Origin of the sequence: Hydrogenophaga sp. T2 (assembly GCF_049843535.1) — a bacterium.
In the GTDB taxonomy this organism is placed as follows: Bacteria; Pseudomonadota; Gammaproteobacteria; order Burkholderiales; family Burkholderiaceae_C; genus Hydrogenophaga; species Hydrogenophaga crocea.
Genome location: NZ_JBBHZJ010000004.1, coordinates 168789 through 223492, shown reverse-complemented (window position 1 = coordinate 223492; position 54704 = coordinate 168789). Strand labels below are relative to the sequence as shown.

The window sequence follows — 54704 nt, the reverse complement described above, 5'->3', positions numbered from 1 at the left end:
GGCTTCCATGCCCAGGTCTTCGAAGCCGACCACCTTGGCGTGCTTGATCGCCTTGGACACGAGGTAGGCCGCGCCGCCCACGGCCATGAGGTAGGCGCTCTTGTGCTGCTTGATGGACTCGATGGCCACCGGGCCGCGCTCGGCCTTGCCGATCATCGCGATGAGGCCGGTCTGGCTCAGCATCATGTCGGTGAACTTGTCCATGCGGGTGGCGGTGGTGGGGCCGGCCGGGCCCACCACCTCGTCGCGCACCGGATCGACCGGGCCCACGTAGTAGATGACGCGGTTGGTGAAGTCCACGGGCAGCTTCTCGCCCTTGGCCAGCATGTCCTGGATGCGCTTGTGCGCGGCATCGCGGCCGGTGAGCATCTTGCCGTTGAGCAGCAGCGTATCGCCGGGCTTCCAGCTCGCGACCTCTTCCTTGGTGAGCGTGTCCAGGTTGACGCGCTTGCTCTTCTTCGCGTCGGGCTCCCAGTTGACGTTGGGCCAGAGGTCGAGGCTGGGCGCGTCGAGGTAGACCGGACCGCTGCCGTCGAGCACGAAGTGCGCGTGGCGCGTGGCCGCGCAGTTGGGGATCATGGCCACGGGCTTGCTCGCCGCGTGCGTGGGGTACATGGCGATCTTCACGTCGAGCACGGTGGTGAGGCCGCCCAGGCCTTGTGCGCCGATGCCCAGCGCGTTGACCTTTTCGTAGAGCTCCAGGCGCAGCTCCTCGACCTGCGAGAGCTTCTCGCCCTTGCCGGCCTTGGTCTGCAGCTCGTACATGTCGATGTCTTCCATGAGCGACTGCTTGGCCAGCAGCATGGCTTTCTCGGCCGTGCCACCGATGCCGATGCCCAGCATGCCGGGCGGGCACCAGCCCGCGCCCATCAGCGGCACGGTCTTGAGCACCCAGTCGACCAGCGAATCGCTGGGGTTGAGCATGACGAACTTGGTCTTGTTCTCGCTGCCGCCGCCCTTGGCGGCCACGGTGACGTCGATGGTGTTGCCCGGCACGATCTCGGTGAAGATCACCGCGGGCGTGTTGTCCTTGGTGTTCTTGCGCGCGAAGTGCGGGTCGGCCACGACGCTGGCGCGCAGCTTGTTGTCGGGGTGGTTGTAGCCACGGCGCACGCCTTCGTTCACGGCGTCTTCGAGGCTGCCCTTGAAGCCGTCGAGGCGCACGTCCATGCCGATCTTGAGGAAGACGTTGACGATGCCCGTGTCCTGGCAGATCGGCCGGTGCCCGGTGGCGCTCATGCGGCTGTTGGTGAGGATCTGCGCGATCGCGTCTTTGGCCGCAGGGCTCTGCTCGCGCTCGTAGGCGCGCGCGAGATGGGCGATGTAATCGGCCGGGTGGTAGTAGCTGATGAACTGCAGCGCGCCGGCGATGGATTCGATGAGGTCGTTCTGGCGGATGGTCGTGGGCATGGCGGGTCTCGCGGGAGGGGCTTCAGTGCTTGTCGTTGCCGTGGCTCATGAGGCGGTCGGCCAGGGCGATGGCCAGCGCGCTGAACAGGAAGGCGATGTGGATGATGGTCTGCCACATCAGCACCTTCACGTCGTAGTTGCCGGCGTTGATGAAGGTCTTGAGCAGGTGGATCGAGCTGATGCCGATGATGGCCGTGGCCAGCTTCACCTTGAGCACGCTCGCGTTCACGTGGCTGAGCCACTCGGGCTGGTCGGGGTGGTTTTCCAGGCGCATGCGGCTCACGAAGGTTTCGTAGCCGCCGACGATGACCATGATCAGCAGGTTGGAGATCATGACCACGTCGATCAGCGCGAGCACCACCAGCATGATGATGGTCTCGTTGAGGCCGCTCAGGGCCACGTCGCTTTTGTAGCCGATGCTCGTGACCAGCTTCTGCAGCGCCGCTTCGTTGCCGAAGGCGGCCTCGATCAGGTGGACCAGTTCGACCCAGAAGTGGAAGACGTAGATGGCCTGCGCGGCGATCAGGCCGATGTAGAGCGGCAGTTGCAGCCAGCGGCTGGCGAAGATGAGGTTGGGCAACGGGCGGATCGGGCCGGTCGATTTGACGGGGTCGGTCATGGTGTGGAGGATGAACGGCGCGTGGGGCGGCACCGCGGACGTCGGTTATTGTAGGAGCCCGGACCCTGTCAGGCCGCCGTAAGTGCCGGTGCGCACAGTGCCGGCGGCCCGATTTCCCTCTCACAAGAAGCCGAGGAGACAAGCACATGTCAACGCCTTCGTCGTCGATCGAATCCGTCCTGGTCGAGAACCGCGTGTTCGAACCCAGCGCTGCCGCGGTGGCGTCCGCCCGCATTTCGGGCATGCCCGCCTACGAGGCGCTGTGCGCCGAGGCCGCCAAGGATCCGCAGGCCTTCTGGGCCCGGCTCGCACGCGAGAACCTGGGCTGGCACAAGCCCTTCACCCAGGTGCTCGACGACAGCCAGAAGCCCTTCTACAAGTGGTTCGCCGACGGCCAGATCAACGCCTCGTGGAACTGCCTCGACCGCCACATCGGCACCCCGGTGGAAAACAAGACCGCCATCGTGTTCGAGGCCGACGACGGCGCCGTGACCCGCGTGACCTACAAGGAATTGCTGGCCCGGGTGTCGCAATTTGCGAATACCTTGAAGGCCATGGGCGTGCAGCAGGGCGACCGCGTGGTCATCTACATGCCCATGACCATCGAGGGTGTGGTGGCCATGCAGGCCTGTGCGCGCATCGGCGCCACGCACAGCGTGGTGTTCGGCGGCTTCTCGGCCAAGGCGCTGCAGGAACGCATCCAGGACGCGGGCGCGGTGGCCGTGATCACCGCCAACTACCAGATGCGCGGCGGCAAGGAGCTGCCGCTCAAGGCCATCGTCGACGAAGGCATCGCCATGGGCGGCTGCGAGTCGATCAAGAAGGTCATCGTGTTCCAGCGCACGCCCACCGCCTGCAACATGGTGGCCGGCCGCGACGTGCTCTGGCACGAGGCCATCGCCGGCCAGAGCACCGAGTGCGCGCCGACCTTCGTGGGCGCCGAGCACCCGCTGTTCGTGCTCTACACCTCGGGCTCCACGGGCAAGCCCAAGGGCGTGCAGCACAGCACCGGCGGCTACCTGCTGTGGGCCAGGCTCACCATGCTCTGGACCTTCGACCTCAAGCCCGAGGACGTGTTCTGGTGCACGGCCGACATCGGCTGGATCACCGGCCACACCTACGTGGCCTACGGCCCGCTCGCCGCGGGCGCCACGCAGGTGGTGTTCGAGGGCGTGCCCACCTACCCGAACGCGGGCCGCTTCTGGCAGATGATCGAGAAGCACAAGGTCACGATCTTCTACACCGCGCCCACCGCGATCCGCTCGCTCATCAAGGCGGCCGAGGGCGACGAGAAGGTGCACCCGAAGAACTGGAACCTCGACAGCCTGCGCCTGCTGGGCTCGGTGGGCGAGCCCATCAACCCCGAGGCCTGGATGTGGTACCACCGCCATGTGGGCCACGAGCGCTGCCCCATCGTGGACACCTTCTGGCAGACCGAAACCGGCGGCCACATGATCACGCCGCTGCCGGGCGCCACGCCGCTGGTGCCGGGTTCGTGCACGCTGCCGCTGCCCGGCATCGAGGCCGCGATCGTGGACGAGCAGGGCAACGACGTGCCCAACGGCTCGGGCGGCATCCTGGTGGTCAAGAAGCCCTGGCCCTCGATGATCCGCACCATCTGGGGCGACCCCGAGCGCTTCAAGAAGAGCTACTTCCCCGAAGAGCTCAAGGGCTATTACCTGGCCGGCGACGGCGCGGTGCGCAGCGCCGACCGCGGCTACTTCCGCATCACCGGCCGCATCGACGACGTGCTCAACGTGTCGGGCCACCGCATGGGCACGATGGAGATCGAGTCGGCCCTGGTGGCCAAGACCGACCTCGTGGCCGAAGCCGCGGTGGTGGGCCGCCCCGACGACCTCACGGGCGAGGCCATCGTGGCCTTCGTGGTGCTCAAGCGCGCGCGTCCCACGGGCGACGAGGCCAAGGCCCTGGCCAAGGAGCTGCGCGACTGGGTCGGCAAGGAGATCGGCCCCATCGCCAAGCCCAAGGACATCCGCTTCGGCGACAACCTGCCCAAGACCCGCAGCGGCAAGATCATGCGCCGCCTGCTGCGCGCCATCGCCAAGGGCGAGGCCATCACGCAGGACGTGTCCACGCTGGAGAACCCGGCCATCCTGGAGCAGCTCGCGCAGAACAACTGAGCGGCGCGCGGCCAACAAAAAACCCGCTGCGATGCAGCGGGTTTTTTTTCGGGGGGCGAAAGGCGTTTACTTCTGGCCCAGCACCCAGGCCGCGAGCTTCTTGGCTTCGGCCTCGTTCACCTGCGGGTTCGCGGGCATGGGGATCGCGCCCCAGACGCCGGAGCCGCCCTTCTGGATCTTGGCGGCCAGCATGTCGGCGGCCTTGGCGTCGCCGGCGTACTTCTTGGCCACGTCCTTGTACGAGGGGCCGACCAGCTTCTTGTCGACCGCGTGGCAGGCCATGCAGTTCTTGGACTTGGCCAGCGCTTCGTCGGCCATGGCAGGGGCCGCCAGGGTGGTCATGACGGCCATAATCAGGAGCGCGCGTTTCATGGGTTTTCCTTTGAGAAGTCGAGGGGCTTGCGCGGGCGATTCTAGCGAGCGGGCGCTGAGTGCCTGGCTGCAACCGAAGTTCTTTGCCGGGTTTTACCCGCGCTTTACCGGAGGCTGTGATGTATCTGCTGGGCCTGGGGCTGGTGCTCTTGTTGATGAAGTACCTCGAGGTCGACCCGGTGGCCACGTGGTCGTGGTGGGTGGTGCTGGCCCCGTTCGCCGCGGCCGCGGCCTGGTGGGCCTGGGCCGATGCCACGGGTTACACCAAGCGGCGCGCGATGGAAAAGATGGAGCTCAAGAAGAAGCAGCGCATCGAGAAGCAGCGCGAGTCGCTGGGCCTCAAGCCGGGCAAGCGCCGCTGAGCCGCGGCGCCCGCCCGGGGCGCGGCATCAGAAGTCGTCGAGCACCGCGCCCTTGCTGGCGCTGGCCGCGTTGAACGCGAACTTGGCCTGCACACCGCGCGTGTAGCGCGGCTCGGGGGCCTTCCAGGCGGCGCGGCGCTGGGCGAGCTCGGCCTCGTCCACGTTGAGTTCGAGCTTGAGCTGGTGGGCGTCGATGGTGATCGAGTCGCCCTCGTTGACCAGCGCGATGGTGCCGCCGGCCGCGGCCTCGGGCGCCACGTGGCCCACCACCATGCCCCAGGTGCCGCCCGAGAAGCGGCCGTCGGTGATCAGGCCCACGCTCTCGCCCAGACCGGCGCCGATCAGCGCGCCCGTGGGGGCCAGCATTTCCGGCATGCCCGGGCCGCCCTTGGGGCCGAGGTAGCGCAGCACCATCACGTCACCGGCCTTGATCTTGCCGTCGAGGATGGCCTGCAGCGCCGATTGCTCGTCGTTGAACACGCGCGCCGGGCCGGTGATCACCGGGTTTTTCAGGCCCGTGATCTTGGCCACCGCGCCCTCGGGCGAGAGGTTGCCCTTGAGGATGGCCAGGTGGCCCTGGGCGTATATGGGGTTGCCGATCGGGCGGATCACGTCCTGGTCCTTGCGCGGCTCGTCGGGCACGTCCTTGAGCACCTCGGCGATGGTCTGGCCCGTGATGGTCAGGCAGTCGCCGTGCAGCAGGCCCGCGTTGAGCAGGATCTTCATGACCTGCGGGATGCCGCCGGCCTGGTGCAGGTCGACCGCGAGGTACTTGCCGCTGGGCTTGAGGTCGCACAGCACGGGGGTGCGCTGGCGGATGCGCTCGAAATCATCGATCGACCATTCCACGCCCGCGGCGTGGGCGATGGCCAGGAAGTGCAGCACCGCGTTGGTGGAGCCGCCGGTGGCCATGATGACCGCCACCGCGTTCTCGATCGCCTTCTTGGTGACGATGTCGCGCGGCTTGATGTCTTTCTTGATGGCCTCGAGCAGCACCTTGGCCGATTCCTTGGCCGAGTTCTGCTTCTCGTCGTGCGGGTTGGCCATGGTGGACGAGTAGGGCAGCGAGATGCCCAGCGCCTCGAACGAGGAGCTCATGGTGTTGGCGGTGTACATGCCGCCGCACGAGCCGGTGCCGGGAATGGCGTGCTGCTCGATGTCCTTGAGTTCCTGGTCGCTGATCTTGCCCGCGGCGTTCTGGCCCACGGCCTCGAACACGCTCACGATGTTGAGGTCCTGGCCTTTCCACTTGCCCGGCAGGATGGTGCCGCCGTACACGTAGATCGCGGGCACGTTGGCGCGCAGCATGCCGATCAGGCCGCCCGGCATGTTCTTGTCGCAGCCGCCGACCACGACCACGCCGTCCATCCACTGGCCCTGCACGCAGGTCTCGATGCAGTCGGAGATGACCTCGCGGCTGACCAGCGAGTACTTCATGCCCTCGGTGCCCATGGCCATGCCGTCGGAGATGGTGGGCGTGCCGAAGATCTGCGGGTTGCCGCCGGCTTCGATGATGCCTTGCACCGCCGCGTCGGCCAGCTTCTGCAGGCCCGAGTTGCAGGGCGTGATGGTGCTGTGGCCGTTGGCCACGCCCACCATGGGCTTGCCGAAGTCGCTTTCCTGGTAGCCCATGCCGTAGTACATGGAGCGGTTGGGGGCGCGCGACTTGCCTTGGGTGATGTTGTCGCTGCGCAGCGGGATGATCCGCTTGGAGTCCTGGGCCATGGTGTCTCTCTCGGGTTCGTGGGGGGACGGAAAGCCCCGGAGTATGCGGCAGCGCCGCCCGGGCATCCAATGGGATCGGTCCCTGCCACTGATATGCTGGGCTTATGACAGACACCCCGAATCTGCAGCGCAGCGAATGGCGGCAGTGGCGCCAGTTCGCCGTGCTGGCCGAAGAGCTGCACTTCGGCCGCGCCGCGGCCCGCCTGCACATGACCCAGCCCGCGCTGACCCAGGCCATCGCGGCGCTCGAAGCGGCGCTGGGCGTGCGCCTGTTCGACCGCAACCGCCGCCGCGTGGCCCTGAGCGTGGCCGGCCAGGCCTTGCTGCCCGAGGTGAACGAGCTGCTGCGGCGCGCCCAGACGCTGCCCGCGCTGGCGCGCGCGGCCGCACACGGGGAAAGCGGGCGGCTGCGCGTGGCCTTCGTGTCCACCGTGGGCTACGGCCTGCTGCCACCCTGGGTGCGGCGCTTTCGTGAGCGCTGGCCGCGCGTGGCGCTCGAGCTGGTCGAGGCTACGAGCGATCAGCAGCTCGAAGGCCTGCTGCGCGGCGAGATCGACGCCGGCTTTCTGCTGCACGCGCCGGGCAGTGCGCCCGCAGGCCTGGCGCGCCGCTCGCTCACCAGCGAGCCGCTGGTGCTGGCGCTGCCCGAGGCCCACCCGCTGGCCGCGCGCGCGCGCCTGTCGCTGCGCGCCGTGCTCGACGAGCCGCTGGTGCTGTTCCCGCGCCGCATCCTGCCCGAGGTGCACGACGCGGTGCTGCAGCTCTACCGCGGCGCGGGCCGCACGCCGCAGGTGGCGCAGGAGGCGATTCAGATGCAGACCATCGTGAACCTGGTGTCGGCCGGCCTGGGGCTGGCCTGGGTGCTGCACAGCGTGCGGCAATTCCAGCGGCCGGGCGTGGTCTACCGGCCACTGGCCATGCCGGCGGGGCAGGGCGTGCCGCTGTGCGAGACCAGCCTGGTCTGGCGCGAGGGCGAGGCCAATCCGGCGCTGCAGCGCTTCATCGAGGCCCACCGTGCACAATGACCGACCATGTTGATGCATCCCCAGATCGATCCCGTGGCCCTGCAGATCGGGCCGCTCGCCGTGCACTGGTACGGCCTGACCTACCTCGCGGCCTTCGGCCTGTTCTACTGGCTCGCGCGGCTGCGTCTGCGGCACCTGCCGTACGCGGCCATCACCGCGCCGCGGCGCTGGGAGCCGCGCGACGTGGAGGACATCCTGTTCCTCGGCGTGGTGGGCGTGGTGGCGGGCGGGCGCGTGGGCTACTGCCTGTTCTACCAGCCGGCCTACTACCTGCAGCACCCGCTCGAGGTGTTCTACCTGTGGCAGGGCGGCATGAGCTTTCACGGCGGGCTGATCGGCGTGCTGCTGGCCCAGCTCTGGTACGCCCGCAGCCGCGGCCGCCCGTTCTTCGAGGTGATGGACTTCATCGCGCCCTGCGTGCCCACGGGCCTGGCGGCCGGGCGGGTGGGCAATTTCATCAACGGTGAGCTCTGGGGCCGCGTGGCCGACCCGGCGCTGCCCTGGGGCATGGTGTTCCGCGGCGCGGGCGACGCGCCGCGCCATCCCTCGCAGGTCTACCAGTTCCTGCTCGAAGGCCTGCTGCTGTTCGTGCTGCTGTGGCTCTACGCGCGCCAGCCGCGCCGCACGGGGCAGGTGTCGGGCGCGTTCCTGTTCGGCTATGGGGTGTTCCGCTTCATCGCCGAGTTCTTCCGCGAACCCGACGCGCACCTGGGTCTGCTGGCCCTGGGCATGAGCATGGGACAGTGGCTGTGTGTGCCCATGATCGTGGGCGGCATCGGCCTGTGGTGGTGGAGCAGCCGGCGCGCCTGAAGCGCTGCGGCCCAGGGTTTCCCCGGTGAGCAAAGGCAGCGGGGTGCCTCAGAATTAGCCGTAATTACAGATGATTACGGACCCTTGCTGCCATGCGCGTGGTGCTCAACTCCCTGCACGATGAAGTGGCCTCGCGGCTGCGCGAGCGCATCTTCGCCGGCGAGCTCGCGCCGGGCGGCTTCCTCGACGAGCCCGCGCTTTGCGCCGAAATGGGCATCTCGCGCACGCCGCTGCGCGAGGCGCTCAAGGTGCTCACCGCCGAAGGCCTGCTGCGCCACGAGCCGCGCCGCGGCTGCTTCGTGGCCGAGATCACCGAGCGCGACCTCGACGAAATCTTCCCGGTGATCGCGCTGCTGGAAGGCCGCTGCGCCTTCGAGGCCGCGACGCATGCGAGCGACGCCGAGCTCGCCGCGCTGGCCCACCTGCACGACAAGCTCGAACGCGCCGCGCGCGCCCGGCGCATCAACGAGTACTACGCGGTCAACTTCGCCATTCACGAGGCCATCATCACGCTGGCCGACAACCGCTGGCTCGCACAGGTGATCGGCGACCTGCGCAAGATCCTCAAGCTCGCGCGGCTGCAGCAGCTGCACGCACCCGGGCGGCTCGAACAAAGCCTGACCGAGCACCTGGCGGTGTTCGCCGCGCTCAAGGCGCGCGACGCCGAGGGCGCCGAGGCCGCCATGCGCACCCACCTCACGCGCCAGCGCGTGGCGCTGCGCGAACTCGCCCGGCAACAGAAATCGCGCCTGAGCGCCTGACACCAAGGGTCCGCATGAACACCGGTCAATGGATCTCTGAACGCGTGGTGGCGCGGCTGCGCCCCGCCAGCGCCCGGGCGGCGGCGCCCGCGCCGCGCTCCACCGAAGAGCGCCTGCGCGCGCGCCTGCGCCAGTCCGACGAGGCCATGTCGCCGCGCGCGCTGCGCCAGGCCCACGAGCAGCTCAAGGCGGTGGTCGATCCGCTGGTGAGCGAGGTCGAGGGCGGGCGCCGTGCGCAGGCCGTGATCGACTGGTACGCGCAGGCCCCGCTGGAGGAGCGGCGCGACCTGTGGCTGCTCATGAGCGAGCGCTTCATGGCCGACCCGCAGAAGGTGAAGCAGGCGCAGGCCGAGTACCTGGCCGCGGTGGGCACGCCGGGCGAGGCCGCGGCCGAGGTGCTCTACCGCCGCGCCACGGTGTCGCCGCGCCGGCGCCTGCTGCAGCGCTTCAGCGCGCACCCGCAGGGCATCCGCTTCCTGGTCGACATGCGCGCCGAGCTGCAGCCCGCGCTGCGCAACGATGCGCGGCTGCAGGCGCTCGACGTCGAGATGGAGTACATGTTCTCGACCTGGTTCGACGTGGGCTTTCTCGAGCTGCGCCGCATCAGCTGGGACTCGCCCGCGTCACTGATCGAAAAGCTGATCCGCTACGAGGCGGTGCACGACGTGCGCGGCTGGAACGACATGAAGAACCGGCTCGACAGCGACCGCCGCTGCTACGGTTTCTTCCACCCCAGCCTCGCGGGCGAGCCACTGATCTTCGTGGAGGTGGCACTGGTCAATGAGATCGCGGGCAGCATCACGCCGCTGCTCGACGAGACCGCCGCGCCGGTGGACCTCGCGCGCGCCACCACGGCCATCTTCTATTCGATCAGCAACACACAGGCCGGCCTCAAGGGCGTGAGCTTCGGCGACGCGCTGATCAAGCGCGTGGTCGATACGCTCAAGACCGAGTTCCCGCGCCTGCGCACCTTCGCCACGCTCTCGCCCATCCCGGGCCTGCGCGCCTGGCTCCACAAACACGCGCCGGCCGAACTGCTCAAGGCCTGGGAGCGCCACGCCGAGCTCGACGAGAAAGCCCCCGAACGCACCGCGCTGCTCGGCTGGGCCGCGCGCTACCTGGGCCTGGAGTTGCATGAGGGCAAACCCGTGGACGCCGTGGCGCGCTTCCACCTGGGCAACGGCGCGCGCGTGGAGCAACTGCACTGGGGCGCCGACCCGTCGCCCAAGGGCATCAAGCAGTCCTACGGTCTCATGGTGAACTACCTCTACGACCTGCGCCGCCTGGACAAGCACCGCGCCATGCTCGCGGCCGGAAAAATCCCGATAGCCGGGACCATCGAAGCCCTCTACCGTAAGCTGTCGTGACACGACCGCCGGGCCAGGGGGCTCATATTCCAACCACAGGAGACACCATGCAACCAGCTTTCAACCGCCGTGCGCTGCTGCGCGCGGCCGCGGCCTCGGCCGTGCTCGGCCCCGTGGGCGTGCGCGCCCAGTCGGCCTGGCCCTCGCGGCCCGTGACCATGGTCGTGCCATTCCCCGCCGGGGGTGGCACCGACGCCTTCGCGCGTCCCATGGCGGCCTCGTTCACCAAGCTGGCGGGCAAGGCCCTGGTCATCGACAACCGCGGCGGCGCCGGCGGCACCCTGGGTGCGAGCGTGGCGGCCAAGGCCGCGCCCGACGGCTACACGCTGTTCATGGGCGCGGTGCACCACTCGATCGCGCCCAGCATGTACCCCCGGCTCGACTACAACATCGAGACCGACCTGGTCCCGCTGATCCTGGTGGCCAGCGTGCCGCAGGTGGTGGTGGTGAACCCGAAGAACGTCACCGCGCCCGACTTCAAGAGCTTCCTCGCGCACATCCGCGCCAACCCGGCCAAGCTCAACTACGGCTCGGCCGGCAGCGGCACCTCGCACCACCTCGCGGGCGAGCTGTTCAAGCAGCAGACCAAGACCTTCATCACCCACATTCCCTACCGCGGCGCGGGCCCGGCACTGGCCGACCTGATCGCGGGCAACGTCGACATGATGTTCGACGGCCTGGGTTCGTCGGCCGGCCACATCAAGGGCGGCCGCATCAAGCCCATGATGGTTTCTGGCACCAAGCGCAACCCGGCCTTCCCCGACGTGCCTTGCGCGAGCGAGGTCGGCCTGCCCGAGTACAACGTGACCACCTGGTACGGCGTGTGGGCCCCCAAGGGCACGCCGGCCGATGCCCAGGCGCGCGCCATCGAGGAGATCCGAAAGGCCTGTACCACCGACGAAGCGAAGGCGGTCTGGGCCGCGCAGGGGGCCGACTTCCCCGACCTCACCGGGCCGGCCTTCGGCCAGTTCGTGAGCGCCGAGGTGCGCAAATGGGCCCAGGTGGTGAAGACCTCGGGCGCCAAGCTGGAGTGAGCGTTTGAGCGACGACAGCCTGCACCTGGCCCTGGACGACGCCACCGGCGGTGCGGTGGCGCGGCTCACGCTGCGCCGGCCCGCCAAGTTCAACGCCATGACGCGCGCCATGTGGCGCGAACTGGCCGACACCCTGCACCGCGTGGCGGCCATGCCCGCCGTGCGCGTGCTGGTGGTGGCGGGCGAGGGCGGGCATTTCTGCGCCGGCGGCGACATCGCCGAGTACCCGGGCTTTCGCTTCGACGAAGCCAGCCTGCGCGACTTCCACGAGCGCGAGGTCTGGGGCGGGCTGTCGGCCCTGCTGGCCTGCGACAAGCCCGTGATCGCGCAGATCGACGGCCACTGCATGGGGGCGGGCGTGGAGATCGCGAGCTGCTGCGACATCCGTGTGGCGACCCAGGCCGCGCGCTTCGGCGCACCCATCGCGCGCCTGGGCTTTCCCATGGCGCCGCGCGAGGCCGAGCTGGTGGCGCGCGAGGCCGGCCTGGCGACCGCGCGCGAGATGCTGCTGCAGGCCGCGGTGCTCGATGCGCCCACCCTGCTGCAGCGCGGCTTCCTGCACGCCGTGGTGCCCGATGCCGCGGCGCTCGCGGCCGACGTGGCCGCGCGCGCCGAGCGCATGGCCGCGCTCTCGCCCGAGGCCGCGCGCCTGAACAAGCAGACCCTGCGCGCGCTGGCCGGCGGCGTGGGCGCCGACGCCCTGGTGGCGCGCGCCTACGCCTATGCCGGCCACGCCGAGCACCGCGAGGGCATCAGTGCCTTCCTCGACAAGCGCAGCCCCGTTTTCTGAGCGACCCCAAGCGTCCATCCATGAGCAACAACCACAACCTCTACGCCGCGCTGCGCGCCGCCTTCCCCGCCGACCTCGATGCCACCGCCGTGGAAACCGTGGGCGGCGCCACCGCCGGCCTGCGCTACAGCTGGCGCGACCTCGACCGCGCCAGCGCCATGATCGCCAACCTGCTCGACAGCCTGAAGCTGCCCAAGGCCTCGCGCATCGCGGTGCAGGTCGAGAAGTCGGTCGAGGCGCTGATCCTCTACCTCGCGGTGCTGCGCTCGGGCCATGTGTTCCTGCCGCTCAACACCGCCTACCAGGCCGGCGAGATCGAGTACTTCGTGGGCAATGCCGAGCCCGCGGTGGTGGTGTGCAACCCGGCCAACTTCGGCTGGGTCAGCAAGATCGCCTTCCAGGCCGGCACGCGCCACGTGTTCACGCTCGGCGACGACCGCAGCGGCACGCTGCTCGAACGCGCCGCGCACCAGCGCGACACGCACACCGTGGCGCGGAGCGCGGCGGACGACCTCGGCGTGATCATCTACACCAGCGGCACCACGGGCCGCAGCAAGGGCGCCATGCTCTCGCACGGCAACATGCTGAGCAACGCGCGCACGCTGCAGGCCTACTGGGGCTGGCGCGCCGACGACGTGCTGATCCACGCGCTGCCCATCTTCCACGTGCACGGCCTGTTCGTGGCCATCCACGGCGCGCTCATCAACGGCAGCCCCATGCTCTGGCTCAACAAGTTCGAGCCGCGCGCCACCATCGAACTGTTCCCGCGCGCCACCGTGTTCATGGGCGTGCCCACGCTCTACACGCGCATGCTCGCCGAGCCCGCGCTCACGCCGGCGCAGGCTGCGCACATGCGGCTGTTCGTGTCGGGCTCGGCGCCGCTGTTGATCGAGACCTTCAACGAGTGGCGCGAGCGCACCGGCCACACCATCCTGGAGCGCTATGGCATGAGCGAGACCATCATGCTCACCTCCAACCCCTATGCGGAAGACGAGCGCTATCCGGGCCAGATCGAGCGCCGCGGCGCCACCGTGGGTTTCCCGCTGCCGGGCGTGAGCCTGCGCGTGGTCGACGACGCCGGCCGCCCGGTGGAAACCGGCGAGATCGGTGGCATCCAGGTGCGGGGGCCCAACGTGTTCAGCGGCTACTGGCGCATGCCCGAGAAGACCGCCGAGGAGTTCACCACCGACGGCTATTTCAAGACCGGTGACGTCGGCAAGGTTGACGAGCGCGGCTACGTGAGCATCGTGGGCCGCAGCAAGGACCTCATCATCTCGGGCGGCTACAACGTGTACCCGGCCGAGATCGAGGGTGCGCTCAACGAGATGCCGGGCGTGGCCGAGAGCGCGGTGATCGGCGTGCCGCACCCCGATTTCGGTGAGGTCGGGGTGGCGGTGGTCATCGCCCGGCCCGGGGCCACGCCCGACCCCGAGGCGCTGATCGGCGCGCTCAAGGCGCGCCTGGCCAACTTCAAGATCCCCAAGCGCTGCTTCGTGGTGGCAGAACTGCCCCGCAACACCATGGGCAAGGTGCAGAAGAACCTGCTGCGGGATCGGTACAAAGGCTTGTTTGCCTGAATCGTCGCCGGCTGCACCGGCCGGCGGCGTTCAGGGGAAGGCTTCCGCGAATGTCCCCCGGACGGCTGCGCCGTCCTCCTCCTTTATTTCGCTACAGCCTCCCCCCTGCTCGCCGCCGCCCTCGCTGGCGCTCGCCGGACTTCACCCCTGCCGCGACTTCAGCTCGCGAGCGCCGGGTGCGCCACGCAGCGGCATAAAGGAGGAGACCAGGGCGCAGCCCTGGGCAGGGGACAGCCGCGGAGTGGTGTACCCGGCGATCGCGAGCGTGCGCGAGGTGCAACGAGAGAAATGCTTCATTCAAGCATCAGCGCAAAACAAGCACCGGCACATGCGAGTGCGTGAGCACCTGCTGGGTCTCGCTGCCCAGCAGCAGCCGCTTGATACCGCGCCGGCCGTGCGAGGCCATCACGATCAGGTCGCACTTCTGGCGCTTGGCGGTGCCGATGATGGCCTCGGACACCAGATCGCTCTTGGCCGTGACCGGCTTGACCTTCACCTCGCGCTTCTGACCGGCCGACTTGATCGCCGTCACCGTGGCCATGGCCTCGTCGTGCCACTGCTTCTCCACCCGCGCCACCTCGCTGGCCGGCAGTGCCACGCCGCCCTCGAAGTACGACTGCGGGTAGCGCGGCACCACCTTGAGCGCCACGACTTCGGCACCGGTCATGTCGGCCAGCGACAGGGCGTGGTCCACGGCCTTCTGCGAAAGTTTCGAGCCATCGGTGGCGACCAGAATGCGCTTGTACATGGAGCTTCTCCTCGGTGGGTTGGGATTGAGGCCTTCAGCGTACCGCCGAAGGCCGCCTGGCAGGGTTGACTTACATCAATCGGTGTTCCCGCCCATGCGACTAAGCTCCACCCCATGAGTTCCGCCACCTGGTTGAGCGACCACCGGGGGCCGCTGACGGTCAACGACGATTTCGCGGTGCTCGACGACCCGGTCGAGCAGTCGGCCTTCACCGAAGCGGTGGAGGCGGAAGGCGCGTGCACGGGCCAGCGCGAATCGGTGCTGGTGGTGCAGGGCATGTACTGCGCGGCCTGCGCCGACGCGATCGAGGGCGCGCTCGACGGTGTGCCCGGTGTGGTGCTCGCGCGCGTGCACGCGGCCACGCGCCGCCTGCAACTGCGCTGGGACCCGGCGGTCACGCGCCTGTCCGAACTGGCCGCGCGCGTGGGCGAACGGGGTTACCGCCTGTTGCCGCTGCAGCAGGCCCTGTCCATCGACCAGCGCCTGCGCGAGACGCGCCAGGCGCTGTGGCGCCTGTTCGTGGCCGGCTTCTGCATGATGCAGGTCATGATGTACGCGTGGCCGGCCTACGTGGCCGCGCCCGGCGACATCCCGCCCGACATCGGCCAGCTGCTGCGCTGGGCGAGCTGGGTCATCAGCGTGCCGGTGGTGTTCTTCGCAAGCGGCCCGTTCTTCCAGCGCGCCTGGGCCGACCTCAAGGCGCGGCGCATCGGCATGGACACGCCGGTGTCGGTGGGCATCCTCGTGACCTTCCTGGTGAGCTCGGCCGCCACCTTCGACCCGAGCGGGCCCTGGGGCCACGAGGTCTGGTACGACTCGCTCACCATGTTCGTGTTCTTCCTGCTCGGCGGGCGTTACCTCGAGGCGCGGCTGCGCGAACGCACCGCCGGTGCGCTCGACGCGCTCATCAACCGCCTGCCTGCCTCGTGCGAGCGCGAGCGCGCCGACGGCACGCGCGAGACCGTGTCGGTGCGCCGCCTCGCGGCCGGCGACGTGGTGCACGTGCGCGCGGGCGAAGCCTTTCCGGGCGACGGCGTGCTGCTCGACGCGCACGCCACGGTCGATGAGGCCCTGCTCACCGGCGAGTCGCGCCCGCTCGCGCGCCGCTGCGGTGACGCCCTGGTGGCCGGCAGCCTCAACCTCGCGGGCCCGGCGCGCATGCGGCTCGACCGCGTGGGGTCCGACACGCGCTACGCCCACATCGTGCGCCTGATGGAGCGCGCCGCCACCGAGCGGCCGCGCCTGGCCGAGCTGGCCGACCGCATCGCCGGGCCCTTCCTGGTGCTGGTGATGCTCGCGGCCGCCGCGGCCGGCATCGCCTGGTGGCAGATCGATCCGTCGAAGTCGCTGGCGATCGCGGTGGCGGTGCTCATCGTCACCTGCCCGTGCGCGCTGTCGCTCGCCACGCCCGCGGCCATGCTGGCCTCGGCGGGCGCGCTCGCGCGCCGCGGCGTGCTGATCCGCCGGCTGCAGGCCTTCGAGGCCATGGCCTCGGTGAATGCGGTGGTGTTCGACAAGACCGGCACGCTCACGCACGACCACCTGGTGCTGCGCGACCTGCACCTGCGCACCGGGGCCGACCGCACCCAGGTGCTGGCGCTGGCTGCGGCGCTGGCACGCGGCTCGCTGCACCCGGTGGCGCGCGGCGTGACGGCTGCGGTGCCGGCGGAGCTGTCCTTGCCCCTGCTCGAAGACCTGCGCGAAGAGCCGGGGCAGGGCGTGGAGGGGCGGCTGCCCGACGGCCGCCGCGTGCGCCTGGGCTCGGCGCTGTTCATCGGCACCATGCCCGAGCTCGACGTGGACGGCCCGCGCACCTACCTGGCCGACGACCACGGCTGGCTGGCCACCATCGGCTTCAGCGAAGGCCTGCGCGAAGACGCGCGCGCCGCGGTGCAGCGGCTGCGCCAGCTCGGCATCCAGACCTGGCTGATCTCGGGCGACCGCGCCGCGCCCGCGCACCACGTGGCGCAGGCCGTGGGCGTGGACCACGTGCTGGCCGAGGCCACGCCCGAGCGCAAGCTGCAGGAAGTGCAGGCCCTGCAACAGCGCGGCTGGCGCATCGCCATGGTGGGCGATGGCCTCAACGACGGGCCGGTGCTGGCCTGGGCCGACGCGTCCTTCGCGCTCGGCCGCGCCGCGCCGCTGGCGCAGGCGCGCAGCGACGCGGTGGTGCAGGGCGGGCGCGTGATGGACGTGGTCGACACCCTGCTGCTGGCGCGCCGCACGCTGCGCGTGGTGCGCCAGAACCTGGTCTGGGCCGCGGTGTACAACGCGGTCTGCATCCCGCTGGCCCTGATCGGCTGGATGCCCCCCTGGCTCGCGGGCCTGGGCATGGCCGCCAGCTCGCTGCTGGTGATCGCCAACGCCTGGCGCCTGAGCCGCTGAACCCCGGATCCGCCATGGACGTGCTCTATCTCCTCATCCCGCTGTCGGTGCTGATCGTGTTCGGCGTCATCGGCCTGTTCTGGTGGGCCCTGCAGGCGGGCCAGTTCGACCACGTGGACCGCGAAGGCGAGCGGATCCTCAAGGACGAATGAGCGGCGCTTGACTTAAGTCAAGCCGCCCCCAGGGCCCGCCGGGGACACTCCTTCTGCAACATCCAGAGGAGTATCCGAATGGCCTTCAACGACAAGGCAACCGCGCAAGCCGCGGTCTACAACGACAAGGTGGTCCGGCAATTCGCCATCGCCACCGTGATCTGGGGCGTGGTGGGGATGCTGGTGGGCGTGATCATCGCCGCGCAGCTGACCTGGCCCGCGCTCAACCTGGGCATCGAATGGCTCAGCTACGGCCGGCTGCGGCCACTGCACACCAACGCAGTGATCTTTGCCTTCGGCGGCTGCGGCCTGTTCGCAGCGAGCTACTACGTGGTGCAGCGCACCTGCCACACGCGCCTGTTCTCCGACACGCTGGCGGCCTTCACCTTCTGGGGCTGGCAACTCGTGATCGTGGCCGCGGCGATCACGCTGCCGCTGGGCATCACGCAAGGCAAGGAATACGCCGAGCTCGAGTGGCCGATCGACCTGCTGATTGCCGCCGTGTGGGTGGCCTACGCGGTGGTGTTCTTCGGCACCGTGGGCATGCGCAAGGTGCGCCACATCTATGTGGCCAACTGGTTCTTCGGCGCCTTCATCCTGGCCGTGGCGGTGCTGCACATCGTCAACAGCGCCGCGGTGCCCGTGGACCTGTTCAAGAGCTACTCGGCCTACGCGGGCGTGCAGGACGCGATGGTGCAGTGGTGGTACGGCCACAACGCCGTGGGCTTCTTCCTCACGGCCGGCTTCCTCGGGATGATGTACTACTTCATCCCCAAGCAGGCCGAGCGCCCGGTGTATTCGTACCGGTTGTCCATCGTGCACTTCTGGGCCCTGATCTTCACCTACATGTGGGCGGGCCCCCACCACCTGCACTACACCGCGCTGCCCGACTGGGCGCAATCGGTGGGCATGGTGTTCTCGCTGATCCTGCTCGCGCCGAGCTGGGGCGGCATGATCAACGGCATCATGACCCTCTCGGGCGCCTGGCACAAACTGCGCGACGACCCGATCCTGCGCTTCCTGATCGTCTCGCTCTCGTTCTACGGCATGTCGACCTTCGAGGGCCCGATGATGTCGATCAAGACGGTCAACGCGCTGTCGCACTACACCGACTGGACCATCGGCCACGTGCACTCGGGCGCGCTGGGCTGGGTCGGTCTGGTCACCATGGGCTCGATGTACTACCTGATCCCGCGCCTGTACGGCCAGAAGAAGATGTACTCGGTGCCCGCGATCGAGCTGCACTTCTGGATCGCCACCGTCGGCATCGTGCTCTACATCGCCGCGATGTGGATCGCCGGTGTGATGCAGGGCCTGATGTGGCGTTCGGTCAACCCCGACGGCAGCCTCACCTACACCTTCGTCGAGTCGGTCAAGGCCACGTTCCCCTTCTACGTCATCCGCCTCGCCGGTGGCGTGCTCTACCTCGCCGGCATGGGCGTGATGCTGTGGAACACCATCATGACCGCGCGCCAGGGCCGCATCGAGCCCGTGCGCATCCCTGCCGCCCAAACCGCCCACGCCTGAGGTTCACACCATGGCCAATGCAGAAAAAACCACCGGTTTCTCCCACGAGCGGATCGAGACCAGCAACTTCCTCATGATCGTGCTGATCGTGCTGGTGATCGCCGTCGGCGGTCTGGTCGAGATCGTGCCGCTGTTCTTCCAGAAGTCGACCACGCAGCCCGTGGAAGGCTTGAAGCCCTACACCGCGCTGCAGCTCGCGGGCCGCGACGTGTACGTGAAGGAGGGCTGCTACAACTGCCACTCGCAGATGATCCGCCCCTTCCAGGCCGAGACGCTGCGCTACGGCCACTACTCGGTGGCGGGCGAGTTCGTCTACGACCGGCCCTTCCAGTGGGGCAGCAAACGCACCGGCCCCGACCTGGCGCGCGTGGGCGGCCGCTACAGCGACGAGTGGCACCGCATCCACCTGAACAACCCGCGCGACCTGGTGCCCGAGTCGAACATGCCGGCCTATTCCTGGCTCGACAAGAAGCCCGTGAAGGCCGACGGCCTGCCGCGCCGCATGGAAGTGCTGCGCAGCCTGGGCGCGCCCTACAGCGACGACGAGATCAAGGGCTCGGTGGAAGCCGTTCAGGGCAAGACCGAACTCGACGCCCTGGTGGCCTACCTGCAGGTGCTCGGCACCGCGATGAAGTGAGGGAGGCCGCCATGGACATCAACACCCTGCGCTCGCTGGTCACGGTGATCAGCCTGGGCGTGTTCGTGGGCATCGTGGCCTGGGCCTGGTCGCGCCGCAACCAGGCGCGCTTCGACGAGGCCGCCCGGCTGCCGTTCCAGGACGAATGAGAGAACAAGATCATGAGCGACTTCACTAGCGACTTCTGGCATCTCTACGTGGCCGGCCTCACGCTGGTCAGCATCATCGCCTGCGCCCTGCTGCTGTGGATCAGCGGCAAGGCCAAGGTCAAGGCGCACCAGGACAACACCACCGGTCACGTCTGGGACGAGGACCTGCGCGAACTCAACAACCCGCTGCCCAAGTGGTGGGTGTACCTCTTCGTCATCACCGTGGTCTTTGCGCTGGCCTACGGCCTGCTGTATCCCATGTTCGGCCGCTACGCGGGCGTGCTGGGCTGGAGCTCGCAGGGCCAGCACACGGCCGAGGTGCAGCGCCAGCAGGCGGCCATCGCGCCGCTGTACGCCGAGTTCCGCGGCCAGCCCCCTGAAAAACTCGCGGGCGACGCCAAGGCCATGGCCATCGGCGAGCGCCTGTTCATGAACAACTGCGCCCAGTGCCACGGCTCGGACGCGCGCGGCTCCAAGGGCTTCCCCAACCTCACCGACAGCGACTGGCTGCACGGCGGCGATCCCGCCACCATCACCAAGACCATCACCGAGGGCCGCCAGGCCATGATGCCGCCCATGGCCGCTGCCGTGGGCAGCGCCGAGGACGTGCGCAACCTGGCGCACTACGTGCTCAGCCTCTCGGGCAGCCCGCACGATGCGCTGCGCGCCTCGCAGGGCCAGGCCAAGTTCGCGGCCTGCGCCGCCTGCCACGGCGCCAACGGCAAGGGCAACACCGCCATCGGCGCGCCCAACCTCACCGACGACATCTGGCTGCACGGCTGGGGCGAAGAGGCGGTGGTGCGCGCGGTGACCAAGGGCATCAGCAACCACATGCCGGCGCAGAACCAGCTGCTCACGGCCGACCAGATCCACGTGCTGACCGCCTACGTCTGGGGCCTGTCGAACCGTCCTGCCCAGTGAGCGTGTCATGAGTCAGCCGGCCGACGCAGGCAAACCGCGCGTCATCCCCATCCAGCCCGTGCCCGTGACCCCGGGCGTGGGCGACGAGGAGGTGATGGTCTCGCTCTACGCCTCGCGCCAGAAGATCCATCCGCGCTCGGTCTCGGGCCTGTTCTCGAAGTGGCGCTGGGCCCTGGTCTGGGCCACCCAGCTGCTGTTCTACGGCCTGCCCTGGCTGCAGTGGAACGGGCGCCAGGCCGTGCTGTTCGACCTCGAGGCGCGGCGCTTCTTCATCTTCCCGCTGGTGCTCTACCCGCAGGACTTCATCTACCTCACGGGGCTGCTGGTCATCTCGGCGCTCGCGCTGTTCCTGTTCACCGCGGTGGCCGGCCGCCTGTGGTGCGGCTACGCCTGCCCGCAGACGGTCTACACCGAGATGTTTCTGTGGATCGAGCGCCGCGTGGAGGGCGACCGCAGCGCGCGCCTGCGCCTGGACGCCGCGCCGCTGAGCGCGGCCAAGATCGGCAAGAAGGCGCTCAAGCACGGCCTGTGGGCCGCGGTGGGCCTGTGGACCGGCTTCACCTTCGTCGGCTACTTCACGCCCATTCGCGAGCTCGCGGGGCTGGTGGCCGCGTTCGCGCTCGGGCCCTGGCAGACCTTCTGGGTGCTGTTCTACGGCTTCGCCACCTATGGCAATGCCGGCTTCCTGCGCGAGCAGGTGTGCAAGTACATGTGCCCTTACGCGCGCTTCCAGAGCGCGATGTTCGACAAGGACACGATGATCGTGACCTACGACGCCCGGCGTGGCGAGCCGCGAGGGGCGCGCAGCAAGAAGGCCGATCCCCAGGCCCTGGGCCTGGGTGCCTGCGTGGACTGCACGCTGTGCGTGCAGGTCTGCCCCACGGGCATCGACATCCGCAAGGGCCTGCAGTACGAATGCATCGGCTGCGGCGCGTGCATCGACGTGTGCGACGACGTGATGGACAAGGTGGGCTACCCGCGCGGGCTGATCCGTTACACCACCCAGAACGGGCTGGCCGAGGGATGGAGCCGTGCGCAGATGCTGCGCCGCGCGCTGCGCCCGCGCGTGCTGGTGTACGGGGGCATCCTGGCCGCGATCACGCTCGCGGTGCTCGGTAGCCTGGCGCTGCGTGTGCCGCTCAAGGTCGACGTGATCCGCGACCGCGGCGCGCTGGCGCGCGAGGTGGGGCAGGGCCGCATCGAGAATGTCTACCGGCTGCAGATCATGAACGCCACCGAAGCCCCTCAGACTTACCGCGTCCGGGTCGAAGGCCTGCCGGGCATCGAACTCGCGTCCGACGCGCTGGTGCAGGTCGACCCGGCCGAGGTGCGCTCAGTGGCCGCGCGGGTGCAGTTGCCGCCGGGCGCGGCCGGCAGCGGCTCGCACCCCATCGTCTTCGACGTGAGCGCGCCGCAGGAGGCCGGCCTGCAGGTGCGCGAGAAGACCACCTTCCTCGTGCCCCGCTGAATGTCCAGGAGAAAACCATGAACGCCGAACCGAACGCTGTCACCCACCCCGTGCCCTGGTGGCGCGTGGGCCCCATGTGGCTGGTCGTGGGCGGGCCGCTGGCCGTGGTGGTGGCGGCCATCGCCACCGCCGTCATCGCCGTCCACGGCGCCGACCCCGTGATCGACAAGGGCGAGTACGAGGCCACGCTGCAGCAGGCCCGTGCGCTGCAGGGCGCCGAGCGCGAAGCAGCGCTCATCAAGCTGCAACCCGCGCACCAGGCGCGCAACCACGCCGCCTCCCCGGTGGCACGGGAGCCCTGAGCATGAACGTGCGGCGCTGGATGGCGGTGGCCTGGCCGGCCTTCCTGCTGGCCGGGGTGCTCGAGATGCTGGTGTTCGCCCTGGTCGACCCGGGCCAGCTGCACTGGCACGGCCAGGCGCTGGAGTGGTCGCGCGCCGCGGTCTACACGGTGAGCTTTTTTGTTTTCTGGGCCGTCATCGCGGTCGCGGGGGCGCTCACCGCGGTGCTGGTCGCACCGGCCGAGGATCAGCCGCAGGTCTGAGGGTTCACGATGCGCCGCAGCGCCTCGGTGTCCTTGATGTGCACGTAGCGCTGCTTGACCTCGATCACGCCGTCGTCGACGAACTTCGAGAACGTGCGGCTGACGGTTTCGAGCTTCATGCCCAGGTAGCTGCCGATCTCCTCGCGCGTCATGCGCAGGTTGAACTCGGACGGCGAAAAACCGCGCGCCTGCAGGCGCTGCACCAGGTTGAGCAGGAAGGCCGCGAGGCGCTCCTCGGCGCGCATGCTGCCCAGCAGCAGCATCACGCTGTGGTCGCGCACGATCTCGCGGCTCATGATGCGGTGCACGTGGTGCTGCAGCGTGGTGAACTCGCGCGACAGCGCCTCGACCTCGTCGAAGGGCATCACACAGACCTCGGCGTCTTCGAGCGCCACGGCGTCGCACGAGTGGCGGTCGTTGACGATGCCGTCGAGGCCGATGATCTCGCCCGCCATCTGAAAGCCCGTGACCTGGTCGCGGCCGTCGGGGCTGGTGACGCGGGTCTTGAAGAAGCCCGAGCGCACGGCATAGAGCGAGGTGAAGCTGTCGCCCGCGGAGAACAGCGCATCGCCGCGCTTGATGCGCTTGCGCGTGGAGACGAGGTGGTCGAGCTTGTCCATCTCGTCGGGGTTGAGACCCATGGGCAGGCACAACTCGCGCAGATTGCAGCCCGAACAGGCCACTTTGATGCGATGGACGTCCATAAGCATGTGATGATTTCCCTCAACAAGCCCGAGCATACCCCTAGAGACACCGTTTCGGCGCGTGCGATTGACGCGGATCAAACCTTCCCCACAGGCCCTGGGGCACAGTGGGCCCGTCTACATCACCAAAGTCTTCCGTGAGCCACGCCATTTCCGACGACCTGCTCAAGCGCTACGACGTGCCGGGGCCTCGCTACACCTCGTACCCCACGGCCGACCGTTTCGTCGAAGCCTTCACCGAGCAGGACTACCGCCAGGCCCTGGAGCAGCGCCGCGCGGGCTCGCTCGCGCTGCCGCTGTCGGTCTACGTGCACGTGCCCTTCTGCGAATCGGTCTGTTACTACTGCGCCTGCAACAAGGTCATCACCAAACACCATTCGCGCGGCGCCGAGTACCTGCGTCACCTCTCGCGCGAGCTCGAGCTGCAGATCGAGCACCTGGGCTCGGGGCAGTCGGTGTCCCAGCTGCACCTGGGCGGCGGCACACCCACCTTCCTGTCCGACGCCGAGCTCGAAGACCTGATGGCCATGCTCAAGCGCCACTTCCGGCTGGTGCCGGGTGGTGAGTACTCGATCGAGGTTGATCCGCGCACCGTGAACGCCACGCGCCTGCAGACGCTGCAGCGCCTGGGTTTCAACCGCCTGAGCTTCGGCGTGCAGGACTTCGACCCCGCGGTGCAGAAGGCCGTGCACCGCATCCAGCCCGCCTCGCAGGTGTTCGAGCTCATGGCCGCGGCGCGCCGCATCGGTTTCGAATCGGTGAACGTGGACCTGATCTACGGCCTGCCCCTGCAGACGCCCGAGTCGTTCCGGCGCACGCTGGCGCAACTCGCCGAACTGCGGCCCGACCGCGTGGCCCTGTATGGCTACGCGCACCTGCCTGCGCGCTTCAAGCCGCAGCGGCGCATCGTGTCGGCCGAACTGCCCGGTGCGGCCGACAAGCTCGCCATGCTTTCGGCCTCGCTCGACGCGCTCGGCGAGGCGGGCTACGTTTACGTGGGCATGGACCACTTCGCGCTGCCCGACGACGCGCTGGCCGTGGCCAAGCGCCAGGGCCGGCTGCACCGCAACTTCCAGGGCTACAGCACCCAGCCCGACTGCGACCTGATCGCGCTCGGCGTGTCGGCCATCGGCCGCGTGGGCGCGACCTACAGCCAGAACGCCAAGACGCTCGATGAGTACGTGGACCTGCTCGACCAGGGGCGGCTGCCCATCGTGCGCGGCCTCGCGCTCTCGCGCGACGACCTCATGCGCCGCGCGGTCATCATGTCCATCATGTGCCAGGGCGTGCTGTTGTACGAATCCATCGACCAGGGCCACCTGGTGGACAGCCGCCGCTATTTCGCGCGCGAGCTCGAGCAGCTCGAGGACTTCGCCGAACAGGGCCTGGTGCGCATCGACGACGCCGGCGTGCACGTGACCGAGCGCGGTTGGTACCTGGTGCGCGCGATCGCGATGGTCTTCGACCGCCACCTGCAGGTGGACCAGGACCGGGCCCGGTTCTCGCGCATCCTCTGAGCATGACGGGTTCGTTGGCCATCACCGCACTGCTCATGGGCCTCGTGGGCGGACCCCACTGCGTGGCCATGTGCGGCGCGGCCTGCGCCGGCATTTCACGCGCCGCGGCGCCGCGCAGCACGCAGGCCCTGCTGGCCTTCCAGGGCAGCCGGATCGCGGGTTATGCGCTCATGGGCGCCCTCGCGGGCGGCTCGGTGCAGGGTCTGGCCTGGGTGGGCGAGCACAGCGCCGTGCTGCGCCCGGTGTGGACCATGTTCCATGTGGCGGCCCTGCTGCTGGGCGCCGTGCTGCTGTGGCAGGCGCGCCAGCCGGCCTGGGTCGATCGGCTCGGGCAGGGCGTATGGCGCAAGGCGCGCCCGGCCATGGCCGCGCTCGGGCCGCGCGCGCCCTACGTGCTCGGGTTCGGCTGGGCGCTGATGCCGTGCGGCCTGCTGTATTCGGCGCTGCTGGTGGCGGCGTTGAGCGCCAATGCCCTCGAAGGTGCGGGCGTGATGGCGCTGTTCGCGCTCGGCACCTCGGTGTCGCTGCTGGCCGGGCCCTGGCTGTTGCTGCGCCTGGGCGACTGGCGCAGCGGCGGCATGGGCATACGCCTCGCCGGGCTGGTGCTGATGCTGGCCTCGGGCTGGGCGCTGTGGATGGGCATCACCCAGCCGAGCGGCCTGTGGTGCGCGCCCGGGGCGGCCTGAGCCTCAGCGCGGCGCGCGCGAGGGCAGGGTGGCCAGCAGCAGCCCGAGCAGCGCGATGCCGAAAGCCAGCAACTGCAGCGGCGTGAGCCGCTCGCCCATGAACAGCACGCCGATGAGCGCGGCGCTGATCGGCAGCATCACGGTGAACACGCCGGCCTGCGAGGCGGGCACGGTCTTGAGGCCGGTCATCCAGAGCCACACGGTCCACACGCTGGCTGCCAGGCCGTAGAACACCAGCAGCAGCCACACGGGCGCCGCCACGGCGCTGAAGTCGAACGCGAGCGCGGCCCAGAGCCCCATGGGCGTGACCAGCGCCAGGCCCCAGAGGTTGATCAGCGCCGAGATGCGCTTGGGCCCCAGGCCCTCGGTGAGGCGTTTGCCGATCACCACGTAAGAGGCCTCGCACACCACGGCCGCGAACACCAGCAGGTTGCCCCACAGGGCGCGGCCGCCGTCCACCGCCGCGCCCGCGCCACCCTTGTCGAGCGAGAACAAGCCGATGCCCAGCGCCGCGCAGGCGATGCCCGCGGCGGTACGCCGCCCGATGCGCTCGCGCAGGAAGACCCAGCTCAGGATTGCAACCACCGCCGGGATGGACGACATCACCACGCCCGCGGCGACCGCGGTGGTCATGCTCACGCCGAACAGCATGCAAACGGAAAACAGGAAGTTGCCCAGGAAGGACTCGAGGAACAGCAGCACGCGCGTGCGCGGCGCGATCGGTGGTTCGTCGGCGGGTTTGCGCAGCCAGTGCGCCATGGCCACGGCGCCGATGCCAAAGCGCAACCAGGCGAGCAGGAACACGGGGAACACGGCCACCAGGGGCTTGGACAGCGCGACGTAGCTGCCCACGAGCGCCATGCTCAGGCCCAGGCTGGCGTAGGCCGTGGCGCGTTGAAGGGAGGTCACAGAGGGAGCGGCTTGCACGGAGGAGGTGCGCATGATGCCTCAGGCCGGGCATGGGCTTTCGCGATGAGGAATCGGCTTTTCATATCGTGAACCGTCGTCATGCTGCGCCGCGCAAAAATTTCTTGATATGGGAAACTGGATTCCGCATTGAAAAATCGAGCTTGTTTGCCTTTGATTTTCAATGAAAAAATATTTGTCTTATATAAGACACAAGAGCTCTTGCGGGTCTTCTATAAGACATACAGTGGTGGCACAGGCACCGCCCTTGCATCCCGCAGCGAGGCCTCCGTTTTCACCAACCCAAGGAGAGTTTCCATGCCCCAATCCCTCACCGAGCAGCTCAGCCGCGCTCAGCAGATCGAAGCCCTGGAGAAAGACTGGGCGACGAACCCCCGTTGGAAAGGCATCAAGCGCGGCTACAGCGCCGCCGATGTGGTGCGCCTGCGCGGCAGCATGAACATCGAGCACACCCTGGCCAAGCGCGGTGCCGAGAAGCTGTGGGAAAAGATCAACGGCGGCGCCAAGAAGGGCTACGTGAACGCCTTCGGTGCCATCACCGCGGGCCAGGCCATGCAGCAGGCCAAGGCCGGCCTGGAAGCCGTGTACCTCTCGGGCTGGCAGGTCGCCGCCGATGGCAACACCAGCGAAACCATGTACCCCGACCAGTCGCTCTACGCGTACGACTCGGTGCCGACCATGGTCCGCCGCATCAACAACACCTTCAAGCGCGCCGACGAGATCCAGTGGAGCCGCGGCATCGAGCCGGGCAGCGCCGAGTTCATCGACTACTTCCTGCCGATCGTGGCCGACGCGGAAGCTGGCTTCGGCGGCGTGCTCAACGCCTTCGAGCTCATGAAGAACATGATCGCCGCCGGTGCCGCGGGCGTGCACTTCGAAGACCAGCTGGCGGCCGTGAAGAAGTGCGGCCACATGGGCGGCAAGGTGCTCGTGCCCACGCAAGAAGCCATCGAGAAGCTGATCGCCGCGCGTTTTGCCGCCGACGTGATGGGCGTGTCCACCATCGTGCTGGCCCGCACCGACGCCGAGGCCGCCAACCTCATCACCAGCGACCACGACGCCAACGACAAGCCGTTCCTGACCGGCGAGCGCACGCAGGAAGGCTTCTACCGCGTGAAGAATGGCCTCGAGCAGGCCATCAGCCGCGGTGTGGCCTACGCGCCCTACGCCGACCTGGTGTGGTGCGAAACCGGCACGCCCGACCTGGGCTTCGCGCGCGAATTCGCGCAGGCCGTGCACGCCAAGAGCCCGGGCAAGCTGCTCAGCTACAACTGCTCGCCCTCGTTCAACTGGAAGAAGAACCTCGACGACAAGACGATCGCCAAGTTCCAGGACGAGCTGTCGGCGCTGGGCTACAAGTACCAGTTCATCACGCTGGCCGGCATCCACATCAACTGGTTCAACACCTTCCAGTTCGCCCACGCCTATGCCCGCGGCGAAGGCATGAAGCACTACACCGAGATGGTGCAGGAGCCCGAATTCAAGGCGCGCGAGCAGGGCTACACCTTCGTGTCGCACCAGCAGGAAGTGGGCGCGGGTTACTTCGACGACGTGACCACCGTGATCCAGGGTGGCTCGTCGAGCGTGAAAGCGCTGACCGGCTCGACCGAGGAAGAGCAGTTCCACTGAGCCGGATCCGACCGTCAAGGTTGAGGAGACAAAGCCGCCCTTCGGGGCGGCATTTTTTTGGGCGGGCGAAACAACTGCGAACACCCGTTCGGCCTGCAAACGGGCAGACTCGCGCCCCATGAAACTGCTGCCCTTTGCCCTTACCCTGAGCGCCCTGGCCTTCACCCCTTTGGCGGCCGTGGCGCAAACCACAGCCCCGGACGCGAAGCCCGCTGCGTCCAAACCCGCCAAAGCGCCGCTCGCGCGCTCGGCCGCCAAGGCGGTCGAAGAAATGACGCCGATCGAAGAGGACAGTTCGGTCACGCTCAGCGAGGCGGATCTGGCCATCGCGCAGCGCGTGTACGTGGGCAAGATGCCCTGCGAGCTCGGCGCCTCGGTGCAGGTGACGCCGGCCAAGCGGGCCGGCTTTTTCGTGGTGCAGGTGAGCGGCGGCAGCGGCGGGCGCTTCTACATGCACCCGGTGGAAAGCCGCACCGGCGCGATCCGGCTCGAAGATCCCAAGCGCGGCGCACTCTGGCTGCAGCTGGGCAACAAGTCCATGCTCATGAGCCAGAAGCTCGGCCGGCGCGTGGCCGACGAGTGCATGAGCCCCGAGCAGGTGGTGTTCGCGGGCGAGCTCAAGAAGAACCCGCCCAAGAGCCTGCTCGAGCCGCTGGATCCGCCGGCGGCTGCGCCCGAGGTCAAGGTCGGCGCGCAGTAAGGGCCGAGGCCCTCAATCCCGCGATCAGCGGGGCGCTGGCCGTTCGCGCACCAGCCGGATGCCCACGAGCGGGTAGCGCGTCTGCACCGTGTTCCAGTTGCGGAACGCACAGCGCGTGTAGAGCGGCCAGGTGTGCCACGAACCGCCGCGGCGCACTTTCACATTGCCGTCGGCCGGGCCGGTGGGGTCGTTGGTGGGCGAGCGCGCGTAATAGTCTTCGCCATACCAGTCGGACACCCATTCCCACACGTTGCCATGCATGTCGTGCAGGCCGAAGGCGTTGGGCGCGAACGAGCCCACGGGCGCGGTGAAGGCGTGGCCGTCGCGGCCGGGCAGGGCGCGTTCGCGCCAGGCCGGCCAGTTCGCGGCGGCGTCCTGATCGAAGGTGTTGCCCGCACGCAGCAGCCCTTCGGGTTCGTTGCCGTGCTGGTAGCGCCCGTTGCCGCCGGCGCGGCAGGCGTACTCCCATTCGGCCTCGGTGGGCAGGCGGTAGGTGCGGCCGTCCTGGGCCGAGAGCCAGCGCGCCAGGGCCATGGCGTCGTTCCAGGTCACGTTGACCACCGGGTGGTCATCGCCTTGGGGGAAGCCGGGGTTCTGCCACGAGTAGCGCGGCTGGCGGCCTTCGAAGGCGTCGCGCCGGGCGGTGGTGGCCGGGTCGTAGCCGGGGTTGTAGCCGTAGCCACCGGTGCCATCGGCGATCGACTCGGGCACGTGGCCCGATCGCTGCAGGAAGGCGCGGAACTGGCCCACCGTCACCTCGTGCCGGCTCATCTCGAAGGCGCGCGTGATGCGCACGCGGTGCACGGGGGCTTCGTCGGTCAGTCCCTCGAAGCGCGAGCGCTCCAGGCCGGGGTAGGCGGCGGCGAGCGTGTCCACGGGCTCGTCGCTGCCCATGTCGAACGTGCCGGCGGGCACGGTCACGAAGGCGATGCCCAGCGGGCCGGTGGGGGCGGGCGCCTGTGCGCAGGCGCTCAGGAGCGTGGCGAGGACCAAGGCCAGCGAGGCGGTGCGCAGCGTCATGCGCGGAGTTTGTGGGACAATTCCCGTCTTTCGCAATCAGCAAGAACGAGAAAGGCATGTCGGTTATGACACCGCGAACTCAGGAGATCTTCTCCGTGGCCCTTTGAGGCCAGCAGTTCGCGCCTGCCCGATCCCCTCCCTTCTCCCCCACGAAAGCGCGGCCCCTGCCGCGCTTTTTGTTTTTCCGGACCCGCACCATGCCCCAGATCACGCTTCCCGACGGTTCGCAACGCAGCTTTCCCGCCCCGGTCACCGTGGCCGACGTGGCCGCGTCGATCGGCGCCGGCCTGGCCAAGGCCGCGCTCGGCGGCAAGGTGGACGGCAAGCTGGTCGACACCAGCTTCACCATCGACCGCGATGCCTCGCTGGCCATCGTGACCGCCAAGGATGCCGATGGCCTGGAGATGATCCGCCACTCCACGGCCCACCTGCTGGCCTATGCCGTCAAAGAGCTCTACCCCGACGCCCAGGTGACCATCGGCCCGGTGATCGACAACGGCTTCTACTACGACTTCTCGTACAAGCGCCCCTTCACGCCCGAGGACCTGGCCGCGATCGAAAAGCGCATGGCCGAACTCGCCGCCAAGGACGAGAAGGTCGAGCGCCGCGTGCTGCCGCGCGACGAGGCCGTGGCGCACTTCAAGGCCATGGGCGAGCACTACAAGGCCGAGATCATCGCCAGCATTCCGGCCAACGAAGACGTGAGCCTGTACCGCGAGGGCGGCTTCGAAGATCTGTGCCGCGGCCCCCACGTGCCCAGCACGGGGAAGCTCAAGCACTTCAAGCTCATGAAGGTGGCCGGTGCCTACTGGCGCGGCGACCACCGCAACGAGATGCTGCAACGCATCTACGGCACGGCCTGGGCCAGCAAGGAAGACCTGCAGCAGTACCTGACCATGCTCGAAGAGGCCGAGAAGCGCGACCACCGCAAGCTCGGCCGCGAACTCGACCTGTTCCACCTCGACGAGCACTCGCCGGGCACGGTGTTCTGGCACCCCAAGGGCTGGGCGATCTGGCAGGAAGTGGAGCAGTACATGCGCCGCGTGTACCGAGACAACGGCTACCAGGAGGTCAAGGGCCCGCAGATCCTCGACAAGTCGCTGTGGGAAAAGACCGGCCACTGGGACAAGTACCGAGAGAACATGTTCACCACGGAATCGGAGAAGCGCGAGTACGCGCTCAAGCCGATGAACTGCCCGGGCCACATCCTCATCTACAAGCAGGGCATCAAGAGCTACCGCGATCTGCCACTGCGCTACGGCGAGTTCGGTGCCTGCCACCGCAATGAGCCCACGGGCGGCCTGCACGGCATCATGCGTGTGCGCGGTTTCACCCAGGACGACGGCCACATCTTTTGCACCGAGGACATGATCCAGTCCGAGGTGACGGCCTTCACCGCGCTGCTGCAGAAGGTCTACAAGGACTTCGGCTTCACCGAGATCCTTTACAAGCTCTCGACGCGTCCTGAGAAGCGCATCGGCACCGAGGAGAGCTGGGACCGCGCCGAAGCCGCGCTGGCCGAGGGCCTGCGCGCGTCGGGCTGCGAGTTCGAGTACCTGCCGGGCGAGGGCGCCTTCTACGGGCCCAAGATCGAGTACACGCTGAAGGACGCGCTGGGACGGCAGTGGCAGTGCGGCACGATCCAGGTGGACCCCAACCTGCCCGAGCGCCTCGACGCCGAGTTCGTGGGCGAAGACGGTTCGCGCCACCGGCCCATCATGCTGCACCGCGCCATCGTGGGCAGCCTCGAGCGTTTCATCGGCATCCTGATCGAGCAGCACGCCGGGGCGCTGCCCGCCTGGCTGGCGCCGGTGCAGGTGGCGGTGCTCAACATCACGGATTCGCAGGCGGATTACTGTCGTGACGTCGCGAAAGCTCTGCAGAATCAAGGGCTTAGGGTCACGACCGACCTGCGCAACGAGAAAATTACGTATAAAATCCGGGAGCACGCGTTGCAAAAGCTGCCTTTCATTGCCGTTGTGGGCGACAAGGAGAAGGCTGCTGGTGCGGTGGCGGTGCGGGCCCGGGGCAACAAAGACCTCGGGGTCATGCCCCTGGAGGCTTTCTCCGAACTGGTGGCCAACACGGTGTCCTCCAAGGCCTGAGCGCAAAGCCGCTCGCGCCCGGGCACCGACCCGCTGTCGCCGCGCTCGACGCGTACACCCCGCGGCCGCAAGGCCGCTTTTGATTCCATCAACCGCCCCTTTCCAAGGAAGCAACCATCGCTACCAACTTTCGCGACCGCCGCCAGCGTGAAGAACGTGCGCACCGCCTGAACCGGGAAATCATGGCCCCCGAGGTCCGCCTCAACGGCCCCGAAAACGAGCCGCTGGGCATCGTGAGCTTGCAAGAGGCCCTTCGCATGGCCGGCGAGCTCGACGTCGATCTCGTGGAGATCGCGGCCACGGCCAACCCGCCGGTGTGCCGCCTGATGGACTACGGCAAGTTCAAGTACCAGGAACAGAAAAAGGCGGCCGAAGCGAAAGCCAAGCAGACGGTCATCGAGATCAAGGAAATCAAGTTCCGCCCTGGCACCGACGACGGCGACTACAACATCAAGATGCGCAACATCCGGCGCTTTCTCGATGAGGGCGACAAGTGCAAGATCACGCTGCGCTTCCGCGGCCGCGAGATCACGCACCAGGAACTGGGTCTGGCACTGCTGGACCGCATCCGCAACGACCTCGGCGACACGATCGTGGTGGAGCAGTTCCCCAAGCTCGAAGGCCGGCAGATGATCATGATGATCGCGCCGAGCCGCAAGAAGGCGGGCGGACAGAACAAAGCGGCCGAGGCGGCAACGCCCGCGGCCACGCCTTCGGCGGCCTGAGCCGGCGAAGCATCCGATTGATCGGTCGAGGTTGGTCCCTCGGCCGATCGAGGCGCCCGCCGCAAGGTGAGCGCCGAACGCAGCCCCGCAAGGGGCGGCGACAAAAGTGGCTCGGGGCCCATCAAGACCGCGGTTCGTTGCCGCGGGCGCCTCACGAGCACAATTCAAAAGGAGCATTCCAATGCCCAAGATGAAGACCAAGAGCAGCGCGAAGAAGCGTTTTCGCGTTCGTCCCGGTGGCACCGTCAAGCGCGGTCAAGCCTTCAAGCGTCACATCCTGACCAAGAAGACCACCAAGAACAAGCGCCACCTGCGGGGTGCGGTGAATGTGCATGAGACCAACATGGGTCACATGGCGCAGATGCTGCCTTTCGCCGGGCTGTAAGGCTGGCTTGTAATCACGACGAACAAGGAGAAGCAACATGCCTCGCGTCAAACGTGGTGTCACGGCTCGCGCCCGACACAAGAAAGTTCTGGCCCTCGCCAAAGGTTTCCGCGGCCGCCGCGGTAACGTCTTCCGCATCGCCAAACAGGCGGTGATGAAGGCCGGCCAGTACGCCTACCGCGACCGCCGCACCAAGAAACGTGTGTTCCGCCAACTGTGGATCGCCCGTATCAACGCCGGTGCACGCGCCAACGGCCTGACGTACAGCCAGTTCGCCAACGGTCTGAAGAAGGCCCAGATCGAGATCGACCGCAAGGTCCTCGCCGACCTGGCCGTCAACGATCCCGCGGCTTTCGGCAGCATCGTGGAGCAGGTCAAAGCCAAGCTGGCCAACGCTTGATCCCCGGCCGGGCGGCCTGTCCGCCCGCGGCCGTTCGAAAGGGTTGAGGCTTGAGGGGTCACCCGCCGGCTTCAGCCCTTTTTTCATTGCATCGGACACCCATCGCATGAACGAGTTGGACTCCCTGGTTCACAGCGCGCGCGCCGAATTCGCGCAGGCCGCCACGCCGGCCGAGCTGGAGAACGCCAAGGCCCGTTACCTCGGCAAGGCCGGCCGCATCACCGAGCTCATGAAGGGCATGGGGGCGCTGTCGGTCGACGAAAAGAAGACGCGCGGTGCCGCGATCAACGTCGCCAAGCAGGCCGTCGAGGCCGCACTCACCGAGCGCCGCCAGGCCCTGGCCGACGCCGAACTGCAGGCCCAGCTCAAGGCCGAGGCGCTGGACGTGAGCCTGCCGGGCCGCCAGCGCGGCGCGGGTGGGCTGCACCCGGTGAGCCTCACGCTCGAACGCATCGAGGCCATCTTCGGTTCCATGGGCTTCGAGGTCGCCGACGGCCCCGAGATCGAGTCCGACTGGTTCAACTTCACCGCGCTGAACACGCCCGAGGACCACCCGGCGCGTTCCATGCACGACACCTTCTACGTCGAAGGCGGTTCGGCCAAGGCGCCCAACCTGCTGCGCACGCACACCAGCCCGATGCAGATCCGCCACGCGGTGCAGCACGTCAAGCGCCACCGCGCGGCGCTCGACGCGGGGCAGGGCATGCCCGAGATCCGCGTGATCGCGCCGGGCCGCACCTACCGCGTCGACAGCGATGCCACGCACTCGCCCATGTTCCACCAGTGCGAAGGCCTGTGGATCGGCGAGAACGTGAGCTTCAAGGACCTCAAGGTCGTCTTCACCGATTTCTGCCGCACCTTCTTCGAGAGCGAAGACCTGGTGCTGCGCTTCCGGCCGAGCTTCTTCCCGTTCACCGAGCCCAGCGCCGAGATCGACATCCAGTTCCAGAGCGGCCCGCTGGCCGGGCGCTGGCTCGAGGTGGCAGGCTCGGGCCAGGTGCACCCGAACGTGGTGCGCAACATGGGCCTCGACCCCGAGCGCTACATCGGCTTTGCCTTCGGTATGGGGCCCGACCGCCTGACCATGCTGCGCTATGGCGTGAACGACCTGCGCCTGTTCTTCGACGGCGACGTGCGTTTCCTCAGCCAGTTCCGATAAGCCGACCAGCCGACAAGCGACCACCATGCAATTCCCCGAATCCTGGCTGCGCGCCTTCTGCAATCCGCCGCTGACCAGCCAGCAACTCGCCGACACCCTCACCATGGCCGGGCTCGAGGTCGAGGAGCTTCGCCCCGTGGCCCCGCCGTTCTCCAAGGTCGTGGTGGGCGAGATCAAGGCCGCCGAGCAGCACCCGAACGCCGATCGCCTGCGCGTGTGCCAGGTGGACGTGGGGCAGGGCGCCCTGCTCAACATCGTGTGCGGCGCGCCCAATGCGCGCGTGGGCATCAAGGTGCCGTGCGCGCTCGTGGGCGCCGAACTGCCGCCCGGTGACGACGGCAAACCCTTTGCGATCAAGCTCGGCAAGCTGCGCGGCGTGGAAAGCCAGGGCATGCTGTGCTCGGCGCGCGAGCTCAAGCTCTCGGAAGACCATGGCGGCCTGCTCGAACTGCCGGCCGACGCCGTGGTGGGGCGCGACATCCGCGAACAGCTCGCGCTCGACGACATGCTGTTCACGCTCAAGCTCACGCCCAACCTGGCGCACTGCCTGAGCGTGTACGGCATTGCGCGCGAGCTCTCGGCCATCACGGGTGCACCGCTGCAGGCGCCGAGCTTCCCGGCTGCGCCCGTGGCGCTGGCCGAGCGCCTGCCCGTGCGCGTGGAAGCCGCCGATCTGTGCGGCCGGTTCAGCGGCCGTGTGGTGCGTGGCGTGAACACGCAGGTGCAGACGCCGGCCTGGATGGTCGAACGCCTGGCGCGCTGCGGCCAGCGCAGCGTCTCGCCGCTGGTGGACATCTCCAACTACGTGATGTTCGAGTTCGGCCGCCCCTCGCACATCTTCGACCTCGACAAGATCCACGGCGGTCTGCAGGTGCGCTGGGGCCGCGCGGGCGAATCGCTCAAGCTGCTCAACGGCAACACCATCACGGTCGACGCCGAGGTCGGCGTGATCGCCGACGAGCAGGCGGTGGAGTCGCTCGCGGGCATCATGGGCGGCGACGCCACCGCGGTGTCCGACGACACGAAGAACATCTACATCGAGGCCGCGTTCTGGTGGCCCAAGGCCATCGCGGGCCGCTCGCGCCGCTTCAACTTCAGCACCGACGCGGGCCACCGCTTCGAGCGCGGCGTCGATCCCTCGACCACGGTCGAGCACATCGAACACATCACGCGCCTCGTGCTCGAGATCTGCGGTGGCCAGGCCGGCCCGATCGACGACCACGTGGTCAATGTGCCGCAGCCCAGGCCCGTGACGCTGCGCGTGGCGCGCGCGAGCAAGGTCATCGGCATGCCCGTGAGCCAGGCGCAGTGCGCCGATACCCTGCGCCGCCTGGGCCTGCCGGTGCAGGAAGGCGAGGGCACGGTGACCGTCACGCCGCCGGCCTACCGCTTCGACCTGCAGATCGAGGAAGACCTGATCGAAGAGGTGGTGCGCCTGATCGGCTACGAGCAGCTGCCGACCACGCCGCCGCTGGCGCCCATCACCGCCAAGATCCGCCCCGAAGCGCGCCGCGGCCCGTTCGCGCTGCGCCGCCAGCTCGCGCAGCTGGGCTACCAGGAAACCATCAACTTCAGCTTCGTCGAGGCGCGCTGGGAGCATGAGCTCGCGGGCAACGCCGACCCGATCAAGCTGCTCAACCCGATCGCGAGCCAGATGAGCGTGATGCGCTCCTCGCTCGTGGGCAGCCTGATCGCGGCACTCAAGTTCAACCTCGACCGCCGCGCGGAGCGCGTGCGCCTGTTCGAGATCGGCCGCGTGTTCCGCAAGGACGCGTCGGTCGCCGACAGCGACACCAGCGTGGCCGGCTTCGACCAGCCCATGCGCGTGGCTGGCCTGGCCGGCGGTCCGGTCAATGCCTTGCAGTGGGGCGAGGCCGAGCGCGTGGCCGACTTCTTCGACGCCAAAGGCGATGTCGAGGCGCTGCTCGCGCCGCGCCGCGCCGAGTTCCGCGCCGCCGAGCACCCCGCGATGCACCCAGGCCGTTGCGCCGCCGTCTGGCTCGACGGCCGCTGCATCGGCCACGTGGGCGAACTGCATCCGCGCTGGCGCCAGGCCTACGACCTGCCCAGCGCCCCCGTGCTGTTCGAACTTGAACTCGATGCGGTGCTGGCCCGTCCTGTGCCCGTGTTCCAGGGCGTGAGCCGCCACCAGCCGGTCGAGCGCGACCTGGCCCTGGTGGTGAACGAGTCGGTGACGCACGACGCGGTGCTGTCGGCCATCCGCGCCGCGGGCGGCGAGTGGCTGCGCGACGCGGTGCTGTTCGATGTCTACCGGCCCAAGAAAGGCGCGCCCGCGGGCAACCTGGCCGCCGACGAGAAGAGCCTCGCGGTGCGCCTCGTGCTCAACCGCGACGACGCTACACTGACCGAAGAACAGATCGAGGCCACGGTGGCCGCGGCACTGGCGGCGCTGCAACAGCGCACCGGCGCGCGCCTGCGCACCTGAACCCGGCCCGTCGCAAGCAAGGAGATCGAAGAATGGAACTGGCTGTCGAAAGCCTCGAAACCCCGGCCCTCACCAAGGCGCAACTGGCCGAGCTGCTGTTCGACCAGATCGGTCTGAACAAGCGTGAGTCCAAGGACATGATCGACGCTTTCTTCGACCTCATCACCGAGAGCCTGGTCAACGGGACCGACGTGAAGATCTCCGGCTTCGGCAATTTCCAGATCCGCACCAAGGCGGCCCGTCCCGGCCGCAACCCGCGCACCGGCGAGCCCGTGGCCATCGAGGCACGCCGCGTGGTCACCTTCCACGCCAGCCCCAAGCTCAAGGAGCAGGTGCAGGCGGCGGTCATCGGCGATTGATCGCCGCTGCTCGGCCGCCTGGAGTCTGGCTGCAACATATCTCACGAAAACCGGCATACCCCCCTCCGGTTGGCCGGCACTTAGAGTAAATTCAAGGTTCGGTTTCTACCGCCTTGATTTACATGGAGAATTCTCTCCCCCCGATTCCCGCTAAACGCTACTTCACCATCGGTGAGGTGGGCGAGCTCTGTGGCGTCAAGCCGCACGTGCTGCGCTACTGGGAGCAGGAGTTCACCCAGCTGCGCCCCATGAAGCGCCGGGGCAACCGGCGCTATTACCAGCACCACGAGGTGTTGATGATCCGTCGCATCCGCGAGCTGCTGTACGAACAGGGCTTCACCATCAGCGGGGCGCGCAACAAGCTGCAGGAACTGGCCCAGACCGAACGCGACGAGAAGCGCCGCCGCGACGACGAGGAGGCCATCGATGTGATCGATCTCGACGCCGTCATTCACGAGGACGACACGGTGGTGGTGTCGGCCACGGTGGCCGCGCCGGTGGTCCCGACTTCGCTCGTGAGCGAGGTGCGGCGCGAGTTGCTCGAAATTCGCGAACTTCTGCGCCCGACTCCCTGAAAACGGCCGTTTTCGCAGGCTATAATGCGAGGCTTGTCGGCGTGTAGCGCAGCCTGGTAGCGCACTTGCATGGGGTGCAAGGGGTCGCGAGTTCGAATCCCGCCACGCCGACCATTTATTGCGAAAGCCCTCGAATCGAAAGGTTCGAGGGCTTTTTTGCTTTCCGGTCGCGTGAACTCTCTATACTGTAAATAAATACAGTATCGTGAGGATTCCATGATCCAGCCACCGCGCCGGAGGACACCATGTCCCTGGCCGTTTTGAAGCCTTCTGCGTCCGAGGCCCCTGCCTGGCCCGCCGGCGTCTGGTCGGCCGATCGGCTCGACGCGGCCGTGCGGCGCACCTGGTCCAGCGGTTTCGCGCCGCTCGACGCCGTGCTGCCCGGGGGCGGCTGGCCCGCACACGCCCTCACCGAAATCCTGGGCGAGCCCGATGGCGGCACCGAGTGGCGCCTGCTGGCGCCCGTGCTGGCCAGCCTGGCCCGCGAAGGCCGGGAGCTGCTGCTGGTCGGGCCGCCGCACCCGCCGCACCTGCCCGGGCTGGTGGCCTGGGGCCTGCCGGCGCGGCAACTGGTCTGGCTGCAGGCCCGCGCGCCGGCCGAGTGCCTGTGGAGCACCGAGCAGCTGATCAAGGCCCGCACCGGCGGCGCGGTGCTGGCCTGGTTGCCGCAGGCGCGCGGACCACAACTGCGCCGCCTGCAGGTGCTCGCGGCCGAGCACGACGCGCCCGTGTTCATCTGCCGGCCGGCCCAGGCCGCGCACCAGGCCTCGCCCGCCCCCTTGCGCCTGAAGACCCGGGCGCAGCCCGATTGGGGCATCGAACTCGAGTTGCTCAAGCGCAAAGGGCCGCCGCTGGCGCGGCCGTTGCGCTTGCAGGTGGTGCCGCCCGGGTTGGCGGCCGTGTTGCCGCCGCGGCTGTGGCCGCTGCCAAGGCCTTCGACGGAGCCCGCACGTGTGGTGGTGCGCCCTGTGTCCGAGCCCGTCCTGCACTGAGGCCACCCAGCGCGCGCTCGGGCTCTGGGCCCTGGGGTACACGCCGCGGGTGGCGCTGGTCGACGAGGCCGTGCTGGTCGAGTTGTCGGCGAGCGTGCGCCTGTTCGGTGGCCGCGCGGCCTTGCGCGCACGCGTGCAGAGCGAGGCCGCGCAGCTCGGGGCCGAGGCCATGGCCTGGGGGCCCAACGGCCTGGCCGCGCTGGCCCTGGCGCGTGCCGGCCGGGGCGAGCTCGACGGCCGCACACTGGCGCCAGCGCTCGATGCCTTGCCGTTGTCCGTGCTGAGCGCGGCGCGCCCGCACGCCCAAGCCCTGGCGCAGACCGGCTGCCGCACCCTGGGCGAGCTGCGCCGCCGCCCGCGCGCCGCGCTCGGGCGCCGCTTCGATCAGGCCCTCTTGCATGCGCTCGACCAGTTGTATGGCGAGGCCCCCGAGGCACATGGCTGGCTGGTCGCGCCCGAGGTGTTCGAAGCCCGCCTGGAGCTGCCGTCGCGCGTGGACGAGGCCGGCGCCCTGGTGTTCGGGGCGCGCCGCCTGCTGATGCAGCTCGCGGGCTGGCTGTTCGCGCGGCGCAGCGGGGTGCTGGCCTTCACGCTGCGCTGGGCGCACGACGCGATGCGTTCGCGCGAGGTCGGTCCCGAAGACGCCCTGTGCGTGCGCACCGCGCAGCCCACGCGCGACGTCGAGCACCTGGCGCGCCTGCTGGCCGAGCACCTGGCGCACGTGCAGCTGCAGGCGCCTGTGGGCGAGTTGTGGCTGCGGGCCGACGAGGTGCGCCCCCTGGTCGAGACCAGCACCGACCTGCTGCCGCCCACGCCCGGCGCGGCGCAGGGCGGCGAGGCCTTGCCGCGGGTGCTCGAGCGCATCGCCGCGCGGCTGGGCGAGCAGCGCGTGCTGCGCCCCGTGCCCGTGGCCGACCACCGGCCCGAAGCCATGTGCCGCTGGCAGCCGGCCGATCGGCCGCTGCCGCGCCAGGCGGTGCCGCTCACCGACACCCCGCAGCCGGGTTTTCTGCTGCCCGAGCCGCTCAAGCTCGTGGTGCGTGGCAACCGCCCGGTGTACTTCGACGAGCTGCGCCTGTTGCTCGGACCGCAGCGGGTGGAAGGCGGCTGGTGGGACCGCGAAGAGGCGCAGGGCCGCATGCACCTGGTGGTGCGCGACTACTGGCTGGCGTTTTCCGCGCGCGCGGGCCTGTTGTGGGTGTTCCAGACCCGTGCCACCGACGGCGCTGCACCGGCCTGGTACCTGCACGGCTTTTTCGCCTGAGGCCACCGATGGACACCGCCACCCTGCCGGCGTACGCCGAGCTGTGCTGCCTCTCCAACTTCTCGTTCCTGCAGGGTGCAAGCCACCCCGAGGAGTTGGTGGCGCGCGCGCACGAACTCGGCTACAGCGCGCTCGCCATCACCGACGACTGCACCCTGGCCGGCGTGGTGCGCGCGCACGTGGCCGCGAAGGAGCGTGGCCTTCACCTGCTGATCGGCAGCCGGTTCGAGGTCGACGATCCGGCGCACGGCCGCTTCGGGCTGGTGCTGCTGGCCAGCTCGCGCGAAGCTTATGGCCACCTGTGCGAATTCATCACGCGCCTGCGCCGGCGCTCGCCCAAGGGCACGTACCGGCTGGCGCCGCACGACATCGACGGCGCCGCGCTGCCCGAATGCCTGGCCATCGCCATGCCCGCACGGCATGCGCCGCAAAGCGCCTGCGACGCGATCGCGCGCTGGCTGCTGCAGCACTTCATCGGCCGCTGCTGGCTGGGTGTGGTGCAGCGCCGCGCGCTCGACGACGAGCTGCACCTGCACCGCCTGCGCGAAAGCGGCCGTTTGTGCGCCGTGCCGCTGGTGGCCGTGGGCGACGTGCGCCTGCACCGGCGCTCGCGCAAGCCGCTGCACGACGTGCTCACCGCCACGCGCGTGGGCCGGCCCTTGCGCGACTGCGGTTTCGAGCTCGCCGAAAGCGCCGAGCAGCGGCTGCGTTCGCGCCTGCTGCTGTCGCAGCGCTTTCCGCCCGAGCTGCTGGCCGAGACCCTGCAGGTGGCGGCGCGTTGCCGCTTCTCGCTCGACGAGCTCAGGTACCAGTATCCCGACGAGGTGGTGCCGCCGGGCCACACGCCCGCGAGCTGGTTGCGCCAGCTGGTGCGCGAAGGCATGGCCTGGCGCTGGCCCGAGGGCGTGCCGCCGCGCTGGGAACGGCAGATCGAGCACGAGCTCGCGCTCATCACCGAGCTGCGCTACGAGCACTACTTCCTCACGGTGCACGACGTGGTGGCCTTCGCGCGCCGCGAGAACATCCTCTGTCAGGGACGCGGCTCGGCGGCCAACAGCGTGGTGTGCTTCTGCCTGGGCATCACCGAGGTGAACCCGGGCGAGATGTCCATGCTGTTCGAGCGCTTCATCTCGCGCGAGCGCCGCGAGCCGCCCGATATCGACGTGGACTTCGAGCACCAGCGGCGCGAGGAGGTGATCCAGTACCTCTACCGCAAATACGGTCGCGACCGCGCCGCGCTCACGGCCACCGTCATCAGCTACCGCCCGCGCAGCGCGTTGCGTGACGTGGCCAAGGCCCTGGGTGTGGACCTGTCGGTGATCCAGGCGCTCAACAAGGGCGTGCGCTGGTGGGAGGGCGAGGGCATCGCGCCCGAGCGGCTGATCGAGGTCGGTCTCGACCCCGCGTCACTGCAGGTGCGCCAGCTGGTCGAGCTCGCGACCGAACTCATGGGCTTTCCGCGCCACCTGTCGCAGCACACCGGGGGCTTCGTGCTCACGCGCGGGCCGCTCACGCGCCTGGTGCCGGTGCAGAACGCGGCCATGCCCGACCGCACCGTGATCGAGTGGGACAAGGACGACCTCGACGCGCTGGGCCTGCTCAAGGTCGATGTGCTCGCGCTCGGCATGCTCACCGCCATCCGCAGGGCGCTCGAGCTGATCGGCCAGCGCCTGGGCCGGCCCTTCGGCATGCCCGACGTGCCCCGGGAAGACGCGGCCACCTACGACATGGTCTGCGAGGCCGACACCGTCGGCGTGTTCCAGATCGAAAGCCGCGCGCAGATGAGCATGCTGCCGCGCCTGCGGCCGCGCCGCTTCTACGACCTGGTGATCGAGGTGGCGCTGGTGCGGCCCGGCCCGATCCAGGGCGGAGCGGTGCACCCCTACCTGAACCGGCGCCAGGGCAAGGAGCCCGTGGTCTACCCACCGGCCCTGCACGACGCGCTGGAACGCACACTGGGCGTGCCCGTGTTCCAGGAGCAGTGCATGCAGATCGCCATGATCGCCGCGGGCTTCACGCCCGACGAGGCCGATGGCCTGCGCCGCGCAATGGCGGCCTGGAAGCGCAAGGGCAACCTGGGCCGCTACGAGCAGCGGCTGCTGCAGGGCATGGCCGATCGCGGCTACGACCCGGCGTTCGCGCGTGGCGTGGTCGAGCAGGTGAAGGGCTTTTCGAGCTACGGTTTTCCCGAGAGCCATGCCGCCAGCTTTGCCAAGCTGGTCTACGTGAGCTGCTGGATCAAGCGCCACCACCCCGATGTGTTCCTGGTGGCTTTGCTCAACAGCCAGCCCTTGGGCTTCTACACGCCGAACCAGTTGATGCAGGACGCGCGCCGCCACGGCGTGGAGGTGTTGCCGGTGGACGTGTCGCACAGCGACTGGGACGCGGCGCTGGCCCCCCCGACCCAGGCGGCCGGCCCCCTGCAGGCCGTGCGCCTGGGGTTGGGTCTCGTGGACGGTTTGTCGGCGGCGGCCGGGCAGCGCATCGTGGCCGCGCGCAGCGCGCGGGCTTTCGACGACGTGGCCGATCTGGCGCGGCGCGCGCGGCTGGGGCGGCGGGAGCTGGCGCAGTTGGCCGCGGCCGATGCGCTGACCTCGCTCAGCGGGCACCGGCGCCAGCAGGTGTGGGACGCGGTGGCGCTGCAAGCGGTGCCCGCCTTGCTGGCCGAGGCGCCGGTGCACGAAGCGCCGCTGGCGCTGCCCGAGGCGCCCGAGGGCGAGGCCGTTGCCTGGGACTACATGAGCCTGGGCCTCACGCTGCGGCGTCACCCGCTGGCCTTGTTGCGTCCGGTTCTCGAACGCCGCCGACTGCTCAGCGCGGCCGATCTGCAGGCCGCACCCGACCGCCGGCTTGTGCGCTGCGCGGGCATCGTCACGCTGCGCCAGCAGCCCGAGACCGCCAGTGGCGTGGTCTTCGTGAGCCTGGAGGACGAGACCGGTGTGGTGCAGGTCATCGTGTGGCGGCGCATTCGGGAGCGCTTTCGCCAGGTGCTGCTGCACGCGCGCCTGCTCGCGGTGCATGGGCACTGGCAGCGCGAAGGCCCGGTGGGCAACCTGATCGCGGGTTACCTGGAAGACCTCACGCCCCTGCTCGGGCAACTGGCCACGGGCAGGAGCCGGGACTTTCATTGAGGGGGTCAGGCGGCCGCAGCCATGGTGGGCCCGGGATCGGCGGCTTGCAGCCGCTCGATCACCTGGGCCATTTCCCCCAGGCGCCGCTGCATGCGCGAGGCCTGCTTGAGGCCATGCATGGTGTCGGTCAGGCCACCGACGAGATCCTTGGTGGTCTGCAAAACCTGTTGGCTCTGCGGTTCGACGGGACTCAGGCCCAGTTGCTTGAGCAGGGCACCCGCCAGCAAGGGGTCGGCATCCAGCGCTTCCAGCACGCGCTTGGGTGTGCCCAGGGGGTTGCGCACCGGCACGCCCTTGCGCGCCAGCGCCCGGCCCACGCGGTCGCGCCGGGTTTCGCCCAGCGCCTTCATGGCGGTTTCCAGGCGCCCGAGCCACTGGACCGCGGGCGGCTCGGAGGGCGCCTGGTCTTCCCGGTCAGAGTCGGTCGCCAGGCTGATGTCGTCGGCCGTTTCTGTGGCTTCCGACGTTGTCGACGTTGTCCAGGCTTCTTCCACTTCCGAGGCGTCCGAGGCTTTCGAGGCGACAGGCGTGCTGGGTGCGTCGGTGTACCAATGGCGGCCCAAAGCGCGGGCGGCGAACTGGTGTGTCAGCTTCACGTGATCCGCGGGGGGGCAATGGGGGGCGAGGCTGTCGATCAAGGACAGCGGGATGCCCAGCACCGAGGCCCAGCGCACCATGCGGGCGGGCGAGGGGTAGCCGGGGCATGGGTGGTGGTGGGCACCCTGGCGCAGCCCCTCGGCCACGTAGGTGCTGACGACGTAGGGGTTGTGGGCCAGGCGTCGGGCCTTGCGCAGGCCCAAGGCTGAGCACATCTCGTCGCGATCCTCGTCGCTGGCGTTCATGAACGCGTGGAGCGGCGTTCCCTTTTCCTTCAGCGCCTGCAGGAACCGCAGGGCGTCCTTGTGTTCGCGGCGGGCTTGCTTGTCCAGGCTCCAGTCGCGCTTTTTCAGGTAGCTGATGCCCCCGAGCAGGGGAAGCACCGCGGTCGACCCCACAGCGCCCACCACCCCCAGCACCACGCCGCCCGTGCCGATGGAAACGCCCGTGACGCCCATCACCCCGACGGCAAACATGGCGCTCAGGTTCGCGGGCGTGCTGGCCGACAGCCCAGCCGTTGCACTGAAGCCGCGGAAGCGCGCGAGCCACTGCTTGATCTTGCGCGTCTTCTCGTCGGTGAGGTGCCGGTTCAGGGCGGCGTGCATCACCGTTCGGGTCAGGTGCGCTTCGTGTGGCGCTGCCAGGTCCGCGCCGGCGAGTTCGACCGCGATCCGCTCCAGGCTATCCAGGCGTGAGGCCTTGTCGAGCGCCAGGTCGTGGTGGCTGCGTTTGACGTCCTTGAGGTCGAGCATGCCCTGCAACACGGCCATGGGCAGCAACAAGCCGGCCACGCCGGTCAGGGCGCCGGGCGCCTGGGCCAGCAGGCTCGCGTGCGCGGTGAGCAGCAGCAGCGGTTGTGCGCCAGCCAGGTGAACGTCGCGCCAGAACTTGGCCTCGTGCTGGCCGATGCCGCCCAGGGGGTCGTTGCCCCCGAGCTTGTCGGTGCGGGTTTGCAGCCCCTTGAGCAGCGTGAGCACTTGGGCAAAGGTCGGGTTGCTCTTGTGCTGCGGGTCGCATTCTCTGGCAGCGCTGTCTTTTTCTTCTTGCGCTTCCTGCCTCACCCTGAGTCGCTTGACCAGGGGTACGAGCCGCACCCACTCGCTGTGCCCCACACGCCAGCGCTGCCAGGGGCCTTTGCCGTGCAAACGTGCCTTGGGCATCGCCTCGAGCGTGTCTCGCAATATGGACGCGGTTTGCAGGGCGTCACCCAGTGCCTGCCGCACGAGACCGTTGTCGGCTTCGAGAGAGTCGCTTGTCAGCATCAGCTCGGCGATGGCGGTGTCGGTGTCTACCAGCATCCTTTGGAGTTCGCGCCGCGTCGCCCAGACCGCGGCCACATCCTTGTGCACATAAAGCTTCTCGAAGCTCGCCGACAGGCCGTGCAGCAAGCCCAGCACCTCGCGGGCCGCGCTGATGAGCAGGCGTTGGGCTTCGGGGTCTTCGTTTTTGGCCAGCCGCTGTTGCGCATCCGTCAGTATCTTGATGCAGTCGACGCGCATCTTCATGCAGTGCACGTGCTGTTTGTGGGCGTCGACCACGCCCATGCCCGTGGCATACATGTCGTACATGCTGCCGATGGTGGTGAAGCACATGAGGATCTTCGACGCATCGAAAGCAAAAGCGACGCCCTTGCACGCCAACGCTGCCGCGAGACCGCCGTAGGCCGCGCTCGCGCTGGATGAGGCCAGCAGGCCGGTGGTTGGCGCGGCCTGGCTCAGGGCCATCGAGCGCTCGGGCGTGACGCCATCGTGGGTGTCGCCTTCGGGATCCGAACCGGCGCGCACGAACAGCGTTCCGCTTTCGAAGCGGAACGAGGGCGCGCCGTGGGCGGCCTCGTCGCGCCGCTGCACCGCTTGCGCCGCCTCACACACCTTGCGCGGCGGTGGGGCATGTTCGTTTCGGCGGCCAGCCCCGTGTTGCGGTGGCGACGGCAGCAAGTCGGATGACTCAGAGCAGGATGAGTCCAGGGGAATCAGGGCATAGCTCGCGTTTCTGCTCAGGCTTTTCGGCGTACACATCAATGACCTCCTTGGTGGATTCAGCTCAACTCGTTGTTCGCGATCGATGCGCTGCCGCTGTCGCTGCGTGCCGGGCGTGCTGCCAGGGCCAGCAGCCCTTGGGCGCACACCTGGCACCAGGCGTCTTCAACCGCATCGACGAGGTCGTGCAGTTGTTCGGTCAGGGTGTCGAAGGGCGTGTCGGGTTCGAGCGGCCAGTCGCTGTGGCACACCACGGTGCCGTCGGCCGCGAGCGCGAACTGCAGGTGCTGCAGGTCGTGGGGGCGTTCAAAGTGCCAGCGCAGCAGCTCGCGGTGCAGCGTGGCGTCGGTCAGGCTCTCGGGGGGATCGGCGAGCACCACGTCGATCCGCAGGCGTTGATCTTCTTCGTCGAGGGACACCAGCACCCACAGGTCATCGACGAGGATCAGGTGGGCGGCGCTGTCAGGGGCCAGAACCCCGGCGCCCGCCAGGGCCGCGTCGTCGTGAAGGCTTTGGAGCCATCCGCCCAGTTCGAATCGATCCATCGATGCGCACCTCGCTTGAAGACATGCTGCGTACTTCGCGCGAATGTGTGAACGGGCGCAACGTCAAGGTTCCATCAATCGGCCATCAGCCGTTGGGTGATATGCCGCCAGTGCGCTTCGCTCACCGGCGTGATGGACAGCCGGCTGCCGCGCTGCAGCAGCAGCATGCCGTCGAGCGCGGGATCGGCGCGCAAGGCCGGCAGGCCGAGCAGGCGCGTCTTGCGCAGGGCCTGCACATCCACCAGCTGCCAGCGCGGCGCGTCGCGCCGGGATGCCGGGTCGAAGTAGGGCGAGTCGGGGTCGAACTGGGTGGGGTCGGCGTAGGGTGCCGATGCCACGCGGGCCAACCCCGCAATGCCGGGCTCGGGGCAGCTGGAGTGGTAGAACAGCACGCCGTCGCCGATGCGCATGGTGTCGCGCATGAAGTTGCGGGCCTGGTAGTTGCGCACACCGGTCCAGGGCACGGTGGCGCCGGGCGCGGCCAGCGCGTCATCGATCGAACATTCGTCGGGCTCGGATTTCATCAGCCAGTACTGCACCACCGTCAGGCTCCTGTCGAAGGGGTGTTGCCGGTGCCCGTGCGCAGGCACCACAGGCAGGCGAGCGCACTGGCCACGATCGCACCCGACACCCACAAGGCGCCAGCGCCCCAGCGCTCCACCAGCGCCCCGAAGGCCAGCGGCGAGAATGCCTGGGCGATCCGCGAGGGCGCCACGATCCAGCCCTGGCGCCGACCGTAGCCCACCGGGCCGTAGAACGCCAGGGGCAGGGTGCCCTTGGCGATGGTGAGCATGCCGTTGCCCATGCCGTGCAACAGGGCGAAGACCGGGGCGGCCGCTGCGCCCAGCGCCATCCACACCAGCACGCCCACAGGGTGCAGCGCCGCGGCCAGCCGCGCCGACCACAAGGGGTGGAAGCGGCGCAGGCCGCCGAACTCCAGCAGGCGGCCCGCCACCTGCGCCGGCCCCACCAGCGCCCCGACGGCGAGCGCGCCGGCCAGCGACAGGCCGCTGGCCATCAGCAGATCGGGCAGGTGGGCGGCGAGCGCGCTGCTCACGAACCAGGTGGCCGCGAACACGTAGGCCAGCACCCAGGCCACGTGGCGCGGCGGCTCCGGCGGCGCGGCCGCGCTGTGCGGCGCCAGCGCTTCGGGCGGCGGCAGCGCCTCGGTGCGCGGCAGGCTGGCATTGAGCGGCAGACCGAGCAGCAGGTGCAGGGCGGCCCAGCCCAGACAGGCACCGCGCCAGCCGAACTGCGCCTCCATCCACGCCGACAGCGGCCAGCCCACGGTGCTGGCCAGGCCCGCCAGCAGCGTGATGCCCGTGATGGCGCCGCGGGCGTCGCGGCCCTGCAGGCGCACCAGCGTGGCGAAGGCGGCCTCGTACAGGCCGGCGCCCATGGCCAGCCCGACCACCGTCCAGGCCAGGAACAGCGACACCGGGCCCTGCGCGAGCGCCAGCAGGCCCAGACCGAGGGCGAACAGGCCGCTGGTGGCCATGAGCACCGGCCGGCCGCCGAGCCGGTCGATGCGGCGACCCGCCGACGGGCCGATGGCCGCGGACAGCAGCAGCGCCAGGGAGAAGGCCAGCCACACCGAGGCGAGCGGCACGCCGGTGGCCTCGGCCATGGGCCGCGCGAGGATGGCGGGCAGGTAGTAGCTGGAGGCCCAGGCCAGCGTCTGGGCCGTTCCCAGGCGCAGCACCAGCGACGTGTTGCTGCGCATGGCGGCCGGCCTCAGAGGATGTCGATCACGTGAAAGCCAAAGCGCCCCGCGCGGCGGTCGGCGAAGTGGTGCTGCAGCGTTTCGCGCACCGTGCGGAAGGCGATCTCGTCCCAGGGGATCTCGTCTTCGTGGAACAGGCGCGCCTCAATGGTTTCGTGGCCCGGGTTGAACCGGTCGCTGAGCAGGCGTGCGCGGTAGAACAGGTGCACCTGGCCCACGCGCGGCACGTTCATGAGCGTGAACAGCTCGCCGAGTTCGATCTGCGCGCCGGCTTCTTCGTCGGTTTCGCGGCGCGCCCCTTCGGCGGTGGTTTCGCCCAGCTCCATGAAGCCCGCGGGCAGCGTCCATTTGCCCCAGCGCGGCTCGATGTTGCGCTTGCACAGCAGCACCTGGGCACCGTCTTCGCCCCACACGGGCACGGTGCCCACCACGTTGAGCGGGTTGTCGTAGTGCACCGTGCCGCAGGCGGGGCAGACCGCGCGTTCGCGCGTATCGCCGTCGTCGGGCAGGCGCATCAGCACGGCGGTGCCGCAGTTGCGGCAGAACTTGGCGGGCGGACGCAGCATCGCGGCAGTTTAGTGGGACTCGGACGCAAAAAAGGCCGGGGAGCCCCCGGCCTTCGCTCGGTCAATGGGCTTTACGCCTTCTTGCCGTGTTTTTCGATCAGCGCTTTGGCGCCTTCGAACAGCTTCTTGCCGTCGTGGCCGCGCTTGTCCATCTCCTGCATCCACTCCACCTCGACCAGGCGGGCCTTGCGCTTGAATTCCTGCGCGTCGGCGGCGGAGATCTTGTGGATGGTGTTGCCCTGGTCGACCGCCGACTTGCGGCCGGCCGCATCACCGGCCTGCTGGGTCTTGCCCAGCCAGCCCGAGGTCTCGATGCCCGAGTTCTTGTCGATCACGGCCTTGAGGTCGGGCGGCAGGCTGTTGTACTTGGCCTTGTTCATGGCCATCACGAAGGTCGTGGTGTACAGGGCGCCGCCGGCGGGGTCGAACTCGCTGTGGAACTTGGTGAGCTCGTGCACCTTCACCGAAGGCACCACCTCCCAGGGGATCACGCAGCCGTCGATCACGCCCTTGGAGAGCGAGTCGGGGATCTGCGGCAGCGGCATGCCCACGGGCGTGGCGCCGAGGTAGCCGAGCATCTTGGTGATCTGGCGCGTGGGGCCGCGCACCTTGGAGCCGCGCAGGTCGTCGGCGGTCTTCACGAGCTTGTTGCGCATGTGGAACATGCCGGGGCCGTGCACCTGCAGCGCGAGCACCTGGGTTTCCTTGAACTCGTCCACGGCCAGGGTCTGCACGTACTCCCAGTAGGCCTTGGAGGTGGCTTCGGCGTTGTTCATCATGAACGGCAGCTCGAACACCTCGATGCGCGGGAAGCGGCCCGGGGTGTTGCCCGGCAGGGTCCAGACGATGTCCACCACGCCGTCGCGGGCCTGGTCGTACAGCTGCACCGGCGTGCCGCCAAGCTGCATCGCAGGGTAACCCTCGAACTTGATGCGGCCGCCCGAGTCCTTCTCGACCTTGTCCATCCACGCCTTGTGCATGTTGATGTACACGTTCGATTGCGGCGCCATGAAGGTGTGGAACTTCAGGGTGACGCTTTGCTGCGCGAAGCCGGTGAGCGCGGGTGCGCCCAGGGCCATGGCCGCACCGGACTGGAGCAGGGTTCTGCGTTGGATCATGGTGGAGGGTCTCCGTGGTGTTGAACTTGTTTGAAGCCTAAAGCGAGAGACGGGCGCGGTGTGAGAGGTCAAACCCGAAGGCGGGCGTGCATGCCTCAGGCCACGCGCACCGAGATGGGGACCAGGCCGTCGACACCGCCGGTGAGGGTGTCGCCGCTGACCACCGCGTTCACCCCTTCGGGCGTGCCGGTGTAGATCAGGTCGCCGGGCTGCAATGCCCAGGCCGCGGACAGGTGCTCGATGGTCTCGGCGATGTTCCAGATCAGCTTGTTGATGTGGCTGCGCTGGCGGTCGGCGCCGTTCACCTGCAGCCAGATCGCGGCGTTCACGATGTCACCGGCCTCGCTGGCGGGCGTGATCGGGCCGATCGGGGCGGATTCGTCGAAGGCCTTGCCGATGCACCAGGGCCGGCCCTGCTTCTTCATGTCGTTCTGCAGGTCGCGGCGCGTCATGTCCAGGCCCACGGCGTAACCGTACACGTGCTTGAACGCGTCGGCGGCCTGGATGTCGCGGCCGCCGGTGCCGATGGCCACCACGAGCTCGATCTCGTGGTGCAGGTTCTTCGTGAGCGGGGGGTAGGCGATGGTCGCGGTCTGACCGGCCTCGGCCACCACCAGCGCGTCGGCGGGCTTGAGGAAGAAGAAGGGCGGTTCACGGCCGGTGAAGCCCATCTCTTTCGCATGCTCCTCGTAGTTGCGGCCGACGCAGTAGATGCGGTGCACGGGGAAGCGTTCGCCACGGCCCACAACGGGCACGGACACGGTGGGGGGTGGGGTGAAAAGGTAGGTCATGGGCGGAGTGTGCCACCGGCCGTGCGCCGGCCGTCAGTACTGCGTGGCCGGCAGGTGCACCACCAGGCCATCGAGGTCGGGCGTGAGCACGATCTGGCACGACAGCCGGCTGTTGGGCTTCACCGGCGCGGCCGCGAAATCGAGCATGTCGGTTTCGTCGGCCACGGGGGCGGGCAGGCGCGCGGCCCAGGCCTCGTCCACGTACACGTGGCAGGTGGCGCAGGTGAGGGTGCCGCCGCAGTCGGCGGCGATCTGGTCGACGCCGGCGTCGACCGCGGCTTTCATGAGGCTCTGGCCCGGGGCGCAGCGCAGCTCGCGCGTGCGCTGGTCGGCGGTGACGAGGTGGAGGGTGATCATGGTCGTGGGCTTCGGTGGCGGGGTCAGTAGCGCGCGAAGTACTCGCGGCGCTCGAAGTCGGTCTTGTCCTCGGCCGCGGTGTGGCGGTCGAGCTCCTGCTGCTTGATCCGGCAGAAGTGGTTCACCACGGCGGGGCCCAGCGCGTGGGTGAGCACCGTGTCGCTGCGCAGCGCGGCCAGCGCATCGCCGAGGTTGTTCGGAATGCGTTCGCTGCCCTCGGCATAGGGCGCTTCGGTGCCTGGGGGCGCGGCGAGCCGGCGCTGCAGGCCGTCGAGCCCCGCGTGGATCTGCCCCGCCATGCACAGGTACGGGTTGGCCGCGGGTTCGCCCAGGCGGTTCTCGATGCGCGTGGCGGCGTCGCCCGCGCTGCCCACCACGCGCAGCATGGCGCCGCGGTTGTCGCGGCCCCAGAGAATGGCCTGGGGCGCGAGCGCGTTGGGCCGGAAGCGGCCGAAACCGTTCACCGTGGGCGTGCACAGCGGTGTGAGCGCGCGCGCGTGTTCGAGCAGGCCCGCGAGCCAGTGAGCGCCGGTGTCGCTGAGCGTGTGCAGCGCGTCGCGCGGCGTGGTGCCCGGGGCCGGGGTGTCGCGCTGGAACACGTTGCGGCCGCTGGCCAGATCGACCACCGACTGGTGCAGGTGCCAGCCGCTGGACATGATGTTGGGAAACGGCGGGCGGCACATGAAGGTGGCGTGGTAGCCGGCGCGGCGCAGCGCCTGCTTCACGCCGTTGCGCAGCAGCACCATCTGGTCGGCCGCGGTGAGGGCGTCGGTGGCGTCGAACACCGCCTCGACCTGGCTCGGGCCGAGCTCGATCTCGAGCGACTGCAGCGGCAGGCCCAGGCCGAGCGCGGTGCGCTCGACGATGCGCAGCGGCTCGTCGGCGAGGTCGATCAGCGCCTCGCCCTGCAACTGGTAGCCCGGGTGCACCATCTGCACCGCGGGCGGCTCGCCCGGCCAGGCTGCGCGCTCGGGGTCGAGCTGCGGCGTGGGGTCGGTGAGGCGGTAGATGTGGAACTCGACCTCGAGCCCGGTCTTGTAGCCCAGGCCGTGCCGTGCGAGCGCGGCCAGCGCGGTCTGCAGCACGCGGCGGCTGTCCAGGGCCACCGGTGTGCCGTCGGCGTGCCAGGGCTGGCAGCGCAGCCAGCCGGTGCCGGGCGCCCAGGGCAGCTCGACGAAGCTCTCGGGATCGGGCAGCACCATGAGGTTGGCCGCGCCCGCGAAGCCGGGCAGGTCGTCGGTGCCACCGGGCTCGAACACCTTCCACGCGGTCTTGTCGGCGGTGTCCTTGAGCATCAGCGTGCCCACCATGCCCACGCCATCGCGCAGTGCGCGGATCGCCGCGTGCGGCATCAGCGTCTTGCCGCGCAGCAGGCCATGCGCATCGCACCAGCCCAGGCGCACGCGCTGGATGCCTCGCTCCTCGATCAGGCGCGCCAGGCGCAGGCACGCGGCTTCGCGTGCGGCGTCGTGCACGCCGCAAGTTTGAGAAAAGCTCATTTCGCGCCCAGGGCTGCGGCGGCGTCGGCCAGCGCTTTGGCTTCGGCCGTCCAGGGCGCGCGCTCGCGGCGCTCGCGCACCGCGGTCTGCCACCAGGTCTGCCAATCGCCCGTGGGCGCGAAGCCGTCGATGGTGTCGGGGCCGTGGATCTCGGCGTGTCGGGCCGGATCGGCGATGCCCGGTGCGATGCCGCCTTGCTCCACCGCGTCGATGGCCTGCAGCAGCAGGCGGCGGTGCGCCATGATGACCTTGTCGCTCGTGCCCAGGTGCTCGCGCGTGCGGTCCTGGATGGCGCCCATGCTTTCGCAGGCCCACTGGTCGTGCACGTTGATGTCGTCCTCGCCCATGCCCAGGTAGGTGCGCTCCACCTGCTCCTGCGGGTTGAAGCCCCAGTGGTTGTGGCGGCCCATCTTGGGCGTGAAGAAGGGCAGGGTCACGGCCTTGAGCCGCGGCTGGCGCATGGCGTCCTTGTCCACGGGGGCGTCGAAGCTGGTGAAGAAGGCGTACCAGTAGTTGTGCGTGTCGTCCACGGGCACGTGCATCTGCGTGATCGTCATCGTCTCCGAAAGCGGGATCACAAAAGTCTGCGGGAAGACCGCGTTGGTCACGCGCACGTGGGTGAGCTCTTCGTTGAGCTGGCGCAGCGCGGTGAGCTGCAGGCCCCAGGGCCTGGCCTCGTGGCTGATCTCGGGGCGGCCGAACTCGCGCATCACGCGCGTCATGGGCCAGCGCTCGCCCGCCACCTCGCCCGCGCTCGCGCCGCGGAACTGCTTGCCGTAGGCGTCGTCGAGCGAAGCGTCGTTGAAGAAGCGGTGCAGGTACGAGGCGTGCGCGGGGTCGATGCCGACCTCGAACGACTGCAGCCAGTTGCAGTGCCACAGGCCTTTGAACGCGAAGGTGTGCGTGGACGGGGCTTCGAAACAATCGAGCGCGGGCAGGGCGGGCGGCTCGCCCTCGCCGAGCCAGGCGAACAGCACGCCGCTGCGTTCCTGCAGCGGGTAGCTTTGCTGGCGCACGCGCGTGCACAGCGTGCTGCCCTCGGGCTCGGCCGGGGTTTCGAGACAGCGGCCGTCGACGTCGAACTTCCAGCCGTGGAAGGGGCAGCGCAGGCCGTCGCCTTCGTTGCGGCCGTAGGCGAGATCGGCGCCGCGGTGCGGGCAGTCGCGGTCGAGCAGGCCGAAGCGGCCCTGCGCGTCCTTGAACAGCACGAAGTTCTGGCCCAGCAGCCGCACGGGTTTGACGGGGCGCACCGCCATGGCCGGATCGATCGCCGGGTCGAACTCGTCGAGCAGGGCCACGGGTTGCCAGTAGCGGCGCAGCAGGCGGCCGCCGGGCGTGCCCGGGCCGACCTGGGTCAGGCGTTGGTTGAGTTCAGCTTTCATGGGGCGGGGCCTCGGATGCGGGGAATGGGAAAACGGTATCCCGTTTTTTGCGTTCAGTGTACAGTCCGACCCATGGGCTTGCAAGAAACCGTTTTGATGCAATTGCGCGACTGGATCCTCTCGGGCCAGTTCGAACCCGGCCAGCGCCTGGCCGAACAACAGCTGGCCGAGCGCCTGGGCGCCTCGCGCACGCCGGTGCGCGCGGCCTTGGTGACGCTGGAGCAGGAGGGCCTGGTCGAGGCCAACGAGACCGGCAAGTACCTGGTGCGCCAGTTCACCGCGCAGGAGGTGATCGACGCGATCGCGGTGCGCGGGCACCTCGAAGGCATGGCCGCGCGGCTGGTGGCCGAGCACGGCGTGCCGCGCGCGCTGCAGAACGACCTGCAGGCGCTGCTCGACGAAGGCGACCGCCTGCTGGCGGACAACCCGCTGACGCTGGAAAGCTATGCGGCCTACGCGCGCATGAACGACCGCTTCCATGCACTGATCCTCGATGCCTGTGGCAACCGTGCTTTGCAGCGCGCGGTGGCGCTCAACGACAAGCTGCCGTTCGCACCCGCGTCGGCCATGCTGCCCATGCAGGGCACGGTGGCGCTGGACCGCGACTGGATGCTGTACGCGCACCGGCAACACCACATGCTGTTCGACGCGCTGCGACGCGGCGAAAGCGCGCGGGCACAGGCCCTGGCCACCGAGCACACCGAAGTGGCGCAGATGAACATGCGGCTCGCGCTCGAACGCCGTTCGGAGAGCGAGCGGGTGATGCCCTTGATGAAGTTGGTGGTGGGCTGAGCTTTTTTGCCTGCTTTTGTGCGTGGGCCGCTGGAGCGGGTGCCCGTGCGCAGGCGCCATTCGCGGTTGCCTCAGAGGCCGCGCGCCAACCACAGTGTTGACGCATG

At 69.0% G+C, this 54704-nt stretch carries 53 protein-coding genes and 1 tRNA gene (1 of these 54 only partly in view); 36 read left to right on the top strand and 18 right to left on the bottom strand.

Going from position 1 to position 54704, the window contains the following annotated elements:
• On the bottom strand, nt 1-1410 hold the 5' portion of the coding sequence (locus tag WDZ95_RS11165; protein WP_425778385.1) for a fumarate hydratase. It extends 144 nt beyond the left edge of the window; 1410 of the gene's 1554 nt are visible here — the first part of the coding sequence; it begins with the start codon at nt 1408-1410; its stop codon lies off the left edge, out of view.
• 22 nt (nt 1411-1432) lie between these two features.
• Complete coding sequence (locus tag WDZ95_RS11160; RefSeq protein ID WP_166225713.1) at nt 1433-2029, bottom strand: YqhA family protein; 597 nt, start codon at nt 2027-2029, stop codon at nt 1433-1435.
• Between the two features lie 146 nt (nt 2030-2175).
• On the opposite strand from WDZ95_RS11160, the gene acs reads away from it, so the two are divergent.
• Nucleotides 2176-4170 carry an acetate--CoA ligase gene (gene acs / locus WDZ95_RS11155; RefSeq protein WP_425778382.1) on the top strand — a complete coding sequence of 665 codons (1995 nt, stop codon included), beginning with the start codon at nt 2176-2178 and terminating at the stop codon, nt 4168-4170.
• A 66-nt stretch (nt 4171-4236) separates the two neighbouring features.
• Here the strand turns inward: acs and WDZ95_RS11150 are convergent, their stop codons facing one another.
• Complete coding sequence (locus WDZ95_RS11150; protein ID WP_425778380.1) at nt 4237-4542, bottom strand: c-type cytochrome; 306 nt, start codon at nt 4540-4542, stop codon at nt 4237-4239.
• A 119-nt stretch (nt 4543-4661) separates the two neighbouring features.
• Between WDZ95_RS11150 and WDZ95_RS11145 the strand changes: the two genes are divergently transcribed.
• Complete coding sequence (locus tag WDZ95_RS11145) at nt 4662-4904, top strand: TIGR04438 family Trp-rich protein (RefSeq protein ID WP_425778378.1); 243 nt, start codon at nt 4662-4664, stop codon at nt 4902-4904.
• Nucleotides 4905-4931: 27 nt separating this feature from the next.
• Here the strand turns inward: WDZ95_RS11145 and ilvD are convergent, their stop codons facing one another.
• Complete coding sequence (gene ilvD / locus WDZ95_RS11140; RefSeq protein ID WP_425778376.1) at nt 4932-6629, bottom strand: dihydroxy-acid dehydratase; 1698 nt, start codon at nt 6627-6629, stop codon at nt 4932-4934.
• A gap of 104 nt (nt 6630-6733) precedes the next feature.
• Here ilvD and WDZ95_RS11135 point away from each other — a divergent pair, with 104 nt between their 5' ends.
• The 7 genes from WDZ95_RS11135 to WDZ95_RS11105 all read left to right on the top strand — a co-directional run bounded on the left by WDZ95_RS11135 (nt 6734) and on the right by WDZ95_RS11105 (nt 13993).
• The gene (locus tag WDZ95_RS11135) at nt 6734-7654 is read left to right on the top strand and encodes a LysR substrate-binding domain-containing protein (RefSeq protein ID WP_425778374.1); all 921 of its coding nucleotides are present in this window, start codon (nt 6734-6736) and stop codon (nt 7652-7654) included.
• Nucleotides 7655-7660: 6 nt separating this feature from the next.
• Complete coding sequence (lgt, locus tag WDZ95_RS11130; RefSeq protein ID WP_425778372.1) at nt 7661-8464, top strand: prolipoprotein diacylglyceryl transferase; 804 nt, start codon at nt 7661-7663, stop codon at nt 8462-8464.
• Nucleotides 8465-8556: 92 nt separating this feature from the next.
• The gene (locus tag WDZ95_RS11125; RefSeq protein WP_425778370.1) at nt 8557-9225 is read left to right on the top strand and encodes a GntR family transcriptional regulator; all 669 of its coding nucleotides are present in this window, start codon (nt 8557-8559) and stop codon (nt 9223-9225) included.
• Nucleotides 9226-9239: 14 nt separating this feature from the next.
• On the top strand, nt 9240-10592 hold the full coding sequence (locus WDZ95_RS11120; RefSeq protein ID WP_425778368.1) for a malonyl-CoA decarboxylase: 1353 nt from the start codon (nt 9240-9242) through the stop codon (nt 10590-10592).
• 47 nt (nt 10593-10639) lie between these two features.
• Entirely contained in the window at nt 10640-11626 is a 987-nt protein-coding gene (locus WDZ95_RS11115; RefSeq protein WP_166225738.1) for a Bug family tripartite tricarboxylate transporter substrate binding protein, read from the top strand.
• A gap of 4 nt (nt 11627-11630) precedes the next feature.
• A complete protein-coding gene (locus tag WDZ95_RS11110) occupies nt 11631-12416 on the top strand; it encodes an enoyl-CoA hydratase/isomerase family protein (RefSeq protein ID WP_425778365.1) in 786 nt (261 codons plus the stop codon).
• Between the two features lie 20 nt (nt 12417-12436).
• Nucleotides 12437-13993, top strand: a complete 1557-nt coding sequence (locus WDZ95_RS11105; protein ID WP_425778363.1) for a malonate--CoA ligase — start codon at nt 12437-12439, stop codon at nt 13991-13993.
• A gap of 304 nt (nt 13994-14297) precedes the next feature.
• On the opposite strand, the gene WDZ95_RS11100 is transcribed toward WDZ95_RS11105, so the two are convergent.
• Nucleotides 14298-14741 carry a universal stress protein gene (locus tag WDZ95_RS11100; protein ID WP_425778361.1) on the bottom strand — a complete coding sequence of 148 codons (444 nt, stop codon included), beginning with the start codon at nt 14739-14741 and terminating at the stop codon, nt 14298-14300.
• Between the two features lie 114 nt (nt 14742-14855).
• Here WDZ95_RS11100 and WDZ95_RS11095 point away from each other — a divergent pair, with 114 nt between their 5' ends.
• From WDZ95_RS11095 to WDZ95_RS11055, 9 genes are all read left to right on the top strand, one after another.
• Entirely contained in the window at nt 14856-17126 is a 2271-nt protein-coding gene (locus WDZ95_RS11095; RefSeq protein WP_425778359.1) for a heavy metal translocating P-type ATPase, read from the top strand.
• A gap of 14 nt (nt 17127-17140) precedes the next feature.
• A complete protein-coding gene (gene ccoS / locus WDZ95_RS11090) occupies nt 17141-17278 on the top strand; it encodes a cbb3-type cytochrome oxidase assembly protein CcoS (protein WP_425778357.1) in 138 nt (45 codons plus the stop codon).
• A gap of 78 nt (nt 17279-17356) precedes the next feature.
• On the top strand, nt 17357-18805 hold the full coding sequence (gene ccoN / locus WDZ95_RS11085) for a cytochrome-c oxidase, cbb3-type subunit I (protein WP_166225755.1): 1449 nt from the start codon (nt 17357-17359) through the stop codon (nt 18803-18805).
• 10 nt (nt 18806-18815) lie between these two features.
• On the top strand, nt 18816-19442 hold the full coding sequence (ccoO, locus tag WDZ95_RS11080) for a cytochrome-c oxidase, cbb3-type subunit II (protein WP_166225757.1): 627 nt from the start codon (nt 18816-18818) through the stop codon (nt 19440-19442).
• An 11-nt stretch (nt 19443-19453) separates the two neighbouring features.
• Complete coding sequence (locus WDZ95_RS11075; RefSeq protein ID WP_287468625.1) at nt 19454-19591, top strand: cbb3-type cytochrome oxidase subunit 3; 138 nt, start codon at nt 19454-19456, stop codon at nt 19589-19591.
• Between the two features lie 12 nt (nt 19592-19603).
• Entirely contained in the window at nt 19604-20512 is a 909-nt protein-coding gene (ccoP, locus tag WDZ95_RS11070; protein WP_166225763.1) for a cytochrome-c oxidase, cbb3-type subunit III, read from the top strand.
• A 7-nt stretch (nt 20513-20519) separates the two neighbouring features.
• Entirely contained in the window at nt 20520-21980 is a 1461-nt protein-coding gene (ccoG, locus tag WDZ95_RS11065) for a cytochrome c oxidase accessory protein CcoG (RefSeq protein WP_425778353.1), read from the top strand.
• Nucleotides 21981-21997: 17 nt separating this feature from the next.
• Nucleotides 21998-22282 (top strand): nitrogen fixation protein FixH, encoded by a 285-nt coding sequence (locus WDZ95_RS11060; RefSeq protein WP_287468627.1) that lies wholly within the window; start codon nt 21998-22000, stop codon nt 22280-22282.
• A gap of 2 nt (nt 22283-22284) precedes the next feature.
• Nucleotides 22285-22524: a hypothetical protein gene (locus WDZ95_RS11055; RefSeq protein WP_425778352.1), complete on the top strand. Its 240-nt coding sequence runs from the start codon at nt 22285-22287 to the stop codon at nt 22522-22524.
• Here the strand turns inward: WDZ95_RS11055 and fnr are convergent.
• Nucleotides 22509-23228, bottom strand: a complete 720-nt coding sequence (gene fnr / locus WDZ95_RS11050; protein WP_166225775.1) for a fumarate/nitrate reduction transcriptional regulator Fnr — start codon at nt 23226-23228, stop codon at nt 22509-22511. The genes WDZ95_RS11055 and fnr overlap by 16 nt on opposite strands.
• A 137-nt stretch (nt 23229-23365) precedes the next feature.
• Here fnr and hemN point away from each other — a divergent pair, with 137 nt between their 5' ends.
• Complete coding sequence (hemN, locus tag WDZ95_RS11045) at nt 23366-24745, top strand: oxygen-independent coproporphyrinogen III oxidase (RefSeq protein ID WP_166225778.1); 1380 nt, start codon at nt 23366-23368, stop codon at nt 24743-24745.
• Nucleotides 24746-24747: 2 nt separating this feature from the next.
• On the top strand, nt 24748-25431 hold the full coding sequence (locus WDZ95_RS11040; protein ID WP_425778349.1) for a sulfite exporter TauE/SafE family protein: 684 nt from the start codon (nt 24748-24750) through the stop codon (nt 25429-25431).
• A 3-nt stretch (nt 25432-25434) separates the two neighbouring features.
• On the opposite strand, the gene WDZ95_RS11035 is transcribed toward WDZ95_RS11040, so the two are convergent.
• Nucleotides 25435-26373, bottom strand: coding sequence for a DMT family transporter (locus WDZ95_RS11035; RefSeq protein ID WP_425778347.1), 939 nt, complete (start codon nt 26371-26373; stop codon nt 25435-25437).
• A 17-nt stretch (nt 26374-26390) separates the two neighbouring features.
• Between WDZ95_RS11035 and WDZ95_RS11030 the strand changes: the two genes are divergently transcribed.
• From WDZ95_RS11030 to WDZ95_RS11020, 3 genes are all read left to right on the top strand, one after another.
• Entirely contained in the window at nt 26391-26525 is a 135-nt protein-coding gene (locus WDZ95_RS11030; protein WP_425778345.1) for a hypothetical protein, read from the top strand.
• A 130-nt stretch (nt 26526-26655) separates the two neighbouring features.
• Nucleotides 26656-27987, top strand: coding sequence for an isocitrate lyase (aceA, locus tag WDZ95_RS11025; RefSeq protein ID WP_425778343.1), 1332 nt, complete (start codon nt 26656-26658; stop codon nt 27985-27987).
• Nucleotides 27988-28105: 118 nt separating this feature from the next.
• Nucleotides 28106-28687: a hypothetical protein gene (locus WDZ95_RS11020; protein WP_425778341.1), complete on the top strand. Its 582-nt coding sequence runs from the start codon at nt 28106-28108 to the stop codon at nt 28685-28687.
• A gap of 24 nt (nt 28688-28711) precedes the next feature.
• Here the strand turns inward: WDZ95_RS11020 and WDZ95_RS11015 are convergent, their stop codons facing one another.
• Nucleotides 28712-29707 carry a formylglycine-generating enzyme family protein gene (locus WDZ95_RS11015; protein WP_425778339.1) on the bottom strand — a complete coding sequence of 332 codons (996 nt, stop codon included), beginning with the start codon at nt 29705-29707 and terminating at the stop codon, nt 28712-28714.
• A 197-nt stretch (nt 29708-29904) separates the two neighbouring features.
• Here WDZ95_RS11015 and thrS point away from each other — a divergent pair, with 197 nt between their 5' ends.
• The 12 genes from thrS to WDZ95_RS10955 all read left to right on the top strand — a co-directional run bounded on the left by thrS (nt 29905) and on the right by WDZ95_RS10955 (nt 43248).
• On the top strand, nt 29905-31812 hold the full coding sequence (thrS, locus tag WDZ95_RS11010; protein ID WP_425778337.1) for a threonine--tRNA ligase: 1908 nt from the start codon (nt 29905-29907) through the stop codon (nt 31810-31812).
• 116 nt (nt 31813-31928) lie between these two features.
• Nucleotides 31929-32537 carry a translation initiation factor IF-3 gene (gene infC / locus WDZ95_RS11005; protein WP_425778966.1) on the top strand — a complete coding sequence of 203 codons (609 nt, stop codon included), beginning with the start codon at nt 31929-31931 and terminating at the stop codon, nt 32535-32537.
• 181 nt (nt 32538-32718) lie between these two features.
• On the top strand, nt 32719-32922 hold the full coding sequence (gene rpmI / locus WDZ95_RS11000) for a 50S ribosomal protein L35 (RefSeq protein WP_009517525.1): 204 nt from the start codon (nt 32719-32721) through the stop codon (nt 32920-32922).
• Nucleotides 32923-32959: 37 nt separating this feature from the next.
• A complete protein-coding gene (gene rplT, locus WDZ95_RS10995) occupies nt 32960-33322 on the top strand; it encodes a 50S ribosomal protein L20 (RefSeq protein WP_166225798.1) in 363 nt (120 codons plus the stop codon).
• A gap of 106 nt (nt 33323-33428) precedes the next feature.
• A complete protein-coding gene (gene pheS / locus WDZ95_RS10990) occupies nt 33429-34481 on the top strand; it encodes a phenylalanine--tRNA ligase subunit alpha (protein WP_166225801.1) in 1053 nt (350 codons plus the stop codon).
• A 25-nt stretch (nt 34482-34506) separates the two neighbouring features.
• Nucleotides 34507-36927: a phenylalanine--tRNA ligase subunit beta gene (gene pheT / locus WDZ95_RS10985; protein WP_425778333.1), complete on the top strand. Its 2421-nt coding sequence runs from the start codon at nt 34507-34509 to the stop codon at nt 36925-36927.
• 32 nt (nt 36928-36959) lie between these two features.
• Entirely contained in the window at nt 36960-37286 is a 327-nt protein-coding gene (locus tag WDZ95_RS10980) for an integration host factor subunit alpha (protein ID WP_166225807.1), read from the top strand.
• Between the two features lie 122 nt (nt 37287-37408).
• Entirely contained in the window at nt 37409-37861 is a 453-nt protein-coding gene (locus tag WDZ95_RS10975; protein WP_425778331.1) for a MerR family transcriptional regulator, read from the top strand.
• A 37-nt stretch (nt 37862-37898) separates the two neighbouring features.
• Nucleotides 37899-37975 (top strand) — tRNA-Pro (locus tag WDZ95_RS10970).
• A 131-nt stretch (nt 37976-38106) separates the two neighbouring features.
• Nucleotides 38107-38853: a translesion DNA synthesis-associated protein ImuA gene (gene imuA, locus WDZ95_RS10965; RefSeq protein WP_425778329.1), complete on the top strand. Its 747-nt coding sequence runs from the start codon at nt 38107-38109 to the stop codon at nt 38851-38853.
• The gene (locus tag WDZ95_RS10960; protein ID WP_425778327.1) at nt 38813-40117 is read left to right on the top strand and encodes a Y-family DNA polymerase; all 1305 of its coding nucleotides are present in this window, start codon (nt 38813-38815) and stop codon (nt 40115-40117) included. Before imuA ends, WDZ95_RS10960 begins: the two co-directional genes overlap by 41 nt.
• An 8-nt stretch (nt 40118-40125) precedes the next feature.
• Nucleotides 40126-43248, top strand: a complete 3123-nt coding sequence (locus WDZ95_RS10955) for an error-prone DNA polymerase (RefSeq protein WP_425778325.1) — start codon at nt 40126-40128, stop codon at nt 43246-43248.
• Between the two features lie 5 nt (nt 43249-43253).
• Here WDZ95_RS10955 and WDZ95_RS10950 read toward each other — a convergent pair whose 3' ends face one another.
• From WDZ95_RS10950 to WDZ95_RS10905, 10 genes are all read right to left on the bottom strand, one after another.
• The gene (locus tag WDZ95_RS10950) at nt 43254-45863 is read right to left on the bottom strand and encodes a hypothetical protein (protein ID WP_425778323.1); all 2610 of its coding nucleotides are present in this window, start codon (nt 45861-45863) and stop codon (nt 43254-43256) included.
• Nucleotides 45864-45883: 20 nt separating this feature from the next.
• On the bottom strand, nt 45884-46369 hold the full coding sequence (locus WDZ95_RS10945; RefSeq protein WP_425778321.1) for a hypothetical protein: 486 nt from the start codon (nt 46367-46369) through the stop codon (nt 45884-45886).
• 74 nt (nt 46370-46443) lie between these two features.
• Entirely contained in the window at nt 46444-46893 is a 450-nt protein-coding gene (locus WDZ95_RS10940; RefSeq protein ID WP_425778964.1) for an EVE domain-containing protein, read from the bottom strand.
• Nucleotides 46894-46913: 20 nt separating this feature from the next.
• Entirely contained in the window at nt 46914-48092 is a 1179-nt protein-coding gene (locus WDZ95_RS10935; RefSeq protein WP_425778319.1) for an MFS transporter, read from the bottom strand.
• An 11-nt stretch (nt 48093-48103) separates the two neighbouring features.
• The gene (locus WDZ95_RS10930; protein ID WP_166225828.1) at nt 48104-48658 is read right to left on the bottom strand and encodes an NUDIX hydrolase; all 555 of its coding nucleotides are present in this window, start codon (nt 48656-48658) and stop codon (nt 48104-48106) included.
• A gap of 71 nt (nt 48659-48729) precedes the next feature.
• Nucleotides 48730-49776, bottom strand: a complete 1047-nt coding sequence (locus WDZ95_RS10925) for a TRAP transporter substrate-binding protein (RefSeq protein WP_166225831.1) — start codon at nt 49774-49776, stop codon at nt 48730-48732.
• Between the two features lie 95 nt (nt 49777-49871).
• A complete protein-coding gene (locus WDZ95_RS10920) occupies nt 49872-50567 on the bottom strand; it encodes a fumarylacetoacetate hydrolase family protein (protein WP_425778316.1) in 696 nt (231 codons plus the stop codon).
• Nucleotides 50568-50600: 33 nt separating this feature from the next.
• Nucleotides 50601-50924, bottom strand: coding sequence for a 2Fe-2S iron-sulfur cluster-binding protein (locus tag WDZ95_RS10915; RefSeq protein ID WP_166225837.1), 324 nt, complete (start codon nt 50922-50924; stop codon nt 50601-50603).
• A 23-nt stretch (nt 50925-50947) separates the two neighbouring features.
• Nucleotides 50948-52423 (bottom strand): glutamine synthetase family protein, encoded by a 1476-nt coding sequence (locus WDZ95_RS10910; protein ID WP_425778314.1) that lies wholly within the window; start codon nt 52421-52423, stop codon nt 50948-50950.
• Entirely contained in the window at nt 52420-53805 is a 1386-nt protein-coding gene (locus tag WDZ95_RS10905; RefSeq protein ID WP_425778312.1) for a Rieske 2Fe-2S domain-containing protein, read from the bottom strand. Before WDZ95_RS10905 ends, WDZ95_RS10910 begins: the two co-directional genes overlap by 4 nt.
• A 72-nt stretch (nt 53806-53877) precedes the next feature.
• On the opposite strand from WDZ95_RS10905, the gene WDZ95_RS10900 reads away from it, so the two are divergent.
• Complete coding sequence (locus tag WDZ95_RS10900; protein ID WP_166225846.1) at nt 53878-54597, top strand: GntR family transcriptional regulator; 720 nt, start codon at nt 53878-53880, stop codon at nt 54595-54597.
• The last annotated feature ends 107 nt before the right edge of the window (nt 54598-54704 follow it).

What these genes read in the sequence shown, in the direction of transcription:
- WDZ95_RS11150 (WP_425778380.1), bottom strand. Translation starts at nt 4,542, where the DNA reads ATGAAACGCGCGCTCCTGATTATGGCCGTCATGACCACCCTGGCGGCC.
- WDZ95_RS11055 (WP_425778352.1), top strand. Translation starts at nt 22,285, where the DNA reads ATGAACGTGCGGCGCTGGATGGCGGTGGCCTGGCCGGCCTTCCTGCTG.
- pheS (WP_166225801.1), top strand. Translation starts at nt 33,429, where the DNA reads ATGAACGAGTTGGACTCCCTGGTTCACAGCGCGCGCGCCGAATTCGCG.
- WDZ95_RS11105 (WP_425778363.1), top strand. Translation starts at nt 12,437, where the DNA reads ATGAGCAACAACCACAACCTCTACGCCGCGCTGCGCGCCGCCTTCCCC.
- ccoG (WP_425778353.1), top strand. Translation starts at nt 20,520, where the DNA reads ATGAGTCAGCCGGCCGACGCAGGCAAACCGCGCGTCATCCCCATCCAG.
- WDZ95_RS11060 (WP_287468627.1), top strand. Translation starts at nt 21,998, where the DNA reads ATGAACGCCGAACCGAACGCTGTCACCCACCCCGTGCCCTGGTGGCGC.
- ccoO (WP_166225757.1), top strand. Translation starts at nt 18,816, where the DNA reads ATGGCCAATGCAGAAAAAACCACCGGTTTCTCCCACGAGCGGATCGAG.
- rplT (WP_166225798.1), top strand. Translation starts at nt 32,960, where the DNA reads ATGCCTCGCGTCAAACGTGGTGTCACGGCTCGCGCCCGACACAAGAAA.
- acs (WP_425778382.1), top strand. Translation starts at nt 2,176, where the DNA reads ATGTCAACGCCTTCGTCGTCGATCGAATCCGTCCTGGTCGAGAACCGC.
- ccoS (WP_425778357.1), top strand. Translation starts at nt 17,141, where the DNA reads ATGGACGTGCTCTATCTCCTCATCCCGCTGTCGGTGCTGATCGTGTTC.
- WDZ95_RS10950 (WP_425778323.1), bottom strand. Translation starts at nt 45,863, where the DNA reads ATGTGTACGCCGAAAAGCCTGAGCAGAAACGCGAGCTATGCCCTGATT.
- WDZ95_RS10910 (WP_425778314.1), bottom strand. Translation starts at nt 52,423, where the DNA reads ATGAGCTTTTCTCAAACTTGCGGCGTGCACGACGCCGCACGCGAAGCC.
- ccoN (WP_166225755.1), top strand. Translation starts at nt 17,357, where the DNA reads ATGGCCTTCAACGACAAGGCAACCGCGCAAGCCGCGGTCTACAACGAC.
- WDZ95_RS10945 (WP_425778321.1), bottom strand. Translation starts at nt 46,369, where the DNA reads ATGGATCGATTCGAACTGGGCGGATGGCTCCAAAGCCTTCACGACGAC.
- WDZ95_RS11120 (WP_425778368.1), top strand. Translation starts at nt 9,240, where the DNA reads ATGAACACCGGTCAATGGATCTCTGAACGCGTGGTGGCGCGGCTGCGC.
- WDZ95_RS10975 (WP_425778331.1), top strand. Translation starts at nt 37,409, where the DNA reads ATGGAGAATTCTCTCCCCCCGATTCCCGCTAAACGCTACTTCACCATC.
- rpmI (WP_009517525.1), top strand. Translation starts at nt 32,719, where the DNA reads ATGCCCAAGATGAAGACCAAGAGCAGCGCGAAGAAGCGTTTTCGCGTT.
- WDZ95_RS11015 (WP_425778339.1), bottom strand. Translation starts at nt 29,707, where the DNA reads ATGACGCTGCGCACCGCCTCGCTGGCCTTGGTCCTCGCCACGCTCCTG.
- WDZ95_RS11020 (WP_425778341.1), top strand. Translation starts at nt 28,106, where the DNA reads ATGAAACTGCTGCCCTTTGCCCTTACCCTGAGCGCCCTGGCCTTCACC.
- WDZ95_RS10905 (WP_425778312.1), bottom strand. Translation starts at nt 53,805, where the DNA reads ATGAAAGCTGAACTCAACCAACGCCTGACCCAGGTCGGCCCGGGCACG.
- WDZ95_RS10955 (WP_425778325.1), top strand. Translation starts at nt 40,126, where the DNA reads ATGGACACCGCCACCCTGCCGGCGTACGCCGAGCTGTGCTGCCTCTCC.
- WDZ95_RS11075 (WP_287468625.1), top strand. Translation starts at nt 19,454, where the DNA reads ATGGACATCAACACCCTGCGCTCGCTGGTCACGGTGATCAGCCTGGGC.
- WDZ95_RS10920 (WP_425778316.1), bottom strand. Translation starts at nt 50,567, where the DNA reads ATGACCTACCTTTTCACCCCACCCCCCACCGTGTCCGTGCCCGTTGTG.
- ccoP (WP_166225763.1), top strand. Translation starts at nt 19,604, where the DNA reads ATGAGCGACTTCACTAGCGACTTCTGGCATCTCTACGTGGCCGGCCTC.
- WDZ95_RS11115 (WP_166225738.1), top strand. Translation starts at nt 10,640, where the DNA reads ATGCAACCAGCTTTCAACCGCCGTGCGCTGCTGCGCGCGGCCGCGGCC.
- WDZ95_RS10980 (WP_166225807.1), top strand. Translation starts at nt 36,960, where the DNA reads ATGGAACTGGCTGTCGAAAGCCTCGAAACCCCGGCCCTCACCAAGGCG.
- WDZ95_RS11125 (WP_425778370.1), top strand. Translation starts at nt 8,557, where the DNA reads ATGCGCGTGGTGCTCAACTCCCTGCACGATGAAGTGGCCTCGCGGCTG.
- WDZ95_RS11100 (WP_425778361.1), bottom strand. Translation starts at nt 14,741, where the DNA reads ATGTACAAGCGCATTCTGGTCGCCACCGATGGCTCGAAACTTTCGCAG.
- WDZ95_RS11040 (WP_425778349.1), top strand. Translation starts at nt 24,748, where the DNA reads ATGACGGGTTCGTTGGCCATCACCGCACTGCTCATGGGCCTCGTGGGC.
- pheT (WP_425778333.1), top strand. Translation starts at nt 34,507, where the DNA reads ATGCAATTCCCCGAATCCTGGCTGCGCGCCTTCTGCAATCCGCCGCTG.
- WDZ95_RS11135 (WP_425778374.1), top strand. Translation starts at nt 6,734, where the DNA reads ATGACAGACACCCCGAATCTGCAGCGCAGCGAATGGCGGCAGTGGCGC.
- WDZ95_RS10915 (WP_166225837.1), bottom strand. Translation starts at nt 50,924, where the DNA reads ATGATCACCCTCCACCTCGTCACCGCCGACCAGCGCACGCGCGAGCTG.
- lgt (WP_425778372.1), top strand. Translation starts at nt 7,661, where the DNA reads ATGTTGATGCATCCCCAGATCGATCCCGTGGCCCTGCAGATCGGGCCG.
- WDZ95_RS10900 (WP_166225846.1), top strand. Translation starts at nt 53,878, where the DNA reads ATGGGCTTGCAAGAAACCGTTTTGATGCAATTGCGCGACTGGATCCTC.
- WDZ95_RS10935 (WP_425778319.1), bottom strand. Translation starts at nt 48,092, where the DNA reads ATGCGCAGCAACACGTCGCTGGTGCTGCGCCTGGGAACGGCCCAGACG.
- WDZ95_RS11145 (WP_425778378.1), top strand. Translation starts at nt 4,662, where the DNA reads ATGTATCTGCTGGGCCTGGGGCTGGTGCTCTTGTTGATGAAGTACCTC.
- WDZ95_RS11095 (WP_425778359.1), top strand. Translation starts at nt 14,856, where the DNA reads ATGAGTTCCGCCACCTGGTTGAGCGACCACCGGGGGCCGCTGACGGTC.
- WDZ95_RS10940 (WP_425778964.1), bottom strand. Translation starts at nt 46,893, where the DNA reads ATGAAATCCGAGCCCGACGAATGTTCGATCGATGACGCGCTGGCCGCG.
- fnr (WP_166225775.1), bottom strand. Translation starts at nt 23,228, where the DNA reads ATGGACGTCCATCGCATCAAAGTGGCCTGTTCGGGCTGCAATCTGCGC.
- ilvD (WP_425778376.1), bottom strand. Translation starts at nt 6,629, where the DNA reads ATGGCCCAGGACTCCAAGCGGATCATCCCGCTGCGCAGCGACAACATC.
- thrS (WP_425778337.1), top strand. Translation starts at nt 29,905, where the DNA reads ATGCCCCAGATCACGCTTCCCGACGGTTCGCAACGCAGCTTTCCCGCC.
- WDZ95_RS10925 (WP_166225831.1), bottom strand. Translation starts at nt 49,776, where the DNA reads ATGATCCAACGCAGAACCCTGCTCCAGTCCGGTGCGGCCATGGCCCTG.
- aceA (WP_425778343.1), top strand. Translation starts at nt 26,656, where the DNA reads ATGCCCCAATCCCTCACCGAGCAGCTCAGCCGCGCTCAGCAGATCGAA.
- WDZ95_RS11035 (WP_425778347.1), bottom strand. Translation starts at nt 26,373, where the DNA reads ATGCGCACCTCCTCCGTGCAAGCCGCTCCCTCTGTGACCTCCCTTCAA.
- WDZ95_RS11160 (WP_166225713.1), bottom strand. Translation starts at nt 2,029, where the DNA reads ATGACCGACCCCGTCAAATCGACCGGCCCGATCCGCCCGTTGCCCAAC.
- imuA (WP_425778329.1), top strand. Translation starts at nt 38,107, where the DNA reads ATGTCCCTGGCCGTTTTGAAGCCTTCTGCGTCCGAGGCCCCTGCCTGG.
- WDZ95_RS10930 (WP_166225828.1), bottom strand. Translation starts at nt 48,658, where the DNA reads ATGCTGCGTCCGCCCGCCAAGTTCTGCCGCAACTGCGGCACCGCCGTG.
- WDZ95_RS11030 (WP_425778345.1), top strand. Translation starts at nt 26,391, where the DNA reads ATGGGCTTTCGCGATGAGGAATCGGCTTTTCATATCGTGAACCGTCGT.